This is a genomic window from Amycolatopsis azurea DSM 43854 (assembly GCF_001995215.1).
Taxonomy (GTDB): Bacteria; Actinomycetota; Actinomycetes; order Mycobacteriales; family Pseudonocardiaceae; genus Amycolatopsis; species Amycolatopsis azurea.
On record NZ_MUXN01000023.1, the window covers coordinates 242,636 to 297,932 of the forward strand.

Annotated in this window: 59 protein-coding genes (1 of these 59 only partly in view); 21 read left to right on the plus strand and 38 right to left on the minus strand. The window is 69.8% G+C overall.

The features are described 5' to 3' along the window. Positions 1 to 23: 23 nt before the first annotated feature. From lgt to B0293_RS29560, 3 genes are read right to left on the minus strand one after another with little or no spacing between them, the layout of a single operon-like run. Complete coding sequence (gene lgt, locus B0293_RS29550) at positions 24 to 1,100, minus strand: prolipoprotein diacylglyceryl transferase (protein ID WP_039916952.1); 1,077 nt, start codon at positions 1,098 to 1,100, stop codon at positions 24 to 26. Positions 1,101 to 1,129: 29 nt separating this feature from the next. Further along, positions 1,130 to 2,299: a M20 metallopeptidase family protein gene (locus B0293_RS29555; RefSeq protein WP_005155226.1), complete on the minus strand. Its 1,170-nt coding sequence runs from the start codon at positions 2,297 to 2,299 to the stop codon at positions 1,130 to 1,132. Then, the gene (locus tag B0293_RS29560) at positions 2,296 to 3,438 is read right to left on the minus strand and encodes an amidohydrolase family protein (protein ID WP_005155227.1); all 1,143 of its coding nucleotides are present in this window, start codon (positions 3,436 to 3,438) and stop codon (positions 2,296 to 2,298) included. The genes B0293_RS29555 and B0293_RS29560 overlap by 4 nt, the downstream gene beginning before the upstream one ends. Before the next feature lie 96 nt (positions 3,439 to 3,534). Between B0293_RS29560 and B0293_RS29565 the strand changes: the two genes are divergently transcribed. Beyond that, positions 3,535 to 4,908 (plus strand): glutamine synthetase family protein, encoded by a 1,374-nt coding sequence (locus tag B0293_RS29565; protein WP_039916955.1) that lies wholly within the window; start codon positions 3,535 to 3,537, stop codon positions 4,906 to 4,908. Positions 4,909 to 5,012: 104 nt separating this feature from the next. Here the strand turns inward: B0293_RS29565 and trpA are convergent, their stop codons facing one another. The 5 genes from trpA to B0293_RS29590 form a co-directional block, all read right to left on the minus strand. Further along, the gene (gene trpA, locus B0293_RS29570) at positions 5,013 to 5,804 is read right to left on the minus strand and encodes a tryptophan synthase subunit alpha (protein WP_005155229.1); all 792 of its coding nucleotides are present in this window, start codon (positions 5,802 to 5,804) and stop codon (positions 5,013 to 5,015) included. Beyond that, on the minus strand, positions 5,801 to 7,030 hold the full coding sequence (trpB, locus tag B0293_RS29575; protein WP_052014393.1) for a tryptophan synthase subunit beta: 1,230 nt from the start codon (positions 7,028 to 7,030) through the stop codon (positions 5,801 to 5,803). The genes trpA and trpB overlap by 4 nt, the downstream gene beginning before the upstream one ends. Continuing rightward, entirely contained in the window at positions 7,027 to 7,836 is an 810-nt protein-coding gene (gene trpC / locus B0293_RS29580) for an indole-3-glycerol phosphate synthase TrpC (RefSeq protein ID WP_005155232.1), read from the minus strand. The genes trpB and trpC overlap by 4 nt, the downstream gene beginning before the upstream one ends. 192 nt (positions 7,837 to 8,028) lie before the next feature. Next, complete coding sequence (locus B0293_RS29585) at positions 8,029 to 8,634, minus strand: Trp biosynthesis-associated membrane protein (RefSeq protein ID WP_005155233.1); 606 nt, start codon at positions 8,632 to 8,634, stop codon at positions 8,029 to 8,031. After that, positions 8,627 to 10,189, minus strand: coding sequence for an anthranilate synthase component I (locus B0293_RS29590; protein WP_005155235.1), 1,563 nt, complete (start codon positions 10,187 to 10,189; stop codon positions 8,627 to 8,629). The genes B0293_RS29585 and B0293_RS29590 overlap by 8 nt, the downstream gene beginning before the upstream one ends. Positions 10,190 to 10,284: 95 nt before the next feature. Between B0293_RS29590 and B0293_RS29595 the strand changes: the two genes are divergently transcribed. Further along, the gene (locus B0293_RS29595; RefSeq protein ID WP_005155237.1) at positions 10,285 to 10,890 is read left to right on the plus strand and encodes a TetR/AcrR family transcriptional regulator; all 606 of its coding nucleotides are present in this window, start codon (positions 10,285 to 10,287) and stop codon (positions 10,888 to 10,890) included. 256 nt (positions 10,891 to 11,146) lie between these two features. Here B0293_RS29595 and B0293_RS29600 read toward each other — a convergent pair whose 3' ends face one another. From B0293_RS29600 to hisF, 7 genes are all read right to left on the minus strand, one after another. After that, on the minus strand, positions 11,147 to 11,926 hold the full coding sequence (locus B0293_RS29600; RefSeq protein WP_005155238.1) for a DUF3592 domain-containing protein: 780 nt from the start codon (positions 11,924 to 11,926) through the stop codon (positions 11,147 to 11,149). Between the two features lie 178 nt (positions 11,927 to 12,104). Next, on the minus strand, positions 12,105 to 12,680 hold the full coding sequence (locus B0293_RS29605; RefSeq protein ID WP_143254667.1) for a hypothetical protein: 576 nt from the start codon (positions 12,678 to 12,680) through the stop codon (positions 12,105 to 12,107). Positions 12,681 to 12,712: 32 nt separating this feature from the next. Then, on the minus strand, positions 12,713 to 13,474 hold the full coding sequence (locus B0293_RS29610) for a hypothetical protein (RefSeq protein WP_005155242.1): 762 nt from the start codon (positions 13,472 to 13,474) through the stop codon (positions 12,713 to 12,715). Positions 13,475 to 13,610: 136 nt separating this feature from the next. Next, positions 13,611 to 13,973, minus strand: coding sequence for a DUF1304 domain-containing protein (locus B0293_RS29615; RefSeq protein WP_005155244.1), 363 nt, complete (start codon positions 13,971 to 13,973; stop codon positions 13,611 to 13,613). Further along, positions 13,970 to 14,332, minus strand: coding sequence for a phosphoribosyl-AMP cyclohydrolase (gene hisI / locus B0293_RS29620; protein ID WP_039916965.1), 363 nt, complete (start codon positions 14,330 to 14,332; stop codon positions 13,970 to 13,972). Before hisI ends, B0293_RS29615 begins: the two co-directional genes overlap by 4 nt. Further along, positions 14,322 to 14,711: a hypothetical protein gene (locus B0293_RS29625; RefSeq protein ID WP_005155246.1), complete on the minus strand. Its 390-nt coding sequence runs from the start codon at positions 14,709 to 14,711 to the stop codon at positions 14,322 to 14,324. The genes hisI and B0293_RS29625 overlap by 11 nt, the downstream gene beginning before the upstream one ends. Beyond that, positions 14,708 to 15,481: an imidazole glycerol phosphate synthase subunit HisF gene (hisF, locus tag B0293_RS29630; protein WP_039916966.1), complete on the minus strand. Its 774-nt coding sequence runs from the start codon at positions 15,479 to 15,481 to the stop codon at positions 14,708 to 14,710. Before hisF ends, B0293_RS29625 begins: the two co-directional genes overlap by 4 nt. A 38-nt stretch (positions 15,482 to 15,519) precedes the next feature. Here hisF and B0293_RS29635 point away from each other — a divergent pair, with 38 nt between their 5' ends. The 8 genes from B0293_RS29635 to B0293_RS29670 all read left to right on the plus strand — a co-directional run bounded on the left by B0293_RS29635 (position 15,520) and on the right by B0293_RS29670 (position 21,897). Beyond that, positions 15,520 to 16,122, plus strand: coding sequence for a TetR/AcrR family transcriptional regulator (locus B0293_RS29635; protein ID WP_005155252.1), 603 nt, complete (start codon positions 15,520 to 15,522; stop codon positions 16,120 to 16,122). 10 nt (positions 16,123 to 16,132) lie between these two features. Next, complete coding sequence (locus tag B0293_RS29640) at positions 16,133 to 17,374, plus strand: phytase (RefSeq protein ID WP_005155255.1); 1,242 nt, start codon at positions 16,133 to 16,135, stop codon at positions 17,372 to 17,374. Positions 17,375 to 17,464: 90 nt separating this feature from the next. Then, positions 17,465 to 17,974 carry a SigE family RNA polymerase sigma factor gene (locus B0293_RS29645; protein ID WP_005155257.1) on the plus strand — a complete coding sequence of 170 codons (510 nt, stop codon included), beginning with the start codon at positions 17,465 to 17,467 and terminating at the stop codon, positions 17,972 to 17,974. Then, entirely contained in the window at positions 17,971 to 18,972 is a 1,002-nt protein-coding gene (locus tag B0293_RS29650; protein ID WP_005155259.1) for a hypothetical protein, read from the plus strand. The genes B0293_RS29645 and B0293_RS29650 overlap by 4 nt, the downstream gene beginning before the upstream one ends. Positions 18,973 to 19,000: 28 nt before the next feature. Continuing rightward, a complete protein-coding gene (locus B0293_RS29655) occupies positions 19,001 to 19,921 on the plus strand; it encodes an NADP-dependent oxidoreductase (RefSeq protein ID WP_005155262.1) in 921 nt (306 codons plus the stop codon). A 111-nt stretch (positions 19,922 to 20,032) separates the two neighbouring features. After that, positions 20,033 to 20,755 (plus strand): ABC transporter ATP-binding protein, encoded by a 723-nt coding sequence (locus B0293_RS29660; protein WP_039916970.1) that lies wholly within the window; start codon positions 20,033 to 20,035, stop codon positions 20,753 to 20,755. Further along, positions 20,752 to 21,486, plus strand: a complete 735-nt coding sequence (locus B0293_RS29665; RefSeq protein WP_005155267.1) for an ABC transporter permease — start codon at positions 20,752 to 20,754, stop codon at positions 21,484 to 21,486. Before B0293_RS29660 ends, B0293_RS29665 begins: the two co-directional genes overlap by 4 nt. Positions 21,487 to 21,510: 24 nt before the next feature. Beyond that, positions 21,511 to 21,897, plus strand: a complete 387-nt coding sequence (locus B0293_RS29670) for a PPOX class F420-dependent oxidoreductase (RefSeq protein WP_005155269.1) — start codon at positions 21,511 to 21,513, stop codon at positions 21,895 to 21,897. Positions 21,898 to 22,178: 281 nt separating this feature from the next. On the opposite strand, the gene B0293_RS29675 is transcribed toward B0293_RS29670, so the two are convergent. The 3 genes from B0293_RS29675 to hisH all read right to left on the minus strand — a co-directional run bounded on the left by B0293_RS29675 (position 22,179) and on the right by hisH (position 23,977). Continuing rightward, on the minus strand, positions 22,179 to 22,526 hold the full coding sequence (locus B0293_RS29675; protein ID WP_005155272.1) for a DUF1330 domain-containing protein: 348 nt from the start codon (positions 22,524 to 22,526) through the stop codon (positions 22,179 to 22,181). An 80-nt stretch (positions 22,527 to 22,606) separates the two neighbouring features. Beyond that, positions 22,607 to 23,344 carry a bifunctional 1-(5-phosphoribosyl)-5-((5-phosphoribosylamino)methylideneamino)imidazole-4-carboxamide isomerase/phosphoribosylanthranilate isomerase PriA gene (gene priA / locus B0293_RS29680; RefSeq protein ID WP_005155274.1) on the minus strand — a complete coding sequence of 246 codons (738 nt, stop codon included), beginning with the start codon at positions 23,342 to 23,344 and terminating at the stop codon, positions 22,607 to 22,609. A 9-nt stretch (positions 23,345 to 23,353) separates the two neighbouring features. Then, positions 23,354 to 23,977 carry an imidazole glycerol phosphate synthase subunit HisH gene (gene hisH / locus B0293_RS29685; protein WP_005155276.1) on the minus strand — a complete coding sequence of 208 codons (624 nt, stop codon included), beginning with the start codon at positions 23,975 to 23,977 and terminating at the stop codon, positions 23,354 to 23,356. A gap of 135 nt (positions 23,978 to 24,112) precedes the next feature. Here hisH and B0293_RS29690 point away from each other — a divergent pair, with 135 nt between their 5' ends. The 3 genes from B0293_RS29690 (at position 24,113) to B0293_RS29700 (ending at position 26,283) form a co-directional block, all read left to right on the plus strand. Then, positions 24,113 to 24,292 (plus strand): hypothetical protein, encoded by a 180-nt coding sequence (locus tag B0293_RS29690; RefSeq protein WP_005155278.1) that lies wholly within the window; start codon positions 24,113 to 24,115, stop codon positions 24,290 to 24,292. 72 nt (positions 24,293 to 24,364) lie between these two features. Continuing rightward, entirely contained in the window at positions 24,365 to 25,537 is a 1,173-nt protein-coding gene (locus B0293_RS29695) for an acyl-CoA dehydrogenase family protein (protein WP_005155279.1), read from the plus strand. Positions 25,538 to 25,599: 62 nt separating this feature from the next. Beyond that, a complete protein-coding gene (locus tag B0293_RS29700; RefSeq protein ID WP_005155280.1) occupies positions 25,600 to 26,283 on the plus strand; it encodes an NIPSNAP family protein in 684 nt (227 codons plus the stop codon). Here B0293_RS29700 and B0293_RS29705 read toward each other — a convergent pair. The 3 genes from B0293_RS29705 to B0293_RS29715 are packed head-to-tail and all read right to left on the minus strand — an operon-like array spanning position 26,269 to position 28,295. After that, positions 26,269 to 26,697, minus strand: coding sequence for an NUDIX hydrolase (locus tag B0293_RS29705; RefSeq protein ID WP_005155282.1), 429 nt, complete (start codon positions 26,695 to 26,697; stop codon positions 26,269 to 26,271). The two genes, B0293_RS29700 and B0293_RS29705, sit on opposite strands and share 15 nt — an antisense overlap. 10 nt (positions 26,698 to 26,707) lie before the next feature. Further along, positions 26,708 to 27,598, minus strand: coding sequence for a transketolase family protein (locus B0293_RS29710; protein ID WP_005155283.1), 891 nt, complete (start codon positions 27,596 to 27,598; stop codon positions 26,708 to 26,710). Positions 27,599 to 27,602: 4 nt separating this feature from the next. Then, positions 27,603 to 28,295, minus strand: a complete 693-nt coding sequence (locus tag B0293_RS29715) for a thiamine pyrophosphate-dependent enzyme (protein WP_005155286.1) — start codon at positions 28,293 to 28,295, stop codon at positions 27,603 to 27,605. A 52-nt stretch (positions 28,296 to 28,347) separates the two neighbouring features. On the opposite strand from B0293_RS29715, the gene soxR reads away from it, so the two are divergent. Beyond that, entirely contained in the window at positions 28,348 to 28,809 is a 462-nt protein-coding gene (soxR, locus tag B0293_RS29720; RefSeq protein ID WP_005155287.1) for a redox-sensitive transcriptional activator SoxR, read from the plus strand. A gap of 46 nt (positions 28,810 to 28,855) precedes the next feature. Beyond that, positions 28,856 to 29,404, plus strand: a complete 549-nt coding sequence (locus B0293_RS29725) for an RNA 2'-phosphotransferase (RefSeq protein WP_005155288.1) — start codon at positions 28,856 to 28,858, stop codon at positions 29,402 to 29,404. Here the strand turns inward: B0293_RS29725 and B0293_RS29730 are convergent. Together B0293_RS29730 and B0293_RS29735 are read right to left on the minus strand one after the other, a co-directional pair. Continuing rightward, positions 29,401 to 30,273 carry a prenyltransferase/squalene oxidase repeat-containing protein gene (locus tag B0293_RS29730; RefSeq protein WP_005155290.1) on the minus strand — a complete coding sequence of 291 codons (873 nt, stop codon included), beginning with the start codon at positions 30,271 to 30,273 and terminating at the stop codon, positions 29,401 to 29,403. The two genes, B0293_RS29725 and B0293_RS29730, sit on opposite strands and share 4 nt — an antisense overlap. A 46-nt stretch (positions 30,274 to 30,319) precedes the next feature. Next, the gene (locus B0293_RS29735) at positions 30,320 to 30,892 is read right to left on the minus strand and encodes a TetR/AcrR family transcriptional regulator (RefSeq protein ID WP_005155291.1); all 573 of its coding nucleotides are present in this window, start codon (positions 30,890 to 30,892) and stop codon (positions 30,320 to 30,322) included. Positions 30,893 to 31,052: 160 nt separating this feature from the next. On the opposite strand from B0293_RS29735, the gene B0293_RS29740 reads away from it, so the two are divergent. Then, entirely contained in the window at positions 31,053 to 33,227 is a 2,175-nt protein-coding gene (locus B0293_RS29740) for an MMPL family transporter (protein ID WP_005155293.1), read from the plus strand. A gap of 88 nt (positions 33,228 to 33,315) precedes the next feature. Here the strand turns inward: B0293_RS29740 and B0293_RS43785 are convergent, their stop codons facing one another. From B0293_RS43785 to hisD, 4 genes are all read right to left on the minus strand, one after another. Beyond that, positions 33,316 to 33,471 (minus strand): hypothetical protein, encoded by a 156-nt coding sequence (locus tag B0293_RS43785; protein ID WP_005155295.1) that lies wholly within the window; start codon positions 33,469 to 33,471, stop codon positions 33,316 to 33,318. A gap of 120 nt (positions 33,472 to 33,591) precedes the next feature. Continuing rightward, positions 33,592 to 34,191 carry an imidazoleglycerol-phosphate dehydratase HisB gene (gene hisB, locus B0293_RS29745; RefSeq protein WP_005155296.1) on the minus strand — a complete coding sequence of 200 codons (600 nt, stop codon included), beginning with the start codon at positions 34,189 to 34,191 and terminating at the stop codon, positions 33,592 to 33,594. After that, positions 34,188 to 35,288 carry a histidinol-phosphate transaminase gene (locus B0293_RS29750; RefSeq protein ID WP_005155297.1) on the minus strand — a complete coding sequence of 367 codons (1,101 nt, stop codon included), beginning with the start codon at positions 35,286 to 35,288 and terminating at the stop codon, positions 34,188 to 34,190. The genes hisB and B0293_RS29750 overlap by 4 nt, the downstream gene beginning before the upstream one ends. Next, entirely contained in the window at positions 35,285 to 36,610 is a 1,326-nt protein-coding gene (hisD, locus tag B0293_RS29755) for a histidinol dehydrogenase (protein WP_005155298.1), read from the minus strand. The genes B0293_RS29750 and hisD overlap by 4 nt, the downstream gene beginning before the upstream one ends. A gap of 84 nt (positions 36,611 to 36,694) precedes the next feature. Between hisD and B0293_RS29760 the strand changes: the two genes are divergently transcribed. Continuing rightward, a complete protein-coding gene (locus B0293_RS29760; protein WP_005155300.1) occupies positions 36,695 to 37,489 on the plus strand; it encodes a carbon-nitrogen hydrolase family protein in 795 nt (264 codons plus the stop codon). Here the strand turns inward: B0293_RS29760 and B0293_RS29765 are convergent. Then, complete coding sequence (locus tag B0293_RS29765; protein WP_039916975.1) at positions 37,437 to 37,925, minus strand: Lrp/AsnC family transcriptional regulator; 489 nt, start codon at positions 37,923 to 37,925, stop codon at positions 37,437 to 37,439. The genes B0293_RS29760 and B0293_RS29765 overlap by 53 nt on opposite strands. A gap of 68 nt (positions 37,926 to 37,993) precedes the next feature. Between B0293_RS29765 and B0293_RS29770 the strand changes: the two genes are divergently transcribed. Further along, positions 37,994 to 38,890: an SMP-30/gluconolactonase/LRE family protein gene (locus B0293_RS29770; RefSeq protein WP_005155302.1), complete on the plus strand. Its 897-nt coding sequence runs from the start codon at positions 37,994 to 37,996 to the stop codon at positions 38,888 to 38,890. A gap of 336 nt (positions 38,891 to 39,226) precedes the next feature. Here B0293_RS29770 and B0293_RS29780 read toward each other — a convergent pair whose 3' ends face one another. The 3 genes from B0293_RS29780 to eccB are packed head-to-tail and all read right to left on the minus strand — an operon-like array spanning position 39,227 to position 42,041. Continuing rightward, positions 39,227 to 39,883 carry a response regulator gene (locus tag B0293_RS29780; RefSeq protein ID WP_005155303.1) on the minus strand — a complete coding sequence of 219 codons (657 nt, stop codon included), beginning with the start codon at positions 39,881 to 39,883 and terminating at the stop codon, positions 39,227 to 39,229. Then, entirely contained in the window at positions 39,880 to 40,602 is a 723-nt protein-coding gene (locus B0293_RS29785) for a response regulator transcription factor (protein ID WP_245191916.1), read from the minus strand. The genes B0293_RS29780 and B0293_RS29785 overlap by 4 nt, the downstream gene beginning before the upstream one ends. A gap of 14 nt (positions 40,603 to 40,616) precedes the next feature. Then, positions 40,617 to 42,041 (minus strand): type VII secretion protein EccB, encoded by a 1,425-nt coding sequence (eccB, locus tag B0293_RS29790; RefSeq protein WP_005155304.1) that lies wholly within the window; start codon positions 42,039 to 42,041, stop codon positions 40,617 to 40,619. A 149-nt stretch (positions 42,042 to 42,190) separates the two neighbouring features. On the opposite strand from eccB, the gene B0293_RS29795 reads away from it, so the two are divergent. Next, positions 42,191 to 43,276: a type VII secretion protein EccE gene (locus B0293_RS29795; protein WP_407640109.1), complete on the plus strand. Its 1,086-nt coding sequence runs from the start codon at positions 42,191 to 42,193 to the stop codon at positions 43,274 to 43,276. Between the two features lie 73 nt (positions 43,277 to 43,349). Here the strand turns inward: B0293_RS29795 and eccD are convergent, their stop codons facing one another. Genes eccD through B0293_RS29825 form a run of 6 tightly spaced genes read right to left on the minus strand, consistent with a single transcriptional unit; the run spans position 43,350 to position 48,820 of the window. Continuing rightward, positions 43,350 to 44,726, minus strand: coding sequence for a type VII secretion integral membrane protein EccD (gene eccD / locus B0293_RS29800; protein WP_005155306.1), 1,377 nt, complete (start codon positions 44,724 to 44,726; stop codon positions 43,350 to 43,352). Continuing rightward, entirely contained in the window at positions 44,723 to 45,052 is a 330-nt protein-coding gene (locus B0293_RS29805; protein ID WP_005155307.1) for a YbaB/EbfC family nucleoid-associated protein, read from the minus strand. Before B0293_RS29805 ends, eccD begins: the two co-directional genes overlap by 4 nt. Then, positions 45,049 to 45,558, minus strand: a complete 510-nt coding sequence (locus tag B0293_RS29810) for a hypothetical protein (protein ID WP_005155308.1) — start codon at positions 45,556 to 45,558, stop codon at positions 45,049 to 45,051. Before B0293_RS29810 ends, B0293_RS29805 begins: the two co-directional genes overlap by 4 nt. A 14-nt stretch (positions 45,559 to 45,572) precedes the next feature. Then, positions 45,573 to 46,922, minus strand: coding sequence for a WXG100 family type VII secretion target (locus tag B0293_RS29815; RefSeq protein ID WP_005155310.1), 1,350 nt, complete (start codon positions 46,920 to 46,922; stop codon positions 45,573 to 45,575). A gap of 18 nt (positions 46,923 to 46,940) precedes the next feature. Continuing rightward, positions 46,941 to 48,023: a hypothetical protein gene (locus B0293_RS29820; protein WP_005155311.1), complete on the minus strand. Its 1,083-nt coding sequence runs from the start codon at positions 48,021 to 48,023 to the stop codon at positions 46,941 to 46,943. Between the two features lie 20 nt (positions 48,024 to 48,043). Beyond that, positions 48,044 to 48,820 (minus strand): WXG100 family type VII secretion target, encoded by a 777-nt coding sequence (locus B0293_RS29825; protein WP_005155314.1) that lies wholly within the window; start codon positions 48,818 to 48,820, stop codon positions 48,044 to 48,046. A gap of 153 nt (positions 48,821 to 48,973) precedes the next feature. Between B0293_RS29825 and eccCa the strand changes: the two genes are divergently transcribed. Continuing rightward, positions 48,974 to 52,915, plus strand: a complete 3,942-nt coding sequence (eccCa, locus tag B0293_RS29830; protein ID WP_005155316.1) for a type VII secretion protein EccCa — start codon at positions 48,974 to 48,976, stop codon at positions 52,913 to 52,915. A gap of 11 nt (positions 52,916 to 52,926) precedes the next feature. Here the strand turns inward: eccCa and B0293_RS29835 are convergent, their stop codons facing one another. Then, positions 52,927 to 53,616, minus strand: coding sequence for an ANTAR domain-containing protein (locus B0293_RS29835; RefSeq protein WP_245191917.1), 690 nt, complete (start codon positions 53,614 to 53,616; stop codon positions 52,927 to 52,929). An 856-nt stretch (positions 53,617 to 54,472) separates the two neighbouring features. On the opposite strand from B0293_RS29835, the gene B0293_RS29840 reads away from it, so the two are divergent. After that, positions 54,473 to 55,297 carry the 5' portion of an HNH endonuclease signature motif containing protein gene (locus B0293_RS29840; protein ID WP_039917041.1) on the plus strand. It continues 213 nt past the right edge of the window, so only the first 825 of its 1,038 coding nucleotides appear in the window; its start codon is at positions 54,473 to 54,475; its stop codon lies beyond the right edge, outside the window.

Genomic DNA, 55,297 nt, shown 5'->3' on the forward strand with positions numbered 1-55,297 from the left:
GGGGCCTTCATGTACTTGGAGCGCTACTTTTCGGCGTCGGGCTTCGGGTCCTCGGACGCCTTGTCGGCGGCCGAGTCCCGGACGGTGTCCGGGGCCGCCGCGACTTCCGCGTGCGCCTCTTCCTTGGGAGCCTCGTCCTCGGAGGCCTTGGGCGCGTCCTCCGCGCCCTTCTCCCCGGACTCGGCGGTCTCGTCTTCCCGCGGGACGTCCTTGCTCCACAGCGTTTCCGGCGCTTCCCGCGGCCCCCGCTTCGCGGCGAGGACGAAGTACACGATCGCCGCGGCGAACACCAGGATCGAGGTCCACACGTTGACCCGCAGGCCCAGGATGTGGTTCGCGGTGTCGGTCCGCATCATCTCGATCCAGAACCGGCCCGCGGTGTACCCGGCGACGTACAGCGCGAACACGCGGCCGTGGCCGAGCCGGAACTTCTTGTCCGCCCAGATGACCAGCAGCGCGACACCGAGGTTCCAGATGAGTTCGTAGAGGAACGTCGGGTGCACCGGGCTGTCTTGCAACGGGATGTGCCCGAGCGCGACGCCGTTCAGGAAGTCGTCCGGGTTGTTCACGTTGATGCGCTGGTAGATCTCCAGACCCCACGGCAGGTCGGTGTGCGCGCCGTAGAGCTCCTGGTTGAAGTAGTTGCCGACCCGCCCGATCGCCTGCGCGATCACGATCCCCGGGGCGAGCGCGTCCGCCATCGCGGGCAGCGGGATGCCCCGGCGGCGGCAGGCGATCAGCGCGCCGACCGCGCCGAGCGCGATCGCGCCCCAGATGCCGAGGCCGCCGTCCCAGATCTTCAGCGCGTTGAGCGGGTTCTTGCCCTCGCCGAAGTACAGCTGGTTGTCGGTGATGACGTGGTACAACCGCCCGCCGACCAGGCCGAACGGCACCGCGAAGACGGCGACGTCGATGACGGTGCCCTTCGTGCCGCCGCGGTTCACCCAGCGCCGCTCGCCCAGCCAGATCGCCACGATGATGCCGGCGATGATGCACAAGGCGTACGCCCGGATCGGGACCGGCCCGATATGCCAGACGCCCTGGTCGGGGCTGGGGATGGTCGCGAGGAACGCTGCCGAGGCGGTATTCACGGAGGCCACCGTAGCGCTTCATCCACTTCTTGGGGGCGTCAGCCCTCGACGGCGGCCAAATAGCCCGCGATCAGCGCCGAAGCGACCTGCCGGATGGCGGAGTCCGGTGGCAGGAACAGTTCGTCGTGCAGGCTCGGCGCGCCCGCGGTGTCGCCGAGGCCGACGAACATCATCAGCCCGCGCGTCGTCCCGCAATAGTGCGCGAAGTCGTCGGCGCCGAACGACCGGAAATCGGTGTCCACGCCCACCCCGGCCCGGACGAGCCGCCGATGCGCGCGCAGGGTCAGCCCGGCCTCGTTGTGCAGCACCGGTTCGCACGGGCTGATCTCCAGTTCGGCGTGGCAGCCGTGCGCCTTCGCGGTGCCGTGGACGATCTCGGCCAGCCCTTCCAGCGCGAGGTCGCGGTCCTCGGCGCGCATCAGCCGCAGCGAGCCCGACAGGCGGGCCTCGTTCGGCACGACGTTCGCCGTCCTCCCCGCCTCGATCCGGCCGACCGAGCAGACCGCGCCGAACACCGGGTCGACCCGGCGGCTGGCGAGCTGCTGCAGGCTCACCACGAGCTGGCTGAGCGCGAGGATCGGGTCGCGCAGCAGATGCGGGTACCCGGCGTGCCCGCCCTGGCCGCGGACGATCACGTCGAACTCGTCGGTGGAGGCGTTGACCGGTCCGGGGACCGCCGACACCACGCCCGCCGCGAGCCGCGGCTGGACGTGCGCGCCGATGACCGCCTCGACGCCGTATTCGGTGAGCACTCCGGAGTCGACGATGTCCAGCGCGCCGGACGGCGAAGTCTCCTCCCGCGGCTGCAGGAGCGCGACGAGCGGCCTCGGTACCCCGACGACGGCCGCCGCGCGACAGGTGGCGACGAGCGCGGCCATGTGCACGTCGTGCCCGCACGCGTGCATCAGCGGCGTCTCCGACGCCCACGGGACGCCGGTGCGCTCGGTGACCGGCAGCGCGTCCAGTTCGGTGCGCAGCGCCACGGCCGGGCCCGGCCCGGTGCCGGGGAACAGCACCGCACGCCCGGTCTTGGCGACCAGGACCCCTTCGCCGGCGCCCAAGGCCTCGACGAGGATCCGCGCGGTGTCCTCTTCGTCCCCCGACGCGCGCGGATCGGCGTGCACCCGGTGCCGCAGCGCGATCGCGGACGGCAGTTCCGCCTCGACGGCGGCCTCCCACCGGTCCTGTAGTTCGTCCAGTTCCGTCATGTCCCCTCCAGCCCGTACACCCGTTCGGCGTTGCGTCGCCCCACCAGCGCCGCTATCCGATGTGCGTCCACTTCGGACAGTACGTCCGCGGTGAGCCCCGCGTACAGGAAGTCCGACAGTCCTTGCCGGAACAACGCGGTGCCGAGGTGGTACAGCTCGGCCAGCCCGAACGCGTCCGTGGAGAACAGCAGCTTCCCGAACGGCACTATCTCCATTGTCTCCGCGATGATCGCGGACGCCCGGTGACCGACGTTGTGCGTCGCGAGGCCCACGTCGATGAACACGTGCTCGAAGACCTGCGCCAGATACGCGGCGTTCCGGTGAAAGGGATAGTTGTGCAGCAACAGGATCGGCACACCGTGTGACCGCGTCGCCCGCAACAGGCCCGTGAGCAGCAGCGGATCGCAGCGATGCAGGTCCACGTCGGAATCGCCGAAGCCGACGTGGAACTGGATCGGCAGGGCCAGGTCGATCCCGGTCCAGACGAGGAACCGGTGCAGCACCTCGTCCGCCAGCCGGACCGGCTCGCCCGCCTCGATCCGCGCGAGCCAGCGGCCCGCCGCATCGATGACCTCGGCGTCCGTGGGCCGCTCCCCCGCCAGTTCGAGGCCGACCCGGTAGGCGGCGATGGACTTGAACCCCACCGCCGTCGTGGCGCGTTTCGCCAGTTCCCCGGCGAAGGCGGAGGCGAACCCGGCCGCCGTCGTGGACTCGATCACCGCTTCGGCGACCTGTTCGAGGCGGACGATGTCCCGCGCGCGGGCCCCGGACAGCTGCGCGAACTGCTCGGTCGTGGTCAGCGTGTCCGGCAGGAAACCGCCGTCGAGCAGGAAGTCGGTCGTGCCGGTGGCACGCAGGAATCGCGCGTTGACCTCGGTGGCGCCCAGTTCGGCGCGGCGGGCCAGGTAGACCTCCGCCGGGACGTGCGGCGGCAGGTCCAGCATCGGGGCGCAGCGGGCCCGGACCGCGAGGCCGATCAGCGAGTCGAACAAGGTCGTGCCCAGTGACGAGACGGTGTCGGCCTCGGTGAGCATCTGCTCGAACTCGATCCGGCCGAGGTCGCCGGTGACGACGCCGTGGCAGTGGTGGTCCACCAGCCGCGTCTCGGCCACGTACGGCAGGATCCCGGGTCCCGGCATGAGCAAGTCCCTTCTCGTGATCGACGAGTGCGGCCTCACCTTATGGCCGGATCCGGGCATGGCAAGGGGCCCGAGTTGAGGCCAGGATGAGGAACCATGGTGAACCGGGAAGCACTGACCGCCCGCGCGACCGCCCTCACCGGCGATCTCCGGGCCAGGGGCGTCGAACTCGTGGCCCTGACCTTCGTGGACAACGCCGGGATCGCGCGGGTCAAGGCCGTGCCGCTGCGGAAACTGCCGTCCGCCGCCGCGTGGGGTGTCGGTGCTTCGAACTGCTTCGATTTCTTCGGCTCCGACGACGCCATCACCGGGGGTGAGCACTCACTCGGCCCGGTCGGCGATCTGCGGCTGCATCCGGACCTCGACGCGCTGACCGTGCTCGCCGGGCAGCCCGGCTGGGCCTGGGCGCCGGTGACGAAACTCGACCAGGAGGGCGAGCCGCATCCGCAGGACCCGCGTGCGCTGCTGGCGACGGCGGTGGACAGGCTCGCCGCACGCGGTCACCGGGCGTTGATGAGCTTCGAGATCGAGTGGGTGGTCACCACCGCCGACGCCCAGGACGATCCGACGTCGGCCACCGCAGGCCCGGCCTACGGCTACGCGCGGCTGTCCGAGCACGCCGACTATCTCCGCGCCCTGGTGTCCACTTTGGACCAGCAGGGCGTCGGGGTGGAACAGATCCATCCCGAATACGCCGACGGCCAGTTCGAACTGTCCGTCGCGGCCGCCGATCCGGTGCGCGCGGCCGACGTCGCCGTCCTGACGAAGGAGACGATCCGCGCGCTCAGCCACCGGCACGGGCTGAAGGCGTCCTTCACCCCGAAGTTCGCGCCCGCCGGCGTCGGCAACGGCGGGCACGTGCACCTGAGCGTCTGGGACGGCCCGCGGAACCTTTTCTCCGGCGGGGAAAGGATTTTCGGGCTGACATCGGTCGCCGAGTCGTTCGGCGCGGGCATCCTGCGGCGGCTGCCCGCGCTCCTGGCGATCGGGGCGCCGTCGGTCGTCAGCTACCTGCGGCTGGAGCCGCACCACTGGGCCGGGGTGTACGCGGCGTGGGGACTGGAGAACCGGGAGACGCCGTTGCGGCTGGTGCGCGGGGTCGCCGGGAACCGGGAGTCGGCGGCGAACCTCGAGGTCAAATGCTTCGACCTGACCGCGAACCCGTATCTGCTGGCCGCCGCCCTGCTGTTCGCCGGGATGGCCGGTGCCGACGAGGAGGCTTCGCTGCCGGAGCCGGTGGACGTCGATCCGGGGACGCTGTCCGACGCGGAACGCGCCGCGCGCGGGATCGAGCGGCTGCCGGTGAGCCTGGCGGAATCCGTCGCGGCCTTCGAAGCGGACAAGGACCTGGCTGCCGCGTTCGGCGCTCCGCTGGCGACGACGATCGTGGACGTGCGGCGGGCGGAGATCGAACGGTTCGCGGGCGCGAGCGCGAAGGAGGTCACCGAGGCGCAACGGTGGCGGCACTGAGCATGCTCGCCGGGGGCTGAAGGGGACTTTCCCCACATCAGACGCAGCGAAGGGGCCCTTCACCGCGTCGCATGCGGTGAAGGGCCCCTTCAGCCCACGTCAGATCAAGCCGGGGCGACGGTCTTTCGCACCCCAGCGGCCAGTTCGGCCGACAGCTCGCGTACCGCGTCGACGCCGCTCGCCGCGGCCGTCACCAGCGCCGAGCCGACGATGACGCCGTCCGCGAACCCGGCGACCTGCGCCGCCTGCGCGCCGGACCGGACGCCGATCCCGACGCCGATCGGCAGCTCCGTGTGCGCGCGGGTCCGCTCGACCAGGTCCTCGGCGTGCACGCCGACCTGGTCACGAGCGCCGGTCACGCCCATCACGGCGGTCGCGTACACGAAGCCCGAAGCGGCCGCGACGGTCTTCGCGATCCGCTCCTCCGAGGAGGACGGCGCGACCAGGAAGATCCGGTCCAGACCGTGCTGTTCGGAGGCGGCCATCCACTCGTCGGCCTCGTCCGGGATCAGGTCCGGGGTGATCATCCCGAGCCCGCCCGCGGCCGCGAGGTCGCGGGCGAAGCGGTCGACGCCGTAGCGGTGCACCGGGTTCCAGTACGTCATCACGACGGCCTTGCCGCCGCGCGCAGACACCGACTCGACGACCTCGAACAGGTGCTTGAGCTTGAAGCCGCCGGAGAGCGCGCTCACCGACGCGGCCTGGATGGTCGGGCCGTCCATGACCGGGTCCGAGTAGGGCACGCCCACCTCGACCAGGTCGGCGCCGCCGTCGACCACCGCGGCCAGCAGATCCTTCGACCCGTCGACCGTCGGGAAGCCCGCCGGGAGGTACCCGATCAGTGCTCCGCGTCCTTCGGCCCGGGTCTTGGCGAAGATGTCGTCCAGGGCGCTCATGCGTTCTCCACCAGGCCGAAGTACTTCGCCGCCGTGTCCATGTCCTTGTCGCCGCGACCGGACAGGTTCACGATGATCAGGCCCTCGGGACCCAGTTCGCGGCCGAGCACCAGCGCGCCCGCGAGTGCGTGCGCCGACTCGATCGCCGGGATGATGCCCTCGGTGCGCGAAAGCAGCTTGAACGCGTCCATCGCCTCGGCGTCGGTCACCGGCCGGTACTCGGCGCGGCCGCTGTCCTTGAGCCACGAGTGCTCGGGGCCGACGCCCGGGTAGTCCAGACCCGCGGAGATCGAGTGCGACTCGACGGTCTGGCCGTCCTCGTCCTGCAGCAGGTACGTCATCGCGCCGTGCAGGTTGCCCGGCGTGCCCTTCGTGAGCGTGGCGCCGTGACGGTTGCCCTCGATGCCCTCGCCACCCGGCTCCAGGCCGACCAGCCGCACGGAGGGGTCGTCGATGAAGCCGTGGAAGATGCCGATCGCGTTCGACCCGCCGCCGACGCAGGCCGCGACGGCGTCCGGCAGGCGGCCTGCCTGTTCCAGGATCTGGGCGCGGGCCTCCTCGCCGATGATCTTGTGGAAGTTCCGCACCATCATCGGGAACGGGTACGGGCCCGCGGCCGTACCGAACAGGTAATGCGTGGTGTCGGCGTTGGTGACCCAGTCGCGCAGCGCCTCGTTGATCGCGTCCTTGAGCGTGCGCGAACCGGTCTTCACCGGGATGACCTCGGCGCCGAGCAGCTTCATGCGCGCGACGTTCAGCGCCTGCCGCTCGGTGTCGACCTCGCCCATGTAGACGACGCATTCGAGGTCGAGCAGGGCGCAGGCGGTGGCGGTGGCCACGCCGTGCTGTCCGGCCCCGGTCTCGGCGATGACCCGCTTCTTGCCCATCCGCTTGGTGAGCAGCGCCTGGCCCAGCACGTTGTTGATCTTGTGTGAACCGGTGTGGTTCAGATCCTCGCGCTTGAGGAAGACGCGGGCGCCGCCGGCGTGCTCACCGAAGCGTTTGGCCTCGGTGAGCAGCGACGGACGACCGGCGTAGTCACGCAGCAGACGACGGAACTCGTTGACGAAGTCCGGGTCGGTCCGCGCCTTGTCGTACTCGGCCGCGACCTCGTCGACGACGCCGATCAGGGCCTCGGGCATGAACCGGCCGCCGTACGGGCCGTAGTAGCCCCGGCCGTCCGGGTCGTGCTCGCCGTGCGGTGTTTCGGTGTACTCCACGCTCATCGAGAAGGCCTCGGGCAAGCGGGGTGCGAACCGGCGGTGACCAGCTTGACCAGCGCGCCCTTCGGGTCACCCGACGCGACGAGCCCTTCGCCCACGAGGACCGCGTCGGCGCCGTGACCGGCGTACGACATCAGGTCACCGGGGCCGCGGACACCGGACTCGGCGATCTTGAAGACGTCCATCGGCAGGCCGGGGGCCAGCCGCGAGAAGACGTCCCGGTCGACCTCGAGGGTGTGCAGGTTGCGGGCGTTGACGCCGATCACCTTCGCGCCGGCTTCGAGGGCCTTGTCGGCCTCTTCGGCGTTGTGGATCTCGACCAGCGCGGTCATCCCGAGGGATTCGACCCGGTCCAGCAACGCGATCAGGGCGTTCTGCTCCAGCGCCGCCACGATCAGCAGGACCATGTCCGCGCCGTGCAGCCGCGCCTCGTGGACCTGGTACGGGCTGACGATGAAGTCCTTGCGCAGCACGGGGATGTCGACCGCCGCGCGGACCGCGTCGAGGTCGGCGAGCGAACCGCCGAACCGCCGCTGCTCGGTCAGCACGCTGATCACCCGGGCCCCGCCGTCGGCGTAGTCCTTCGCCAGCGCGGCCGGATCCGGGATCTCGGCCAGATCGCCCTTGGAGGGGCTGCGCCGCTTCACCTCGGCGATGACGCCGATACCGGACTCGCGCAGGGCCGCGAGCACGTCACGTGGGGGCGCGACCTGGGTCGCACGCTTCTTCAGTTCGTCGAACGGCAGAGCCGCCTCGCGCTCGGCGAGATCGGCACGGACGCCGGCGACGATGTCTTCGAGCACGCTCACCGGAGTCCCTCACCGGCTGTCGTACTCACGGATTCCTTCGCAAGGTCGCTCACAAAAACCTTCCCCTTCCCGCCGAAACGATGCTAACCCCCGCACGGATACGGTCTGGTTCCGGGTATGTCCGTTACTCCGAATGCCAACCGTGTCATCTTTGCCGGGAAAGATCCCCGAAACCCGCGAAATCCGTCGCCGTCACCGGGTCGCGGTGGGATCTTCGCCTTCCGACAGCGCCTCCCACAGCTCGGTTTCCGGATCCTTGGCGGCCCGCTTCTTCGTCCCCGGCGCCGAGTACTTCGCACCGAGGCGTGGCATCCGGCCCGCGCCCTTGATGGCTGCCAACCCGCCCGCGGCCACGAGAATTCCCCCGAGGATCGCCAGCCCCCGCGCTCCCAGCATCTGGGCGACGGGCAGGCCGTCGGCGAATCCGGTGAACGGGCCGTCCGCCACGCCGATCCACACCGCGGCGGCACCGGCCACGGCGAGTACCACGCCGAGCACCCGGCGTGGCCAGCCGCCGGTGGCGATCAGCCCCGCCGTGCCCGCCAGCGCCAGCAGCGCGAGCGGAATCAGCGCGATCGCCCGTGTTGAACCGATTTCCGTGTACACCACGGTGCCGCGCACTCCGCCGTCGCGGAATTCCGCGAACCACACGAGCTGCGAGGAACCCCACAGCGCGACCGCGCCCAGCAGCAGGCCCACCACGGCGATCCACAGTGGACGCTTGGCCTTCCTCGCGGCCGGGGCGGTGCTTTCCGGGGCCTCGCTTTCCGCGGCTTCGCTTTTCGGTGCTTCAGACACGAGTGCTGTCACCCGCCGGGTCGAGTTCGTCCGCCGCGATCATCGTCTGCGCCGCGGCGACGGCGGACAGCACGGTGCGGGCCTTGTTGAGCGACTCGTTGTCCTCGTAGTCGGCCACCGAGTCGGCGACGACTCCCCCGCCCGCCTGGACGTACGCGACGCCGTCCTTCATCAGCGCGGTGCGGATCGCGATCGCGGTGTCGGCGTCGCCCGCGAAGTCGAGATAACCGACAACGCCGCCGTAGAGCGCCCTGCGGGTCGGCTCCAGTTCCTCGATCAGCTGCATCGCGCGGACCTTCGGCGCGCCCGAGAGCGTCCCGGCCGGGAAGCAGGCGGCGACGGCGTCGAAAGCCGTCTTGTCGTCGAGGAGTTCGCCGGTGACCGTGGACACGATGTGCATGACGTGGCTGTAGCGCTCGACGTCGAAGAAGTCGACGACGCGCACGGTGCCGGGCTTGCAGACCTTGCCGAGGTCGTTGCGGCCGAGGTCGACGAGCATCAGGTGCTCGGCGCGCTCCTTCTCGTCGGCGAGCAGGTCCTTGGCCAGCTGCGCGTCCTCTTCCGGATCGGCGCCGCGCCAGCGGGTGCCCGCGATCGGATGCGTGGTGGCGCGGCCGTCCCGCACGGTGACCAGCGACTCCGGGCTGGACCCGACGATGTCGAAGCCGTCCAGGCGCAGCAGGTACATGTACGGGCTCGGGTTGGACGTGCGCAGCACGCGGTAGACGTCGAGCGCGTCGGCCCGCGTCTCGATCTCGAAACGTTGCGACGGCACGATCTGGAACGCTTCACCCGCCTTGATCGCCTCGACGGCCTTCTCGACGGCCGCGTGGAAGTCCGGCTTCGAGCGGCGGCGCGTGAACTCGGGCGCGGGCCGGTCGAAGACGGCGGCCGTGGCCGGGGCCGCGACGTGCAGCTGCTTGGTCATCGCGTTGAGACGCGCGACGGCGTCGTCGTACGCGGCGTCGACGCGCTCGGGCGAGTCGTCCCAGTTGACCGCGTTGGCGATCAGCGTGACCGTGCCCTCGTGGTGGTCGAAAGCGGCCAGGTCGGTCGCCAGGAGCATGGTGAGCTCGGGGATGTCGAGATCGCGCTCGGCGAGTTCGGGGAGCCGTTCCAGCCAGCGGACGGCGTCGTAGCCGATGTAGCCGACCATCCCGCCGGTGAGCGGCGGCATCCCGGGCAGCTGCTCGGTGTGGAGCGCGGCGACGGTCTCACGCAGCACGGTGAGCGGGTCGCCTTCGGTCGGCAGGCCGACCGGTGGGGTGCCGGTCCACACGGCCTGGCCGTCACGCACGGTCAGCGCGGCGGGGCTGTCGACGCCGATGAACGACCATCGGCTCCAGGAAGCGCCGTTCTCCGCCGATTCGAACAGGAACGTCCCCGGCCGGTCGGCGGCGAGCTTGCGGTAGACCCCGATGGGGGTCTCACCGTCGGCGAGCACGCGACGGACAACGGGGATGACGCGACGGCCCTCGGCGAGCGCGCGGAACTCGCCGCGCGAAGGGCTGACCGAGCCGAGCCCCGACGGGCTGGCGTTTGCGGCGCTGACCATGTCGCTCATTGTGCTGCAACCGCCGGACGGGCGGGACCTGGGGGATGAATTCAAGGAATGTTGAATTTCGCGCCCGGTCCGTTCATGATGACGCCATGGCTGGTGAAGACACTACCGTCCGGCGCCGGGGACGGCGTCCCGGCGGGCAGGACACCCGCACCGCGTTGATCGAAGCGGCGCGCGCGGTGTTCGGCGAAAGCGGCTTCGACGGCGCGACGGTGCGCGTGATCGCGACCCGCGCCGGGGTCGACGCGGCGATGGTCAACCACTGGTTCGGCAGCAAGGAGGGGCTGTTCGCCCAGGCCGTGCTGAAACTGCCGTTCGACCCGCACGAACTGCTCGCGGAACTCCGCGACGGGCCCGACGAGGAATTCGGCAGGCGGATCGTGCGCACCTTCCTCACCCGGTGGGACGGCGCGGGCGGTGACGTGTTCCAGGCGCTCGTCCGCAGCGTCGCCGGGCACGAGCAGGCCGCGCTGGTGCTGCGCAGCTTCTTCCAGAACTTCTTCACCAAGGTCATCGCCGGGCTGGGCTCGGACCGCGTCGAACTGCGGACGTCGCTCTGCGCTTCGCAACTGGTCGGGATGGGGCTGGTGCGGTACGTCGCGAAGTTCGAGCCGATGGCGTCGAGCGAGATCGATCCGCTGGTGACCGCCATCGCGCCGACGGTGCAGCGCTACCTGACCGGGGACATCGACTGACCCGGCCCTCGGGTGTCCGTGAAGGCCTCCTTCCTTACCTTCAGAGTAGGCGAGGAGGCCTTCACCACCAGGTGACCGGGCGCCGTCGGCCGGTTCGCGTGACCAGAGGGACGACACGTGTGCTTGGACGGACGACACCTGTGTCCAGATGGACGACTCGCGGCGGGATCCGATCACGGGCGTGTCGTCCGTCCAGTCACGCGTGTCGTCCGTCTGATCACACGCGTCGTCCGTCTGATCACGCCAAACCCTCGGTTCAGTCCGTGTCCGGCTCGATCTCCTTTGCGGGCACCGTGTAGAGCGTGTCCTTGCGGAAGCGTCCTCGCGGGAAGATCACGATCATGTCCGTTCCTTCGCCGCCGACGAAGACGGGGACCTTCCGGACCCGGGGCGCGATTCTCAGTGACCGTCGCGTGGCGAGGAACTTGTACTCGTTTTCGAAGTACACGTCGATCTTGGGGAACAGCCAGCCGGGCCGCACCGTCGCCGTGGCCTCGCGCAAGCCGGTCCTCGAGGCCGAGCGATACCGGCTCCGCCAAAGCCAGGCGGCGCCCAGACATGCCGGAAAGCCCAGGAAGGCGGAGAAGGACAGCGGGGTCAGCAAACCGGTGTCGGGCAGGCCCTGGACGCGCCCTTCGATCACCACGAGTCTCCGCGGGTCTCCCGGGGCGTAGGCCAGGGTGATCTTGTCCCCCACCTTGTGTTGAAGTGCTGCTCCGAAAGTCTCCGTGGTCGTGTATGACTTGGAACCCGCGTAATAGGTGAGCGTGACCCAGACGCGGTTCCGTTTGGAGGCCCCCTCGACTTTCTGTACCGTGCCCTCCACTTGAATCCCGGTCCTCGCCAGCTCCACGGAATCCCGCCGGAGCAGATCGCTACCCAGCTGGCAGGCCACGAAGAAGGCCAGCCAGAGCAACGACAAAGCCAGCGCGCGCACCTTGAAATGCGACAGTTTCTCGATCAGCGGGGTGGCGACTTCGCCGTGCACCGTCTGCGCGGCAAGGCTTTTGACGGCTTCGACATCCGGAGCGGACAACGGCCGCCCAGCGACGGGCGGCCGACGTCTCGGGCGGTCGCTCTTGACCGATCTTCTTTTCCCTCGCCCCGGTTTCATGCGCCGAGACTAGCCGGGAACAGCGGCTTTTCCGGCCAACGAGTTCCCTCTCGCTCCAGGGCAACCGTGAGCGCTCGCCGGGCGTTCAAGTGAGCAGGGGTCAGGGATCCGTCCGTATTCCGGGTAATGCGGAGGCCGGCACCGAGTACCTCTTCGGCGAAAAGCGGCCACGGGGGAACAACACGACGATGTCGCCCCCTTCGCCGCCGACCCACACCGGGACGTCTCGTCGGTCCCGGTAGGGGCGAGCGACGTGGCAGGTGGAGTCCCAGGTCTCCACGTGCATCTCGGTTCCGTCCGCGAACTGGAGCCGCAGGTCGGCCGGCGAGCCGCGATACGGCGCCAAAGTGCGCGCCCGCCCCGTCGCCCGTGCCTCGCGCCAGCCCGTCTCGGCGACCGACCGGTACCGCCTCGGCCACCGCAGCGCGGCGAGCAGAGAGTTCAGCCCGACGACGAGGCCGAAGGCCAAAGCGACGATCGAGCCGAACACGAGCAGACCGTGCCCCGCGGAAGTCTCGTCGTAGCCGGGAATTGACTTGTTCGCCCCGGACAGGACGAGCCCTCCGATACCCGCGGCGAACACACCGACCCAAAAGATCATGAGCATGAACGCGCGGCGGCCCAGCGGGCTCAGCCGTCGCAGTTCGAGGTCGCCGGCCTCCGCGTCGAGTTTCATCACGGCTGCTTCGTCCGGCGTGGCCACGCGGTTCACAACCGCACCGGGACCGGGTAGCAGGTCTCGGTCCGGCCCAGTCTGAACAGCACGGTCCGCTCCGGTCCCCCGCCACCGACCCAGACCGGGACCTCCGCCTTCCCGGCGAACCGATTGCCGTTGCGGAAAGACATCTGCAACCCCCGCAGCGTGAGCCGTTCGCCGTCGGGGAACCGCACGTCGTAGACCGTGGCCTTCCGTTCCTCGATCTCCTCACCGAAGTCCGGCCGCACGGTGACGGTCGCACTGCGCCAGCCCGCGGCCAGAACGGCCCGATACCGCGAAGACCAGGTGTACTTCGCGGCCGCTGTGAACACGACGGCGACCGCGCCGATGACGAACGACAATATGGCGATGCCCTCGTAATTCTCGCTGCCGGGCCCCCAGCCAGGGAGCTCCGACTCCAGGAACCGTCCGTCCGGGGATCCGCTGACCACGGCGACGATCCCGCTCACCGCCAAGGCGAGCGACAAGACGCCGTAGACACTCATCCGCCGGGACATCGAGCGCAGATCGCGGGTGCCCTCAGCCGGGTCGAAGGCGTCGAATTCGTCTGTCGACAAAGGCGGGGCTTCGGCGAGTGCCTCGGTCATCCGGCGGCTGTAATGGGCCGCCCGCTGTCCGGCGAAGACCGCGAGAGCGGTCGCCGTGAGCAGGACGACGATCGCGATGATGCCGTCGCTCCTGGCGAGGCCCGTCGTGCCGGCGACGTCGGCCCGGATCTGGAAGGCCAGGAGCACCAGGTGTGGCCCGGCCATGCCTGGGACCACGCAAAGCAACAAGTAGAAAGATCTCCGGCGCCATAACGCGCCTACCGGGTCTTCCCCGGTCCCCAGTTTCATACACGGACTTTACGCCCGTGAAGGGGCTTCCGGAACAGGACCAAGGTCCCGCTCAGCCCGCGACGAGCACCGCGATCAACGCCAGCGTGCCGGGGACCACCTGCACGAAGAAGATCTTCTTGCTCGCCGTCGCCGTCCCGTAGAGACCGGCCACGATCACACACGCCAGGCCGAAGATCTTGAACTGCCACGCCGTGCTACCGGTCGCGATCAGGCCCCAGATCAACGCGGCGGCGAGGAAACCGTTGTACAGCCCCTGGTTCGCCGCGAGCGGCGCGCTCTCTTTCGCGAACTCTTCCGTGGTGCCGAAGGAGGCGCGGGCCCGCGGGGTCGTCCACAGGAACATCTCGAGCACGACGATGTACAGGTGGATCAGGGCGACGAGGCCGACCAGGACGTTGGCGACGACATTCACGGGTTCTCGCTCTCGTCGGCCAGCAGCAGCCGTTCGTCGGAGTCGAAACAGGTGTGCGTGCCGGTGTGACAGGCGGGGCCGGTCTGGTCGACGCGCAGCAGGACGGTATCGCCGTCGCAGTCGATCCGCACCTCGCGCACGTGCTGGACGTGGCCGGAGGTCTCGCCCTTGACCCACAGTTCCTTGCGGCTGCGCGAGTAGTAGGTCCCGCGCCGGGTCGTGAGGGTGCGGCTCAGCGCCTCGTCGTTCATCCACGCCATCATCAGGACGTCCGATGTGGAGTGTTCGACGACGACGGCGGCGATCAGCCCGTCGGCGTTGCGCTTCAAGCGATCCGAGAGGGCGGGGTCAAGCGTCATTCGTGGCTCCGAGAAGGTGCCGTTTCACCGGCATCGAGTTGAGCAGGACCGCCGTGTAGATGTACCCGGCGAACAGGATCCCGGAGGCGATCTTCACCCAGAAGAGTTCCGCCGCCAGCATGGACAGCGCGTGCAGCAACGCGAACAGGAAGCTGACGCCGAAACCGGCGAACCGCGCCGAACGCATCTTCAGTACCAGCCCCGCCACGACGAGACCGCCCAGCACCACCGCCGTTCCCGGCAGCAGGAACGTCCGAGGGGAGGAATACGGCGCGAACATGAGGATCACGGCCATCCCGACGTACGCGAGGCCGAGGCCCAGCAGCAGCGCGCAGACGACCTTGACCTCGGTGGAGGCCTTCCACTTGGCCATGATCATCGGACCACGACTCCCCCGGCGCGCAGGGCGTCCTTGACCTCGCCGATCTTCAACTGTCCGAAGTGGAACACGCTCGCCGCGAGCACCGCGTCCGCACCGGCCTCGACGGCGGGCAGGAAGTGGTCGAGCGCGCCGGCGCCGCCGCTGGCGATCACCGGGACCCGCACGGCCGCGCGCACCTGGGTCAGGAGTTCGAGGTCGAAACCGTTCTTGGTGCCGTCGGCGTCCATCGAGTTGAGCAGGATCTCGCCGACGCCGAGTTCCTCACCGCGCGCGGCCCACTCGACGGCGTCGATCCCGGTGCCGCGGCGACCGCCGTGCGTGGTCACCTCGAATCCGGACGGCGTCGGTTCGGTCCCCTCGGGGACCCGGCGGGCGTCCACCGACAGCACGACGCACTGCGCGCCGAAGCGGCGGGACGCCTCACGCAGGAACTCCGGCCGCGCGATGGCCGCGGTGTTGATGCTCACCTTGTCCGCGCCGGTGCGCAGCAGCCGGTTGACGTCGTCGTTCGTGCGCACGCCACCACCGACGGTGAGCGGGATGAACACCTGCTCCGCCGTCCGGCGGACGACGTCGAACGTGGTCTCGCGGTCCCCGGAGGACGCTGTGACGTCGAGGAACGTGAGCTCGTCGGCCCCCTCGGCGTCGTACAGGCGGGCGAGCTCGACGGGGTCGCCGGCGTCGCGCAGGTCGGCGAAGTTGACGCCCTTCACCACGCGGCCCGCGTCGACGTCGAGACACGGGATGACCCTGACTGCGACAGACATGGGGCCAAGCGTAGTCAAGGGCGTTCTAAGCTCGCGGGATGGCACAGGCGGGGCGGCGGCCGGGGCAGACCGAGACGCGGGAGGAGATCCTCGAGGCGGCGCGGCGCCGGTTCGCCGAGCAGGGCTACGACGGGGCGACCGTCCGCGGCATCGCGGCCGACGCGGGGGTCAACGCCGCGCTGCTGCACCATTTCTTCGGCACCAAGCAGCGGCTCTTCGCCGCGTCGATGAACCTGCCGGTCGACCCCGGCGAGATGGTCCCCCGGATCCTCGAAGGCCCCGAGGACGAGATCGGCGAGCGCCTCGTCCGCGCGTTCCTCGGCCTGTGGCAGGCCGAGGAGGGCCGCGCGCCGTTCCTGGCGATGATCCGGTCCGCGACCACCAACGAGCAGGTCGCGACCATGATGCGGCAGTTCCTGGAACGGGCGGTGCTGGCGCGGGTCGCCGAGGCGCGCGGCGTGCCGAAGGTCCGGGTGGCGGGGATCGCCGCGCAGATGGTCGGGTTCGCGCTGCTGCGCTACGTCATCGGCCTCCCGCCGCTCGTCGCCGCGTCGGAGGACGAGGTCGTCGCGATGCTGGCGCCGGTCGCGCAGTACTACCTGACCGACGGCGTTCACCGGCCGGACACCCCGCGCGGCTAACTTCCCCGGGATGCGCAAAGCAGCTCTCCTCCCCCTCCCCCTGCTGGCGGTCTCCCTGCTCACCGGCGTGCCCGCCGAAGCGAGCCAGAACCCCTCGCCCGTGGCGCAGACCAGGGCGTTCGTCGACGACTCGGGCGCGAGCCCGGCGAACGCCGACGCCGACGACCCGGCGATCTGGGTCCACCCGAAGAACCCGTCGGCCAGCGTCGTGCTCGGCACCCTCAAGGAGGGCGGGCTGGCCGCGTTCGACCTGAAGGCGCGGCAGCTCCAGCTTCTCCCGGCCCCGAAGGCGCCCACCGAGGACGCCGCGCCCGGCCGGTTCAACAACGTCGACGTCGTCGGCGATCTCGCGGTGGTGAGCGACCGCGGCCGGGACCGCGTGCGCGTCTACCGGATCGACCCGGCCGGCGCCGCGGCCGGATCGCGGGTGCTGCGGGACGTCACGGATCCCTCCGCCGCACCGGTTTTCTCCGCGTCGGAGTCCGAAGTGGACGAACAGCGGACGGCGTACGGGCTCACCGCCGGGCGTGACCCGCGGACCGGCGCGCGCTGGGTCGCGGTGACCCGGCGGCACGAGACCCGCGTGGCGCTCTTGCGACTTGTCGACAAACCGGACGGCACCGTCGGCACGACGTCGATCGGCACGGTCGACCTGCCGTCGGAGTTCCGGCTGCCGGACGGGAAGACCTGGTCGCCGTGCGGCGAGCCGGGCGAGCGCCCGCAGCTGGAGGGTTCGGTGCTCGACGTCGAGCACCGCGTGCTCTACACCGCGCAGGAGGACGTCGGGATCTGGCGGATCCCGGTGGACGGCGCCGGGTTCGGCCGTCCCCAGCTGATCGACAAGGTGCGTTCGTTCGGGGCGCCGCAGCGCTTCGACGAGGCCACCGAGGAGTGCGTCGCCGACGGCGCCGATCCCGGTTTCGGCGGAAAGTGGCTGGTCGCGGACGCGGAGGGGCTGGCGTTGGCCGACGGTAAGCTGCTCGCGTCGAGCCAGGGCGACTCCCGGTTCGTGGTCTACGACCGCACCGGCACCCCGCGGCGCGACTTCCGGATCGTCGCCGGACGCGGCACCGACTCGGTCGAGCACTCCGACGGCGCCGCGATCACCACCAGGCCACTGGGTCCGCTGTACCCGCACGGCCTGCTGGTGGTGCACGACGGCGAACGCCGTCCGGCGGCCACCGATCCCTCGGGCGAGGAGCTCGCGACGACCGGATTCGCGTTCGTCCGGCTGGAGACCGCCGTGCGGTGAGCACGTTCACCGAGAAAGTTCCGCCCCCGGTGCAGCAGCACGGTGGTCTCGTGCGTCCATAGAGCGAGACCACCGGCTGAGGGGGAACACGTGCCTGCGACCTTCGACGAGTTCGTCGCGGATCGCCTGGACGGGCTCCTGCGCTACGCGACCGTCCTGACCGACGATCCGTACCTGGCGCAGGACATCGTGCAGGAGGTGCTGCTGCGCGCCCAGCAACGCTGGCACAGGATCGAGTCACCGCCGACGTACGTCCGCCGGATGGTGACCAACGAGTACTTCTCGTGGCGACGGCGCTTGGCGGTCCGCCGCGTGGTGCCGTCGTCGCCGGAGGTACTCGATCTGGTGAGCCCGCCGGTCTCCGATCACGCCGTCGAGTACGACGAACGCGACGCGATGCTGGACCGGCTCGCGAAGCTCCCGCGCAAACAACGCGCCGCGATCGTGCTCCGCTACTACGAGAACTACTCCGACGAGGAGATCGCCGCGGTGCTCCGCTGCGCGACGTCGACCGTGCGCAGCCAGATCTCGCGCGCGCTCGCGACGCTGCGGGAGACCGGGCAGTCCTCGTCCGTTCAGCCGACGGGAGCCCGCAAATGACCCGCCTGAGTGAAGAGAACACCGAGAACCTGATCCGGGAGAGCCTCGAACATCTGGCGACGCGGGCGCCTGACGGGGCCGAGATCCGCGACGCGCTGGCCGAACGGCCACGAAGCCGGTCGAGGATGTCGCTGGCGCTGGTCGCGGCCGCGGTCGCGATCATCGCGCTCGGCGTGCCGCTGGGCCTGCGGGCCTTCACCGCCGTTCCCCCGGCGGCGCAGCGCAACGCCGACTGGGCGGTGCTGCCGTACAAGCCGGGCTGGCTACCCGACGGCTTCCGGGAGACGAGCCGGAGCGCGAAGCCCTATCCCGCGCCCCAGATGCGGGAGTGGGGCGGCGGCGAGTTCGGGCAGATCCAGCTGACCAGCACGCCGTTGAGCGACGAACGGACCGGACCGTGGAAGGTCGCGCCCGCGCCGGACCAGATCGTCGTGCGCGGCAAGGTCGGCATGGCCGTCGAGGTCTACGGCCAGGGAATGATGCTGACCTGGTCGCCCGACGACGTCTACCTGCTGACCCTGCGGCTGCTCAACGTCAAGGACCCGCGCGCGACCGGCGAGCGGATCGCCGAGGAGATGGTCCCGGACAACCGCGCCCGGGTCTCGGGTGAACTGCGGTTCGGACGGGTGCCCGCCGGCCTGGAGCTGTCGGGCGTGAAGACGTTCATGAAGGTCAGCGGGGGCGTGACCGAACTGGAGGCCACGCAGGCTGGTCAGCCCCTCTCGGCGGCGGTCGTGACGGCTTCGCTCAGTGGTGAGCCGCCCGAGCCGGATGGCACGGAACCGGTTCCGCTCAAGGTCAGGGGTCGCGACGGCCGCTACTTCCCCGAACGGGACGGGGAACGCGGACATCAGTACGGCGTGGTCGCCGTCCAGCTCGAGGGCGGGCGGTGGCTCGCCGTTTCGGGCAAGCCAGACCAGGCCACGCTGCTCGACATCGCCGACACCTTGCAGATCGTCCCCGGCGACTACGGCTGGTTCGGGAAAGCGCCGGAATAGGGGCGCGCGGGCGGCGGTTGTCGACGGCATGACGGACACCTACCGCTCCATCGCGTTCACCGAGTACGGCGACTCCGGCGTCCTCCAGGTCCTCGACCGGGAGCTTCCCGAGCCCGGTCCCGGCCAGGTCAGGATCGCCGTCCGGGCCGCGGGCGTGAACCCGATCGACTGGAAGATCCGGGCCGGGCTGATGGCCGAGGTGTTCCCGACGGAGTTCCCCGCCGTCCCCGGCGGGGACGTCGCCGGCGTGGTCGACGCGATCGGCGAGGGGGTGTCCGGTTTCGCGGCCGGTGACGAGGTCCTCGGGTCCGGCATCGGCGGATACGCGGAGTTCGTCCTCGCGGATCCGGCGAAGCTGACGCGCAAGCCCGAGTCGCTCTCCTGGGAGCTGGCCGCGGCTCTGCCCGTGGTCGTCAACACCGCCTATCGCGCCCTGAACCTGCTGGACCTCGAGAAGGGCGAGACGCTGCTCGTCGACGGCGCCGCGGGCGGTGTCGGCACCATCGCGGTCCAGCTGGCCGTCGCGCGCGGGCTCACCGTCGTCGGCACCGCGAGCGAAGCGAACCATGACTACCTGCGCTCGCTGGGCGCTGTCCCGGTGCAGTACGGCGAAGGACTCGCCGAGCGCGTACGCGCCGTCGCGCCGCAGGGCATCGACGCGTCCTTCGACGCCTCTGGACAATCACTCGCCACCCTCGTCGAGCTGACCGGCGGCCCGAAGCGCGTCGTCACCATCGCCGCGGCGGACGCGGCCGACCACGGCGTCCGCTTCACGTCGGGATCTCCGGCGGAGCAGGTCCCGGGCTCGCTGGCCGAAGGCGCCGCGCTCGCCGCCGAAGGCAAGCTCACCCTGCCGATCTCCAGGGTCTACCCACTCGCCGAAGCGGCCGCCGCTCAGGACGAGAGCCAAGCCGGCCACGTCCGGGGCAAGCTCGTCCTGGTTCCGTAGGGCTTCCCGTCGTGAGTGGCGATTCGGGTTCTAACCCGAATCGCCACTCACGACCACCTGTACCGACGCCCCTCTTGACTCGCGGTTCTCAACGGGCGCAGAATTAAACGTATGGCTAATTCGGCGATCTCCGTGACGGGCCTGCGGGTCGTCCGCGGCGGCCGCGAGGTCGTCCGGGACATCGGGTTCGAGACGCCGCGAGGCCGGATCACCGGCCTGCTCGGGCCCAGCGGCTGCGGCAAGACGACGCTGATGCGCGCGATCGTCGGCGTGCAGATCGTCGCCGCGGGCGAGGTCACCGTGCTCGGCCATCCCGCGGGCAGCCAGCCGTTGCGGCGGCTGATCGGCTACGCCACCCAGAACCCGGCCGTCTATGCCGACCTCACCATCACCGAAGCCTTGCGCTACTTCGCTTCCGTGCTCCGCGCGCCGATGTCCGATGTGGACAGGGTGATCGACGAGGTCGGGCTGGCCGAGCACGCCGGCAAGCTGGTCGGTGCCCTGTCCGGCGGTCAGCACAGCCGCGCCAACCTCGCCGTCGCGCTGCTCGGGAAACCCGAGCTGCTCGTCCTCGACGAACCGACCGTCGGCCTGGATCCCGTGCTCCGCGACGAACTCTGGGCGCTGTTCCGCCGTCTCGCCGACCGCGGCGCGACACTGCTGGTGTCCAGCCACGTCATGGACGAAGCCGCGCGATGCGATCGGCTGCTGCTCATGCGCGAAGGCTGGATCCTCGCCGACGACACCCCGTCCGGGCTGCGCGAACGCACCGGGACGACCGATCTGGAGCAGGCGTTCCTGCGGCTGGTCCGGGAAAGCGAGCCGGCGTCGTGAACCCCACCCTGACGCTGGCCACGGCCCGCCGCATCCTCCTGCAGCTCCGGCACGATCCGCGCACCGTCGCGATGCTGATCGTCGTCCCGTCGCTGCTGATGGTGTTGTTGCGCTTCGTCTTCAACTCGGAAGCGGTGTTCAGCCGGATCGCCCCGGCACTGCTCGGCGTCTTCCCCTTCCTGATCATGTTCCTGATCACCTCGATCACCACGCTGCGCGAACGCACCACGGCGACGCTGGAACGCCTGATGACACTGCCGATCGGCAGGCTGGACCTGCTCTTCGGCTACGCGATCGCGTTCGGCTCGATCGCGATCGTGCAGGTCGGCGTCGCGGCCGGGATCTCACTGGCCTGGCTCGGCCTCGACATCGCGGGCTCGATCGGGATGCTGCTGCTCATCGCCGTCCTCGACGCCCTGCTCGGGATGGCGCTCGGCCTGTTCGTGAGCGCGTTCGCGCGGACGGAGTTCCAGGCGGTGCAGTTCATGCCGCTGTTCGTGCTGCCGCAGATCCTGCTGTGCGGACTGTTCGTGCCACGCGGGGAGATGGGCTGGCTCCTGAACTGGCTTTCGGACGTGATGCCGCTTTCGTACGCCGTCGAGGCGCTCACCCGCGTCACCACCTCGGGCACCGTGGACGCCACGCTGATCCGGAACCTGCTCGTCGTCGGGGCGTGCGCGCTGGCCGCGCTGGTCCTCGGCGCGGCGACGTTGCGACGCCGGACGCCCTGACCTCTGAACACCTAGACTCCCCACATGGGATCGGAGTTCGAGCGGATCGCCGCCGAGAAGTACGTCATGCTGACCACCTTCCGCAAGAACGGCACCCCGGTGCCGACTCCGGTCTGGGCGGCGGGCGACGGCGGCGAGCTGGTGCTCTGGTCCGAGCGCAAGGCGGGCAAGGTCAAGCGCATCCGCAACAGTGGCCGGGTCGAGGTCCAGGCCTGCGACCTCCGCGGCAGCAAGACCCACGGCGACGTCGTCGCGGGCGAGGCACGGCTGCTGGACCTCGACGGGACCGAACGCGTGCGCAAGGTGATCGCGCGCAAGTACGGGATCACCGGGCAGGTGACGATGTTCTTCAGCAAGCTGCGGGGACCGAAGGACCGGACCGTGGGGATCGCGATCAAACTGGCGGAATGACCCGGTCTCGTGAGTGGTAAATCGCGTTATTGAGACGTAAGGCGAAGGTGTCGTGCTCGACCGCTCGCGTCCCTGCCGGCTTCGGGTGTCGCGAAAGCCACTTTCGGGACGTTGGGGCCCGTCGGAGCGCATCGGGCCGTCTGGCGGGTCGGCGGCGTTGCGAACGCCACTTTCGCAACGGTGAAGGTTGCGAAAGTGGCTTTCGCAACCTCCGAAGCCGGCACGCCGGTGAGCGAGCACGACACCTTTGCCTTACCCCTCAAGAGAACGCGACTTGCCACTCACGAGGTCTGTAGCGCCCGCAACTCCGCCGCCATCGCCGCCGAGTCGTGGTCCGGCCCGCATCCCTCCACCAGGATCAGATCACCGGGGATGTGGTCCGCCCGCAGGTGCAGGATCTCCTGGTAGGCGGGCGACGCGTACCACTCGCGGGCCACGGCCATGCTCGGGAACCCGATCATCACCAGCGCTCCCGGCCACTCCCCTTCGAGGACCTCGACCCCTGCCCCGTGCACGAGGAACTTGCCGCCGAAGGGGTCGAGCGTGGCCTGGATCCGCTCCAGGTACTCGAGAACCTCTTCGGTCGGCGCGGCGGTGGGGCGAAGGTGGGCGATGCCGTACGCGTTCATGGTGGCCTCCCAGGTTTTGGTGTCCTGGAAGGAATCCTGTCCGAACGAGCGCGTGGCGTCGATTACCCGGGAGGTAAAGCTCAGAACTCCGCGACGGCGGCGAGCGCCTCGGGCAGGGTGAACGCCCCGGCGTAGAGCGCCTTGCCGACGATGGAGCCTTCGACACCGTCGCGGGCCAGGGCGGCCAGCGCGCGGAGATCGTCCACACTGGACACGCCGCCGGAGGCGATGACCGGCGCGTCGGTGCGGGCGGCGACCTCGCGGAGCAGGTCGATGTTCGGGCCCTGGAGGGTGCCGTCCTTGCTCACGTCGGTGACGACGTAGCGCTGCGCGCCGTCGCGGTCGAGCCGGTCGAGGACCTCCCAGAGGTCACCGCCGTCCTGCGTCCAGCCGCGGGCGGACAGCCGGTGCCCGGCCTCGGTGATCCGCACGTCCAGCCCGATGGCGACGCGGTCGCCGTAGGAGGAGACGACCTTCGCGGTCCACGCCGGGTCCTCCAGCGCGGCGGTGCCGAGGTTCACGCGGCGGGCGCCGGTGGCCAGCGCGGCCTCCAGCGAGGCGTCGTCGCGGATGCCGCCGGACAGCTCCACCTGGACGTCGAGCTTCGAGACGACGTCGGCGAGCAGTTCGCGGTTGGAGCCCTTGCCGAAGGCGGCGTCGAGATCCACCAGATGGATCCACTCCGCCCCGTCGCGCTGCCAGGCGAGCGCCGCCTCCAGCGGGCTGCCATAGGAGGTTTCGGTGCCGGCCTCGCCCTGGACGAGTCGCACGGCCTGGCCATCGGCCACATCAACGGCGGGAAGGAGCGTGAAAGTCACGCACACACTCTAAGCGAGGGTGTCGAGCCAGTTGCGCAGCAGGTGTGCCCCGGCGTCCCCGGACTTCTCCGGGTGGAACTGGGTCGCCCACAGCGGCCCGTTCTCGACGGCGGCCACGAAGTCCTGGCCGTGGTTCGCCCAGGTCACCTTGGGCTGCTGCCCGGCGAGGCCGGAGTCCAGTTCCCAGGTCCGCGCCGCGTAGGAGTGCACGAAGTAGAACCGCGTGTCCGCGTCGAGCCCGGCGAACAGTTGCGAGTCCTCGGGCGCGCGGACGGTGTTCCAGCCCATGTGGGGCAGGACGTCGGCCTCCAGCCTGTCGACCGTGCCGGGCCACTCGCCGGCGCCTTCGGCCTCGACGCCGTGCTCGACGCCGCGTTCGAACAGGACCTGCATGCCGACGCAGATGCCCAGCACGGGACGGCCGCCGGCGAGGCGTTTGCCGATGATCTTCTCCCCCGACACCGACCGCAGCCCCTCCATGCAGGCCGAGAAGGCGCCGACACCGGGGACGACCAGGCCGTCGGCCTCGAGCGCGGCATGCGGATCGGCGGTGACCTCGACGTTTGCGCCGGCGCGCTCGACGGCCCGCTCGGCGGACCGGAGGTTGCCGGACCCGTAGTCCAGGATCACCACGCGAGGAGTAGCCACGCGCCCAGGTTAGCGGACCGGACTTTCTGCGGATTCCCTGTTTCGACCTTCACTCGACTGGGTAATAAGGCCTCCGAGTGAAAGGCCGGCGCAGGACCGCCCTGCACTTTTGGAGGAACAATGCAGGACGCGGACGAGCTGACTTGCCTGCTCCAAGCCTGGCGCGAGGACATCGACAGTGTTCCTTTCCCTACCTTCGCGGAGCTGCTGATCCCGAAGCAGAAGCAGCGCTCCGCTCCCTCGGTGGCGGTCTCGGCATCGGTTCAGGTGACGAAGACCACCGGATGGCGCGATCGCTGACACCCGACTCCGGTCCGGTGTGTGGTTTTCTTCTTGGGAAGGTGCCCCACCGAGCCGACCAGGAGTGACCGCATGAGCAGCAGCCCGGATCCGCGCGACTTCCTCGATCTCGACGCCGAGCTCTCCGACGAGGACCGGGCCATCCGCGACGCCGTGCGCTCCTACGCGCACGACCAGCTCCTGCCGAACATCGCCGAGTGGTACGAAACGGGCGCCCTCCCCGCCGCCGAGCTCGCCAAGGGGTTCGGGCAGCTCGGGCTGCTGGGCATGCACTTGGAGGGTCACGGCTGCGCCGGGACCAGCGCCGTCGCCTACGGCATCGCCTGCCGCGAACTGGAGGCCGTCGACTCCGGGCTGCGCAGCTTCGTCTCGGTGCAGGGTTCGCTGGCGATGTACGCGATCCACAAATGGGGCACCGAGGAGCAGAAGCGGGAGTGGCTGCCGCGGATGGCCGCCGGTGAGGCGCTCGGCTGCTTCGGCCTGACCGAACCGGACGCCGGCAGCGACCCGGGCAGCATGCGGACCCGCGCGCGGCGCGACGGCTCGGACTGGGTCCTGAACGGTTCGAAGATGTGGATCACCAACGGAACCGTGGCCGACGTCGCGGTCGTCTGGGCGCAGACCGACGACGGGGTGCGCGGCTTCGTCGTCCCGACGGACACGCCGGGCTTCACCGCGAACGAGGTCAAACACAAACTGTCCCTGCGCGCCTCGCTGACCGCGGAACTCGTGCTCGACGGCGTCCGCCTGCCGGAGTCGGCGGCGTTCCCCGAGGTCCGGGGGCTGCGCGGACCGCTGTCCTGCCTGAACGAGGCCCGCTACGGGATCCTGTTCGGCGTCGTCGGAGCGGCCCGCTCCTGCTACGAGAGCGCGCTGGAGTACACGCTGAGCCGGGAGCAGTTCGGCAAACCGCTGGCCGGGTTCCAGCTGACCCAGCGCAAGCTCGCCGACCTCGTCGTCGAGGTCAACCGCGCCGGGCTGGTCGCGCTGCGGATCGGACGGCTCAAGGACGCCGGGACGCTGCACCACAACCACGTCAGCTTCGGCAAGCTGGCCAACGTCCGCTCCGCGCTGGAGGTCGCCAGGACCGCGCGCGCCATGCTCGGCGCCAACGGGATCTCACTGGAGTACCCGGTGATGCGGCACATGTCGAACCTCGAAACCGTGCTGACCTACGAAGGCACCGAAGAGATGCACGCGCTCTCGCTCGGCCAGTCGGTCACCGGGATCGCCGCCTTCCGCTGAATCACTGGAAAGCCGAGCCGAGCCGCCGGAAACTGTCGGTGCGGGCCTCTAGGGTCCCGCGCATGACCGATTCCGCCGAGTTCCAGTCCGTCGTCGAGTTGCGCCGGTACACCCTGCACCCCGGCCGCCGCGACGAACTGATCGAGCTCTTCGAACGCGAGTTCATGGAGAGCCAGGAAGCCTGTGGCATGCGTCTGTTCGGCCTGTTCCGCGAACCGGCGGAGCCGGACAAGTTCGTGTGGCTGCGTGGTTTCCGGGACATGGGGACCAGGCGGGCCGCGCTCGAATCGTTCTACGGCGGGCCTGTGTGGGGCGAACACGGCCCGGCGGCGAACGAGACGATGATCGACGCCTCCGACGTCCTGCTGCTGCGCCCGTCCGGGCCGGGCTTCCCCGCTCCGGACGGCGCCGAGGGTTCCGTCGTGCTCGTGACGGTGTGCCATCCGGCAGGCCCCGTCAAGGAGTTCTCCGAGCACTTCGCGAACGCCGTCGCCCCCGCCCTGCGGGACGCCGGCGTGGAGACGTTCGGCCACTTCGAAACCGAGCCCGCGGAGAACACCTTCCCCCGGCTACCCGTGCGGGAGGACGAGACGGTGTTCGTCTGGTTCGCCAGGTTCCGCGACGCCGAGGCGCTGGCCGCGCACCGGGATCTCCTCGACCGGACGGGCGCCGGGCTCGCGAGCATGCTCGAACGCCCTTGGTCTCAACGAGAACTGACCCCGACCGCGCGGTCAATCCTGCGCTGAAAGGAGGTCCGCGAGTCCGTCCGGGTACAGGATCGCCTTGCCGTCCGCCACGTCGGCCATCGGCAGCCAGTGCACGCGCGCGCCGTCGTCGAGCACCACGCCGACCTCGTCACGCTCGTAGAACGACTTGTCGGCCAGATCGGCGGTGAACAGGAACACGATCTCGTGCCCCGGCCTGCCCTCGAAGGTGAACACGTTCTCCAGCACGGCGATCTGCTCGACCGCGGTCAGCTCCGCCGCGAGTTCCTCCTGGAATTCGCGATGGAGCGCCTCGACGGCGGTCTCCCCGAACTCGATCCCGCCGCCGAGCGGGCGGTGGTAGGTCTCCCCTTTGGCGTTGTCGCGGCCTTCGAACACGAGAAGGTCTTCGCCTCGGCGGATGATCCCGAGCGCGAGCGGGCGGATCTTCGTCATTCCGGCGACGCTAGCGGAGGAATTCCTTGACCGACAAGGCGATCGAACCGGCGTCGAGGCCGTGCGCGAGATCGTGATCGGCCATTTCGCCGTAGATCCGTACTTCGGCGTCGCGCCGGACGCCGAGCGAGAGCAGCCGATGCGGCGTTTCGGACAAAGCGTCGGACACCGCGTGTGCCGACGTCCCCGCCAGGTAGGGCTCGACCAGCACGATATCGGTGCTGCCCGTGGCCTCGACGGCCGTGCGCAGCCCGGCGCCGTCGAACGGCCGGATCGTCGAGGTGTAGAGCACGGTCACGTCGAGATCGGCGGTCGCTTCCATCGTCCTGTCGAGCATCGGCCCGACGGCCACCACGACGGCCCGGCTGCCTTCGCGCAGTGTCTGCAAGCCGGCCCCCAGATGCGGCTTCGCGTTCTCCTGCGCGGAAAGCCGGAGATAGACGCGCCCGTCACCCGGGATGGACTCCAGCAGCAGCCGCCGGGCCTCTTCGGGATGCCCCGGCACGTGCACGGTCCAGCCCGGCAGCGTGTCGATGAGCGCGACGTCGCCGGGCGCCTGATGCGTCCGTCCCGCGGTCGGCATGTCGTAGGACGCGCCCGAAGACACCAGCACGGCACCGACGTCCTGGTGCCCGAGGTCGAGTTTGACCTGCTCGAACGCGCGCTCCACGAGGAACGACGAGAAGGTGTGGACGATCGGGCGCATCCCGGCGAGCGCCAGCCCGCCCGCGGTGCTCATCATCAGCTGCTCGCGGATGCCGACGTTGAGCACCCGGTCCGGATGTTTCCTGGCGGCGAAGGCGAGCTGTGCCGCGGAGATGTCGGCGAGCACGACGGCGACGTTCGGGTCGGTGTCGAGCACCTCGGCGGCCGCGTTGAGGAACGTTTCACGCATGTCCACGGTTTCAGGCCTTTCGCTCGACGGTCGCGACCACGGCGAGCGGCCGGTCCGGATGGGGTGTGGTGAAGGCTTCGTAGAGCGCCTCGTGATCGCGGCCGTCGACGGTGCGCGTGACCCAGCCCTCGACCTCGAACCGGCGCGCGATCCCGCCCGGCCAGCCGTGGGTGGCCGAGGAGTTGTCGACGACCACGACGGTCAGCTGCGGCATGCCGATACGTCCCGCGATCGCGATGGCTTCCTGGTTGGAGCCTTCGTCGAGTTCCGCGTCGCCGACGAGAGTGACGACCTTCGCCTCCCGGTACCCCTTGGCGCGCAGGCCGAACACGGTGCCGATGGCCAGCGGGAGCCCGTGCCCGAGCGACCCGCTGGCGATCTCGGCGCCCGCCAGTCTCGCCCGGTCGGGATGATGCCCGAGCCGGGACTCCGCCGAGGTCCAATCGGCGAGCTCCTCTTCGTGGATGAAGCCCTTCTTGGTCAGGACGGCGTAGTAGGCCATCGGCCCGTGCCCCTTCGACAGCAGGAAGCGGTCGCGTCCGGGTTCCCGGAAGGTCTCCGGAGTGATGTCGAGCACGCGGTCGTAGAGCACCCACAGGACGTCCACAGTGGACTCCGCGGCGGCTTGGTGTTTCTCGTCCCCGGTCATCAGCGAGATCAGCCGCGGCAGATCCTCGTAGCCGGTCTTGGTGTCGGTGGTCATGAACCGAGCGTGCAACCTCGACTTAGGTCGAAGTCAAGGCTAGCCTGGCGACGTGACGAGACTGGCTGAACACCTGAGCATCGGACAGGTCGCCGACCGCAGCGGCGTGCCCCACACGGCTTTGCGTTTCTACGAGGACAAAGGGCTGATCAGCTCGGAGCGCTCGGCGGGCAACCAGCGGCGCTACGCGCGGTCGGTGCTGCGCCGGATCGCCTTCATCCGGGCCGCGCAGCGGGTCGGCCTCAGCCTGGACGACATCAGCTCGGCGCTGGAGACCCTGCCGAGGGACCACGCCCCCACCAAGGCCGACTGGGCCCGCCTTTCGCGGGGCTGGCAGGACGAACTCGACGCGCGGATCGACGCGTTGCAGCGGCTGCGGGACAGGCTGACCGGATGCGTCGGCTGCGGTTGCCTGTCCCTGCGCAGCTGCGGGCTCTACAACGCCGACGACCAGATGTCCCGCTTCGGCCCCGGTGCGGGGAAACTGCGCCCGGCCTCCGAGGGCGGCATCTGAATTCCGTTGCCACGCGGGCACCGGATGTGCGTCACTGGGACGCGAAATGGACAAGAAGAATCTCATCCGGGCCTCGAAACGGCTCTCCCGGCACCTCCGGCACGCGCCCGGTGACATCGGCATCACGCTGACCTCCGACGGCTGGGTCGAAGTCGACACGCTCTTGGCCGCCTTGCGGCGCAACGGCTTGCGCCTCACCCGCGCCGAGCTCGACGAAGTCGTCGAGGGTAACGACAAACAGCGCTTCGCCTTCGACGAGAGCGGGCTGCGGATCCGCGCCAGCCAGGGGCACAGCGTCGAGGTCGACCTCGCGCTGCCCGCCGCCACGCCGCCCGGTGTGCTCTACCACGGCACCGTGTCCCGGTTCCTCGACGCAATCCTGCACGAGGGGCTCCGGCCGATGAACCGGCACGCCGTGCACCTTTCCGCGAACGTCGAGACCGCGCGCACGGTCGGCGGCAGGCGCGGTGTCCCGGTCGTGCTCCTCGTCGACGCGCGGGGCATGGCGGCCGCCGGACACGAGTTCCAGGTGAGCGCGAACGGCGTCTGGCTCACCGCCGCGGTTCCGCCGGAGTTCCTGCGCCGTCTCCCCTAGACCAAGCGGTTGTTCCGCAAGAGCGACAGCGTGTTCACGGTGAACAGCCCGTTCCATTCCAGCGCGGCGGCGGGCGAATAGCTGGTGTAATCGACCCGCCAGCCACCGTCTTCGCGCTGCCCGCCCGCCACCCGGCGCAGATCCGCTTCGATGAACTCGGGCCGGAAAAGCTTCCGCGCCGGTCCGTCCGGGTCCGGGGCGAAATCGAGGGGGCGCATGGCCTCGCCCTCGATCCCGCCGCCGACGGCGACCACGCCGTCGTCCGGCACGAACCGGCCGAGTTTCTCGACCAGGCGCGTTTCACCCAGCGCGTCCACGAGCTTCATCGCGAAGGCGAGCACGAGCGCGTGCGGCGTCTCGTCGAGTTCCTCGATCTCGCGGAGGCAGTAGCCCGTGGCCTTGGCCAGCCAGGGATGCGCGGCGACGGCGGGATCGTGGGCCGCGACGCGATGCGCGACCAGCGCGACGATCGCGGTGATCTGCAACGAGGAGACCGACGGATCCGCGCTCGCCCAGAACGGCGCGCTGCCGAACGGATCCGGCATCGGCAGCGCGAACGGGATCCCGCCGTCGGGCAAGGAGATCGAGGCCAGCCAGTCGCAGAGTTCGGCCGCGCGCGGACTGGTCACCGGGCCGATGTCGGCGAAGACCTCGAAGGCGTGCAGCGCGCCTCCGGGCTGGCTGGTCGCGGAGCGGCAGTCGGGTTCGAGCCCGTGACCGTAGCCGCCGTCGGGATTGCGGTACCCCTCCAGCGCGGCGAGCGCCGCCGCCGGGTCACCGTCACGGAAAAGGACCTCGAAACGCCGCCTGTCGAGCAGGCGGGCCTGGGTGGCCATGAAGGTGGCCGCGGAATCGATGTCGATGTTCATGCCGACAGGGTCGCGCGGATCGCGGCGCCTGTCTTGAACACATCGGTCACGTGGTGCGGCGCCGCGGGCGGTTGTAGAGCTTGCGGCCGACGGCGAGGAGCGTTTCGCGCAGCGTCTCGTCGTCGAGTGAGGCGACCTCGATCGAGCCGCCGGCGACGGCGATCCCCGCCAGCAGGACCTGGGCCGTCACGATCGCGGTGAGGTCCGGATCCGGGCCGACCAGGATCTCCAGCAGCCGGTTCTTGAAGCTGTCCGAGCTGTGCACGGACTTCTCGATCGCGCGGGCGATGCCGGGGTCGCTGGAGAACAGCGCGACGAGCGAGCGGTGCCGCACCACGAGGTCGACGAAACCGTCGAGAAGGTGGTCGATCTGCGCGCCCCGGGTGCGCTGGGCGCGGGCGTCGTCGACGATGCCTTCGAGTTCGAGCAGCACGGGCTCGGCGACGGATTCGGTGATCTCCGCCTTCGTCTTGAAGTGGTAGTACACGGCGGCCTTCGTGACGCCGAGGGCGTCCGCGATCATCTGCAGCGAGGTGCCTTCCACGCCGTGTTCGGTGAACAACCGCAGCGCCGTGTTCAGTAGTCGCGTGCGGGTGTCCTCCGCGTGGACGACGTCCATGATCCCTCCTCGTTCAGCCGTCGGAGATTACGTCAAGCGTGCCCGTCGGGCCAAACGAGTACTAGCCGTGCGGCTAGTCACACACTTGCCGATCGGCTTGTAGGCCACTAGCCGATCGGCTAGCTTGGAATGAACCTGATCGAGTGAACGGGAGATGTTTGTGGCCAGCTTCCTGTACCGCCTGGGCCGGTTCTCGTTCCGGCGCCGGGCACTGGTGACGGCGGTGTGGGCCGCTGTCCTGGTGGCCCTCGGCGCGGGGGCGCTGACCCTGTCCGGCCAGCTTTCGAACTCGGTGACCATCCCCGGCACCGAGTCGCAGAAGGCGATCGACCAGCTCGCGGACCGGTTCCCGGAGGCCGCCGCCGGTGGCGCGACCGCGCGCGTCGTCATCTCGACCCCCGGCGACATCACCGACGCGTCCGGGCAGGCGGCGATCGCGGGCCTGGTCAAGGGGCTCAAGGACGCGCCGAAAGTCGCCGGAGTGGTCGACCCGTTGCAGGTGCAGGCGATCTCGCCCGACAAGCACGTGGCGCTCGCGCAGGTCAGCTATCGCGTGCCGGGCTTCGAACTCACCGACGCCGACCGCGACGGCCTGATGGCCGCCGCCGGCGCCGCCAAGGCCGCCGGGTACACGGTGGACTTCGGCGGTGACGCCGTCCAGGCGATGCCCGCCACGAACGCCACCGAAGGCCTCGGTGTCGCCGTCGCCGCCGTCGTCCTGATCATCACCTTCGGCTCGCTGCTCGCGGCCGGGATCCCGCTGCTGACCGCGCTCATCGGCGTCGGCATCGGCATGGCGGGCATCACCACCGCGTCCGGTTTCCTCGAACTCAACACGAACACGCCGGTGCTCGCGCTGATGATCGGCCTCGCGGTCGGCATCGACTACGCGCTCTTCATCGTTTCCCGTTATCGGCACGAACTGACGATCGGCCGGGATCCGGAAGAAGCCGCCGGACGCGCCACCGGCACGGCGGGCTCCGCCGTGGTGTTCGCCGGGCTGACCGTGATCATCGCGCTGGCGGGCCTGACCGTCGTCGGCATCCCGTTCCTCGGCGAGATGGGCATCGCCGCGGCGATCACCGTCGCCATCGCGGTCGTCATCGCGCTCACCCTGCTGCCCGCCATCCTCGGGTTCGCGGGCGGCAAACTGGCCGGTGGCAAGATCCGCTTGCGCCGCAAGGAAAGCGCGACGACTCACGGCGAGCGGTGGGCGCGTTTCGTGGCCCGCCACCGGATCCCGGTGCTGATCGCCGCGATCGCCGGGCTCGCGATCGTCGCCGTCCCGGCCGCGAGCATGCAGCTCGGCCTGCCGAACGACAGCACCGCCGCGCCGGACACCACCCAGCGCAAGGCCTACGACACCGTCGCGCGCAGCTTCGGTGAAGGCGCCAACGGTCCGCTGGTGATCGTCGTCGACCTCAACGGCAGCACCGACCGGCAGGCCGCGCTCCAGCAGGCCGCCGCGGGGATCGGCGGGCTCCCCGAGCGCCCGATCGTCACGCCGCCGAAGACCAACCGAGACGGCGACCTGGCGCTGCTGACCGTCATCCCGAAGAGCGGTCCGAGCAGCACCGCGACCGAAGACCTCGTCAGCGACATCCGCGGCCTGAACGCGGGACTGGGTTCGGCCACCGGCGCGTCGCTGGCGGTGACCGGCCAGACCGCGGCCAACATCGACGTCTCGGAGAAACTCGCCGACGCGATGCTGCCCTACCTCGCGCTGATCGTCGGGCTCGCGTTCCTGTTGCTGATGCTGGTGTTCCGCTCGGTCGTGGTCCCGCTGAAGGCGACGCTGGGCTTCCTCGGCTCCGTGGTCGCGACGTTCGGCGCCGTGGTGGCGGTGTTCCAGTGGGGCTGGCTCACCGAGCTGCTCGGGGTGAAGACGACCGGGCCGATCATGAGCATGCTGCCGATCCTGCTGATCGGCGTGCTGTTCGGGCTCGCGATGGACTACCAGGTGTTCCTGGTGACGCGGATGCGGGAGGAATACGTCCACGGCGCCGACCCGCAGCAGGCGATGGTCACCGGCTTCCGGCACGGCTCCCGCGTGGTGGTCGCCGCCGCGCTGATCATGATCAGCGTGTTCGCCGGGTTCGTCCTTGCGGAGTCCTCGCTTATCCAGTCGATCGGGTTCGCGCTGGCCTTCGGGGTGCTGGTGGACGCGTTCGTGATCCGGATGACCATCGTGCCCGCGCTGATGTCACTGCTCGGGCGCGGTGCCTGGTGGCTGCCGAAGTGGCTGGACCGCGTGCTGCCGGACGTCGACGTCGAAGGCGAGAAGCTCGCGAAGCAGCTGGACGCTCCTGACGAGCGGGAGCTTGTTCGGAGCTGAAGGACGCTTTACCCGCGTTAGACGCGGTGAAGGGGACTTTCCTCGCATGTCATGCGGGGCAAGTCCCCTTCAGCTCGCTTGAAGCCTGTCAGGCCAGCCAGGCGATGGCGCCGCCGATCGCCAGCAGCGCGCCGATCCCCAGGACGACGGCCATGAACTTGACGCTCTTCCAGGTCGCGTAGACGCCGCCGATCAGGAAGCCGCCGAGCGCGAACAACAGCACGGCGATGGTCGAGTTACTCATGCCCGCCAGGCTGCCACACCCGTGACTCCCCGACCCCGCCGGGTGCGGCACCACGCACTTCGTCCTCTGGATGCGGTCCTTGCGCGTGCAAGTACCGCATCCAGAGGACGAAACGCGGGTCTAGAGGACGCCCTTCGTGGACGGGATGCCGCCCGCGCGCGGGTCCGGCTCGGTGGCGGCACGCAAGGCGCGGGCGACGGCTTTGTACTCCGCCTCCGCGATGTGGTGCGGGTCCCGGCCGTGCAGCACGCGGACGTGCAGCGCGATCTGCGCGTGGAACGACAGCGAGTCGAACACGTGCCGCGTCAGCACGAACGGGTAGTTCCCGCCGATGGTGAAGCTGTTGAACTGCTCCGGCTCGCCGAGGTGCACGCAGTACGGGCGCCCGGAGACGTCGATCGCGGCGTGCGCGAGGGTCTCGTCCATCGGGATCCACGCGTCACCGAAGCGGCGGATGCCGCTTTTGTCGCCGAGCGCCTGCCGCAGCGCCTGGCCGAGCACGATCGCGGTGTCCTCGACGGTGTGGTGCGCGTCGATGTGCACGTCACCGGTCGCCTGCACCTTGAGGTCGAGCGAGCCGTGCACGCCGAAAGCGGTGAGCATGTGGTCGTAGAACGGGACACCGGTGTCGATCTCCACCTGTCCCGTGCCGTCCAGGTCGAGCTGGACCGAAATGGACGATTCCCTGGTGGTGCGATCCACCTTGCCGACGCGACTCATCGCGGCACCTCCTTGCTGGCCTCGAGAAAGGCGTCGTTCTCTTCCGGCGTCCCGATGGTCACCCGCAGATGCCCTTCGATGCCGACGTCCCTGATCAGCACACCGTTGTCCAAATAGGACTTCCAGGTCGCGGGCGCGTCCGCGAACCGTCCGAAGAGGACGAAGTTCGCGTCGCTCGGGACCGGCGTGAATCCCAAGCCCAGCAACGCTTCCACCACCCTGTCGCGTTCGGCCGCGAGTTTGGCGACCGAGGCGAGCGTGGCGTCCGCGTGCCGCAGCGCGGCCCGTGCGGCGGCTTGTGTGAGCTTCGAGAGGTGATACGGCAGCCGCACCAGTTGCAGCGCGTCGACGATCGCGGGAGCGGCCGCCAGGTAGCCGAGCCGCCCGCCTGCGAAGGCGAACGCCTTGCTCATCGTGCGCGACACGATCAGCTTCGCCGGGTACTCCTCGATCAGCTCGACGGCGCTCGGCTGCGACGAGAATTCCGCGTACGCCTCGTCGACCACGACGATCCCCGGCGCCGCTTCGAGCAGTCCGCGCAGCTCGCCGAACGGGATCGAGCCGCCGGTCGGGTTGTTCGGGCTGGTCACGAAGACGATATCCGGACGGCGTTCGCCCACCAGCGCGGCGGCCTTCTCGGTGTCGAGGCTGAAATCGTCGCGGCGCGGCACCGGCAGCCAGTCGGTGCGGGTGCCCGCCGAGATGATCGGGTGCATCGAGTACGACGGTTCGAAGCCCAGCGCCGACCGGCCGGGACCGCCGAAGGCCTGCAGGACCTGCTGCAGGATCTCGTTGGATCCGTTGGCCGCCCAGACATTCGACTCCGAGACCAGCACACCGGTGGACACCGCGAGATAGTCCGCGAGGTCCTGCCGCAGCGCGACGGCGTCGCGATCCGGGTACCGGTGCAGCGACGCGGCTTCGGCGCGGACGGCCTCGGCGACGTCGGCCACCAGCGCGTCCGGCGGCGGGTACGGGTTTTCGTTGGTGTTGAGCCGGATCGGCACGTCGAGCTGCGGCGCGCCGTACGGGGTCTTGCCCCGCAGGTCCTCCCGCAGCGGGAGCGCGTCGAGCGTGATCTCCTCGCCGATGCTCATGCCCGCTCCCCCTCGAACCGCGCCGTGATGGCCTCGCCGTGCGCGGGCAGGTCCTCGGCGTTCGCCAGCGCGACGACGCGGCCGGCGATCTCGCGCAGCGCGTCCTCGCTGTAGTCGACGACGTGCACACCCTTGAGGAAGCTCTGCACCGACAGCCCGGACGAGTGCCGCGCGAACCCGCCGGTGGGCAGGACGTGGTTCGACCCGGCGCAGTAGTCGCCGAGCGAGACCGGTGCGTACGCCCCGACGAAGATCGCACCGGCGTTGCGCACGCGGGCCGCCACCGCACGGGCGTCCGCGGTCTGGATCTCCAGGTGTTCCGCGGCGTACGCGTCGACGACGCGGATCCCGTCGTCCACTCCTGATACCAGGATGATGCCGGACTGCTTGCCGCTCAAGGCTTCCGTCACCCGCTCGGAGTGTTTGGTCGCGGCGACGCGGCCGGTGAGTTCCTTGTCGACGGCGTCCGCGAGTGCCTCGGACGTGGTGACCAGCACGCTCGCGGCGAGCGGGTCATGCTCGGCCTGGCTGATCAGGTCGGCGGCGACGTGCACCGGGTCGGCGGTCTCGTCGGCGAGGATCGCGATCTCGGTCGGGCCCGCCTCGGAGTCGATGCCGATGATGCCGCGCAGCAGCCGCTTGGCCGCGGTGAGGTAGATGTTGCCGGGTCCGGTGACGATGTCGACCGGCTCCAGCGTCGCGCCGTCGGTGTCGGTGCCGCCGTACGCGAGCAGCGCGACCGCCTGCGCGCCGCCGACGGCCCAGACCTCGTCGACGCCGAGCAGTTCGGCGGCGGCCAGGATCGTCGGGTGCGGGAGCCCGCCGAACGCGGCCTGCGGCGGCGAGCACAGCACGAGCGTGCCGACACCGGCGATCTGCGCCGGGACGACGTTCATCACCACGGTCGAGGGATAGACCGCGAGCCCGCCCGGCGCGTACAGCCCGACACGCTCGACCGGGATCCAGCGCTCGGTGACGGTGCCGCCGTCGACGACCTCGGTCGTGACGTCCTGGCGCCGCTGATCGCCGTGGACCTTCCGGGCGCGGACGATGGACTCCTCCAGCGCCTCGCGGACGGCCGGGTCCAGGTTCGCGAGCGCGCTGGTGAGCTCCGCGGCGGCCACCCGGACACCGGGAGGACGGACCTTGTCGAACTTCTCGGTGTACTCGAGAACCGCGTCGACGCCGCGATCGCGGACCGCCTCGACCACCGGCCTCACGTGATGCAGCGCCGCGTCCACGTCGTACTCGGCACGCGGGAGCGTGCTCCTGAGCTCGGCAACGGACGGGACCTGTCCACGCAGGTCGGTACGGATCAGCATGGGTCCAGGGTACGAGGTGGCCGGATCATCCCGAGCAGGCACACTGGAGTGGTGACCAGCGATCCCACGATGAGGGAGGGCTCCGTGCCGAGAATCGGGTTGTGCCAGCTCACGACGGCCGAGGATCCGGAAACGAATCTGAAGCTGATTCGTGAAGGCGTGGCGGCCGCGGCGGCGGAAAGCGCACGGATCGTGGTCTTCCCCGAGGCGACGATGGTGCGCTTCGGGGTCTCGCTGAAGCCTCTCGCGCAACCCCTGGACGGGCCGTGGGCGTCCACTGTGGCGTCCATCGCCGATGAACACGGCATCGTGGTCGTCGCGGGCATGTTCACGCCGTCGCCCGACGGACGCGTGAGCAACACGGTGCTCGTCACCGGTGCCGGACATCACTTCGGCTACGACAAGATCCATCTGTACGACGCCTTCGGGTTCGCCGAGTCCGACACGGTCGCCCCGGGGACGGCACCCGTCACCTTCGAGGTCGACGGTGTCACGTTCGGCGTCGCGACCTGCTACGACATCCGCTTTCCCGAACTGTTCCGGAAGCTCGCCGACGACGGCGCGGACATCGTCCTCGTGCCGACGTCCTGGGGCGCGGGCGAGGGCAAACGCGAGCAGTGGGAGGTGCTGGTGCGCGCCCGCGCGCTCGACTCCGGTTGCTGGGTCCTCGGCTGCGGGCAGGCCGATCCGGCCACGACGTCGACCCCGGTGAACCCGAAGGCGCCGACCGGGATCGGCTACTCGACGGTGTCCGACGGATTCGGCCGCGTGCACACCCAGCTGGGCGCCGGGCCGGAACTGGTGGTCGTCGACGTGGATCCCGCGATCAGCGGGAAGGCCCGGGCGGCGACGGGGGCTCTGGCGAACCGTCGCCTCTGACGTCCACCGATCGCTCGAAGAAGGATTCGAGCACCACGATCGTCTGAGTCCCTGTGACGCCTTCGACGGCGTACAGCCTGCGCAGTGACGCTTGCAACTCCTCGGTGGTCGGCGTGCGCACCTTGACCAGGAGCGAGGCCGGGCCCGCGATGATGTGCGCCTCCACGACCTCCGGCAACGCCTCCAGCGCGGCCTTGGTCGGCGAATCGCCCATCCAGGAACCGGCCTCGATCAGCACGAACGCCATCACTCCCCGGCCGACCGCCGCTGGGTCGACGTCGACGGTCGTGCGCCGGACGACGCCCTGTTCGCGCAGCTTGCGGACCCGTTCGTGCGCGGCGCCCGCGGACAACCCGACCGCCTTGCCGAGCGCGGCGTACGCCTGGGTCGCGTCCCGCTGCAACTCGGTGAGCAGCATGCGATCTACGTCATCCATGGGTTGACCATATCAAGTTCGGCGGTTCATGATGATTGCAAGATCTCATTCAGAACACTGGGGTTCTCATGGATATGGTCAAGGCACGGTTCGAGGTCCTCGACGAGCGGTTCGCCCGCGTCAACGGGGACGAGTGGATGCGACGCCTGCACACCGGCTGCCGGTGGACCGAGGGGCCCGCCTATTTCCCCGCCGGCCGATACCTGGTCTTCAGCGACATCCCGAACGACCGCGTCCTGCGGTGGGACGAGACCACGGGCGCGGTCGGCGTGTTCCGCGAACCCGCCGGCTTCCACAACGGGCACACCGTCGACCGCCAGGGCAGGCTCGTCAGCTGCGAACAGGGCGGCCGCCGGGTGACGCGCACCGAGCACGACGGCACGACCACCGTGCTCGCGGAGACCTACCAGGGCAAGAGGTTCAACAGCCCCAACGACGTCGTGGAGAGCTCGGACGGCGCGCTCTGGTTCACCGACCCCAGCTACGGGATCGACAGCGACTACGAGGGACATCAGGCCGAAAGCGAGATCGGCGCCTGCCACGTCTACCGCGTCGACCCGGTGGACGGCTCCGTGCGGATCGTCGCGGACGACTTCACGCGCCCGAACGGGCTCGCGTTCTCACTCGACGAATCGCTGCTCTACATCGCCGACACGCGGCAGGATCCCAGCCACATCAGGGTTTTCTCGGTGAACGAGGGACGGCTCTCCGGCGGCGGGATCTTCGCGACCAGTGACGCCGGCGGTTTCGACGGGATACGGCTGGACACCGCCGGGCGGGTCTGGGCCGCCGCGCACGACGGCCTGCACTGTTTCGCGCCCGACGGCACCCGCATCGGGAAGCTGCGCGTGCCGGAGGTCTGCTCGAACCTGACCTTCGGCGGGCCGCGGTGGAACGACCTGTTCATCACCGCGTCGAGTTCGGTCTACACGCTGCGGGTGAACTTCTCGGGGCCCCGGTTCTAGCGCATTCAGTCCTCTGGACGCGGTCTTTGCGCGGGGTGGGGGCTCAGTTTCGCGCTCACGGCGGTACATGATGGCCCCCTTCCTTGCGCTAGACGCAAGGAAGGGGGCCATCATGTACTTCGCGGCGCCGCGGAGGGTGAAGGCCGAGTTCCTTCACTCAGCTGCGGGCGGGGGCTGCACGCGTTCGGTGGTGGCCACTGAGGTTCCTGGGTCGCTTGTGCCGACCTGGCGTTCCGTGAAGGACCCCTTCACTACCTTGAGGGTGGGCAAGGAGGCCTTCACAGCCAGCCAGCCCGCACGCCACCCGGAACGCATTCAGAGGACCAATTGCGCGGGCTAGCGCAGCAGGCCTTCGCGGATCGCCACCCGCACGAACCCGGCCCGACGCCGTTCTCCCGTCTTGTCCCGGATCCGGTCGAGGTAGGACCGCACCGTCCGCACGCTGATGTTCAGGATCTCCGCGACGTCGACGTCCCGTTCACCGGCCGCGACCAGCCGCAGCACCTGCTTCTCCCGTTCGGAGAGCACGATCTTGGGTCCGGCGTGGCGGTCTTCGCTGTCCTGGATGATCATTCCGGCCAGCGTCGGCGAAACGTACGCGTTGTCCTCGGCGATGGTGCGGATGGCGCGCAGGAGTTCGTCGCCGTCGACGTCCTTGGAGAGGAAGCCCTTCGCCCCGGCTTGCATGGCCCCCAGCACTTCGGGCTGTTCGGCGTGCGCGGACACCACGAGGACCTTGTGCCCCATCTGCCCCACTTCGAGCACCGCGGCGGCGTCCTGGACACCGCGCAGCTTGAGGTCGAGGACGACGACACTGCCCGGAGGCTGCTCCTGGACGGCGAACCGCGCGACGGAATCGGCGACGGCGCCCAGCTCGATGTCGGGCGCTTCGGTGAGGACCCGCGCGACGGCGTCCCGGTACAGCGGATGATCTTCGATCACCCCGACGTTGATCGGTGCGGTGCGTTTCGGCTGCTGCTCGTCTGCGTTCACCGGCGTCCTTCGAATCCGCCCGCGTCGTCGCGGGGCGCGATCGGCCGAGAAGGGCCGGGCACCTCCGGCGGAGACGCGAGCCCGAGCTGGATGGCCTTGCGGACCAGACCGGCCCGCCTTCTCTCTCCGAGTTTGTCACGGATCCGGTCCAGGTAACCGCGAACCGTCCGGACCCCGATGCCGAGGATGCGGGCGATGTCGACGTCGCGTTCGCCCGCCGCGACCAGCCGGAGTACCTGCTTCTCCCGCGCGGAGAGCGCGACGTCCGGAGCCGACACGGGACGGTCGGCGTTGTCCTTGATGATCATTCCGGCCACCACCGCGGAGACGTAGGCCCGGCCCTGCGCGACCGTCCTGATCGCGGTCAGCAGTTCGTCGACGTCGACGTCCTTGGACAGGAATCCCTTGGCACCGGCGGCGATCGCGCCGAGCACCTGCTCGGGCTCCGCCTGCGCGGACACCACGAGCACGTGATGCCCCAGTTCGCACACCTGGAGCACGGCCGCCGCCCCGGCGGTCCCCGGCAGCCCGAGATCGAGCAGCACCACGCTGCCGGGCGGCTGTGGATGGACGTGGAACCGGGCGACCGAATCGACCACCGCGCCGAGTTCGATCCCGTCGGCCTCGGTGAGGACCCGGACCACGGCGTGGCGGTACAACGGATGGTCCTCGATCACCGCGACGTCGACCCGGTCGGTCTCCGGCCTGTCTTCAGTCATCTGCACGTTCCCGATCACCCCGTCCCACCTGCCGCGGACACCGCCCGGCCTGCCTGCGCCGGATCCAGCGCGGGCCCGCGCGGCACCAGTGCCAGCAATCCATTCGGAACCGGTTGCCGTTCGGCTTGGCCGTACCCGAGGGAAGCGAGTGCCTCGGAGCCCGCCACCGGGTACTTCTGGCCCGTGTCGGTGACGACGTAGACCGTGCCGGAACCGGATTCCGCCACCACCGCACCTCCCGACGGAGGCACGAAGACGGCGTCGGCGACCAGCGCGTCCGTGCGCGCCGTCACCGGGATCGCCTTCGCACCTTGCGGCAACGGGACCTGCGCGGAGATAACGATTCGAGAACCCTGCGCGCATAGCGTCACGGACTGTCCGGTAACGGGCGCTTTTCGCGGGATCCGGTCCGGATACTCGGCGGGATCGGCCCCGCCCGCCCTCGCCGTGCCGACCTTCGCGACCGCGGCGACGTCGGCCGCGCGCACCGCGACGGGGGCCGGGACGCCGGTGTAGGCGTCCGCGTTCTGCGGCGTGTTGATCAGCAGGCTCGCCTCGGTCTGGCCGATCGGTTCGAGCCCGTCGGAGTGGACGAGGTAGTACGAAGTCGCGTCGCCGGGCGACGCCATCGCGTCGACGACTCCGAGCACCGAACCGACCTTCGTCGCGGTGCCGCCGACCTTCGGGCCGGACCGGCCGGCGTCGTCGACCGCGCGGTAGGCCAGATCGCGGCCGGCGGCGACGGTGCCGATCCACCGGGAGGACACCGCGATCGCCGGGTAGGTGTCGAACTGCAACGCCGTGGCGGCCTCGGAGGTGAGCTTGTAGCGGCGTCCCGCCGTGACGAGGTACCGCTCGCCCTCGGGGACGCGGACCACGACGGCCTGGTCCTTCGGCAGGTCGACCCCGGCGGCGGGCGCACCGAGAAGCACTGTCGTCTCCGGTTCGGCCGACGCGGGCGCGTCCTGCGTCGTCCGGGAACAGCTCGTCCACGGGGTCTTCACCAGCGCGGCCGCCGCGGGCAGCGAGTCGGGGGCGCCCGGGATGCCGATCTGCGAACCACGCGGCGCCTTCGCGAGCTTGTCCGAAGGGACGGTCACAGTGGCTTCACCGTTGCCGCCGGCCATCAGCCGCGCGGAGGCGTAGTTGAGCACAGGGTGCAGCGCGCCGTCCTGGCCGAGGATGTAGCGCGCGCCGGTGCCCTCTTCGACGATCACCTTGCCGCCCGCCAGCCAGTCCTTGCCGCCGGAGGGGTTCAGCAGGCCGATCACGCCGAACACCGCGGTGACCAGCAGCGCGACGCCGAGGCCGCACAGGGTGCCGATGACCAGCCTGCGGCTCGGGGCGACCGGATGGTTGGCGTCAGCCGAGACGAGTGCCGAAACCAGTCTCCTGCGGAGGAATTGGTAGGCCTGGATCTGGTCCCGCTGCGTCCACACGCTCCCGTCCCCCGCCGTTCGTGCCCACCCCGTTTCGAGGGTGCTCACGTTAGATTCCGGCCTCGGTTCACGGTGAGGGTAATTTTTACGCCCCTCCCCCGCGCGGGGCGCGGTTACCTTCGGACGCGTGCACGGAGGAGGGGAATTCCTTGTCGGTTGAAGCCCCGGCGGTGGGGACACCCCGCCAGGCCCCGGAACAGACGCCCGCTCACGGTGTCGCGGGCGCGGCGCCGCTGCCCTGGCTGCTGCCGATCCGCCCGTTGCAGGCGGCGCTCTGGGAGATCGCCGGGATCGCGATCCTGCTGGCCTTCACCGTCGACGGGATCCCCCAGGCCGCCCAGATCAGCATCACCGCCGCCGGCGGCGTCCTCGTGCTGACGACGTCGGTCCGGTTCGCCGGACGCCACGCCGCGGGCTGGCTGCTCACCTGGGCCGGTTACCGGCTGAAGCGCCGCGCCAAGAACGAAGTCCCCGATCCGCTGCACCGGCTCGCCGGTCCAGTCCGGGTGCGACAGCACGTCGACCGCGCGGGCAACCGCTTCGGCGTCGCCGAGGTCGGCGACGGCTGGAGCGCCATCGTGCGGCTCACCCCGGGCGCCATGCAGCCCGGACCGGACGCCCTGGCCTCGATCCTGCGCGAGGCGTACGCGGGCACCGGGATCCCTTTGTCCAGCGCGCAACTGCTGACCTGGACGGTCCCGAATGGACAGTCGCTGCTCCGGGTCCGCTGGCTCACCGTCAGGTACCGGCCCGAAGACGCGCCGATCGCGGCGCTCGCCCGCGGCGGTGGCGAACTCGGCGCGCTGCGGAGCACCGCGTGCGCGGCGCTGGCCCTGATGGGCTCGCTGGCCGAAGCCGGGTTCGAGAGCACTGTGCTCGAAGCCGGTGAAGTGGCGGAAGAACTGCGTGTCGCGCTCGGCAGTGGTCAGGACGCGCCGGTCGAGGGCTGGCGTTCCTGGGACTGGGGCGGCGCGTCGCAGGTCTGTTACCGGCCCCGGTCGGAGCGGGATCTCGCGCGGACGCTGGATCTTCACGTCCCCGGCTCGGCGTTCACCGCGACTTCGTACACGCTCCACCGATCGCCCGGCGGACGGGAGAAGTCCGAAGTGACCATCCGGGTCGGCGGACGGCCGGGGTCGGAGATCGCACGGCCCAGCGGGATCGCGGTGACGCCGCTGCACGGACGGCACGCGGCGGCGGTCCGGCGGACCCTGCCGCTGGCGCTGGAGAACTGAGGGGAAGAAGAGTCCGTGGAGGGTTCCTTTCCTCTCTGAGGGTAGGGAAGGAGCCCTCCACGGCGTACCGCGTTCAGCCCCGGACGGCCTCGTAGACCCCGGCGATCATGCCGACGAACGGGATCAGCGAGAGCAGCACCAGGAACTCGACGATGTCGAGAGTCCTCGCCCAGTAAGGGGAACGGCGTCCCTTCGCGACACGGGTCGCGTACGTGAGACAGACGCCCGCGGCGACGACGACGGCGCAGCCCGCGGCGAAAACGAACGAACGCGGACCGCCCGCGGCGAGCCAGAAACCGGCCGACGCCAGGGCGGCCGCGCCGAACCCGATGAGCACGAGCCGCTGCGAGCGGCCGGCGAACGCGCGCGAACGCAACATCAGCGCCAGCCCCAGCAGCGCGCACAAGCCCGCTTCCCAAGCCCCGCCGGAAGACGCCAGGACCACCGAAGCCGAGACAACGGTGAAGCCGAGCGCGACGAGCAGCCCGGTCAGCAACGCCTGCGCGTAGGTCGTGCCGCCGATCATGTCCTCGCCGAGCGAAGGGTTCTCGTCGGCGCGGAACGCGTCCATGTCGTCGGGCACCCGCGGCAGCGGCAGCCTGCCGAGCCGCAGCGCCATCATCGGCGCCACCGCGGCCAGCGCCGTCGCCACGACGGCGACCACGGCGGCCGCCGAAACCGGGCGGACATCGGCCAGCAGGACGATCGCGGTGGTGATCGCGCCGAACCCGGCCGACACCGTCACCGCGACGAACCACGGCAGCCGGTCCGCCACCGAAACGGCCGCGATCACGCCGTACACGGTCACCACGGCGAGCCCGGCGGCCAGCGGCCCGGCCGACAGCGAGAACAGCGGATGCGGCGGCAGGATCGACATCCCGGCCAGCAGCGCCGCCCCGACCCCGGCGAGCGCGCCGGCGGCACCGGCCTCCGCGTCGCCGTACGCGCGGCTCAGCGCGCCACCGCCCAGCACCAGGACCAGTGCGAGCAGCCCGGTCCCGATCGGCGCCAGCACACTGCCGGACGCCGCCGCCTGCACCAGCAGGCCACCGGCGAGCAGCAGCACCACGGACGCGACGATGCCCGCCTTGCGCGCCACCGACGGACCCCAGCGGCCGGTGCCCGTCTCGGCGACGCTGGCGATCGAGTCGACGACGTCGTCGAACAGCAACGGACCCCGCGGGCGTTCCCGCGGGGTCAGATGGAGGACTTCGCCGTCGCGTACCTGTGCCGCGGCGACCGTGAGCCCGAGCGCGAGCGGAGCGCCGCCGAGCCGCGACAGCACCCAACCGGGATGCTCGGCCGACGCCTGCCCCGAAGCGCCCGCGAGCCGCACGAGCTGCGGGACGAGTTCGGCGAACGTGCTCTGCTGCGGCAGCGCCACGTCGACGCGCGCCCTCGGTGTCACCACCGTGACGCGCCGGGTGGAGCCCGCGATCGCGGCCGTCATGCTTCGATCGACTTGGCGGATTCGATGACCGGGGCGAACTTGGCGCTACTGGCCTCGGCCAGTTTCTGCAGCCCGTTGTTGACCGCCTCCAGCACGATCTCCGAGATGTTGCGAGCGTCGTACTGGCGCAGCGCGCGCGGGTCGATGTCGATCGAGGTGAACCGGCCGTCACCGCGCAGCACGACGGTGACCTCGTTCTGCCGCGAGTGCGCCTTGACCTCCATCGCCTCGACCGAACGCTGGATGCGCTGCACCTCTTCGGTCTGCTTGCGGACCTGGTCCAGCAACTCGTCCATGTCCGGCATGGCGTAGGGGTCGGTGGTCACGAATCTTCTCCTTCATCTGCGGTGGAATCCCGCCGGACGTGGACGCTGCCCACGAACCGCCGGAAGTCGTCGCCGAGGCCACGGGCCGCCTCGGGCGTTGCGGTGCAGGCGATCTCGAGGATCAGCCGCTCGGCCGGGCTCTCCCCCGGCACGGTCAGGTGCACCTGCGTCTGGACGAGGTCCTGTCCCTCGCCGGTGCGGATGCGCAGCACCTGCGTCACCCCCGGCGCGATCCCGGTACCGATCACCTTGCGCCGCACCACTTCGAGCGCGGCCATCGACCGGCCGAGGCGTTCGACGGCCTCGTCGGCGATGTCGGTGATCTGCGCCTGGTCGGGCCGCTGCCCGACGCTCAGGGTGATGTTCGGGGTGAACTCCGAGTCCGTTCCGGGATGGACGGCCACGAAAGCCGCGCCCTCGGCGCCGACGGACGACGGCTCGACCGGGACCCAGCCTTCGGGGATGTCGAATCCGAGCGGGAGGGAAACCCGGTCCTGCGTCGCCATAGCACTCATTCCCGTCACCACGTGCCCACGTAGGAGACCGCGTCGTCCCACGCTTCGCCGACGGCGTCCGCCGCCTGGCCCGCCGCGCCGCTGACCGCGTCGACCGCCGCGCCGCCGTACTCGCCGACGGTGTCCGCGATCTTCGGCAGGTCGATGTCGATCTTCGCGCCGATCCCGGCACCGAGACCGAGTGCGACGCCCGCCTTGAAGTTGACCTTGATGTGCCCGGCGTCGTAAACCGCCTGGCCGTCGAGCTGCGCGCCGAGTCCGTATTGGAGAGTGCCGCTCGCGCCGACGCCCACTCCGGCCACGTCCGCCGCGAGCTCGCCTTCGACCTTACCCCCGACGAAAGCGTTGGCGTGCACGCCGACACCGTGCGCGCCAGCCTGGAGCGAGCCGTTCACCTCGCCGCCGAGGAACGCGGTCCCCTTGGCGCTGCCCGAAGCGACGCCCCATTCCTTCTTGCCTTCGAGCTCTTCCTTGAAGGCGGCCAATTCGGCGTGACCGGACGCCTTGACGTCCCAGCCCTGCGAGGAGACCTTGGCGTCCCAGCCCGGGGTGAAGCCGTCCTGCTCCTGCTTCCACTTGGCGTAGGTGATCTCGGTGTTGCCCCAGGCCTTGTCACGCAGGCCTTCCGGCTTCGGCCTGCCGAACGGCGTGTCACCGGCGCGCGGGGCGCGTGTGCCTTCGAGACCGTCCCAGGTCAGCTTCTTCCAGCCGGAGTTGCCGAACCAGGAAGGATGCGACCGCGGGCGCTTGCGGCCGTCGAGCGCCTCACCGTTGAGCCAGTACAACGGGCCGCGGCCCCATTTGCCGAGTTCGTGCTCGATCCGGCCGGTGCCCTCCGGCGGGAACAGCCGCGCGAGTTCTTCGCTCAGCTCGTCGGCGATCTCCTGCGCCGCCTGCGCGGCCCGTTCGCCGAGCTGGCGGGCGGCGGAGATGAAGGCGTTGACCGCGTTCGCGTTCGCCGTCCGCGCCTGGCTGGTGAGCTGCGCCGCGTACTGGTCGAACTGGGCGAGGATGGAGTCCACACAGGACTTCGCGCCCTGCAAGGCTTGTGCGCCCGCGCGCAGCCGGTTCGACTGGTCGCTCAGTTTCGTGCCGAGCTCGGTGAGTTCCTGGCTCAGTTTCGCCGCGGACGTGGCGAACGCGGTGTAGGCGTCGCCCTCCCAGGACGCGTTGAGCGCCTTCGCCGCTTTGCCGATCTCGTCCGCCCGGCCGGAAACCGTCGACGCCCGCTCGCCGCACCGCTGCCCCGCCGCGTTCAGCGCCGAGGGATCGCCGGTGACCCGCCGCTGGTACTCGACCACGAGCCGCCGGTAGTTCGACAGGATCGAGCTGACGACGCCCGACGCGTCGACCACACCGCTCCCCGACACGGTTTACCTGCCCTTCGCCGGTGAGTCGGCCCCTGCGTCGATGTCGATGTGCTGCTCGAAGTGCTTGCCGCCGTAGTTCATGTCGATGTCGATATCGATGTCCTGCCCGCCCGGCGCCTGCACGGTGGACTTGCCGGTGCTCAGGTCGGTGGTGATGGTGACCGTGTTCCCGCTGCCCGCACCCGCACCCGCGCCCGCGCCCGCTCCCGGGAACGAGCCGCCGGAACCCGAGCCCCCGCCGGAGGGTCTGTCCACCGGGATCCAGGCGTCGGCGCCGCCCGGCCAGTTCCCCTGGGATCCGTTGCCGCCCAGCGCCGGCGGCCGGTACTGGGTGAACGGCGGCGTCTCGCCCGGCGTCGTCCCACCACCGGAAGCACCGCCCGCACCGCCGCCCGCGCCCCCGCCGGAACCGCCGATCGCGGCCTGCCCCGAACCGCTGGCGACCGAGCCCGGCGCCTGCGGGTTGGTGACCGGGGTGCCGGAGACCGCCGAGTTGCCCGCCGCGCCGTTGTCCCCGGCGTCGTTGTGCCCGAACAGTTTCTGGACCTCGCCGATGATCTGGGCGATCTGGGTGATCTGGTTGGCGAGGTCGACCACGCCGAGCGCCTTCAGCAGCGCGCCGATCGCGGTGATGAACGCGCGCAGCGAAGCACTGGTGGCGGTGGAAAGCGCGACGGCGGCACCGTAGGTCCACGGATTCGACATCAGGCCCGCGACCGTCGGGTTCACCGCCGAGACCACCGCTTTGTAGGCGGTCTGCGCGGTCTTGATCAGCGTCCCGGCGATGCCGAGCAGCTCGGCGCCCTTCTGCACGACCTGGATGATCTTGGTCAGCGAGTTCAGGGAATCGGTGATCTTCTTCAGCGCGGAGTCCGACGCGCCGCCGGACCAGATCTTGCCCAGCTGCTCGGCGGCCTTCGTCACCTCGTTGTACATGGTGAGGAATTCGTTGGCCTTCTTGAGCACCTCGAGCACGTGCTTCGCGATCTGTTCCGGCTGGCCGGTGAGGATCTGCGGCAGGATGGTGATCGGCCCGCCCGAGCCCGCGGTCGCGTCCATCGCGCTGGAATTGGGGTAAGTCAGCATGTCGCTCCTCAGGCCGGAAGTCAGACGGAAGCCGGGCGGTAGACGCTGACCTTCGCCAGGCCGTTGATGTCCGCTTGGACGATTCCGTGGTTGTAGAGCAGCCCGCCTTCTCCGGCGATGGCGATGATCGGCTTGCTGTCGGAGAACAGGAGCGGCTCGACCACGACGACATCGCCGCTGTGCACCCCGCCGGGCACGTCCCCGAAGTTGCGCGCCGTACCGGCGTAGACCTCGATGACCCCGACCCGCGCCTGGTTGTCGGCGTCACCGGCCAGCCAGTCGTTGAAGTCCGAGACGCCGTGGAACCGCGTGTCGGTGATCGGGTGGTCGCCGAGCTGTCCCAGCTGCGCGTCCCCCAGGTAGCGCAGGACATTGCCGACCGACGAGGGCTCGCCGTTGCCGCCGGCGCTGTCGTTGATGGCGAGCGTCGCCAGTTCGGAGGCGTGCGAGTTCCCCCAGATCGACGACGTCGACCCCGCGCCGCCACCGGGGCGGCCGCCGTATCCGCCCGCGACCGCCTCGTCGGCGGCCTGGTAGGCGTCGGCGCTGCTCTTGACGAACCCGTTGATCTGCTGCAGCAGCTGCAGGAGCGTGCGGACCGCGACCACCTGCTGGCTCTGCATGGCCGTGTTGGCCGCCGCCACCGCGCTGCCGAACGTGGCGAACGACATCGGCTGAAGAACGGTGCGTTCGAGGTCGGCGACGACATTGATGCCCTGCATGATGATGCCGCCCAGGTTCCCGACCGCCGAGCGCATGGCCTCGGGCTCCGCCCGGTACTCGCCCGTGCCGACCATGGCTCTCCTTTTCTCGTTCCCCCACGTCTGCGTTGACCAGCAGCGTAAGTTCGCCACCAGACGTGAGCGGACGGCAAAAGTACCCACCGCAACGGCGGCACGAGTGGCCAGAATGATCGGCAGGATTACCCACAAGCGGCCAGAAAGACCCTGATGAGCGCCACTCGCGACCGCCTGCCGGCCCTGGGCGAACAGCCCGGTGAAATCGTCCTGCAGTCCCCGCCGATGCTGCCGAAGGGCTCCTCCGGCGGAGCCATGCAGCTGCTGATGTTCATGCCGATGATGCTGGGCATGGGCGCCATGTCGTTCGTCTACATCGGACGCGACGGCGGGGTGATGACGTACATCTTCGGCGCGTTGTTCCTCACCGCGATGGTGGGCATGGTCGTGATGTCGCTCGGGCGCGGCGGCGCGCAGAAGAAGGCACAGATCAACGAGGAACGCCGGGACTACCAGCGCTATCTGACCGGTTTGCGCGGCCAGGTCCGCGACATCGCGGACAACCAGCGCGCGGCCATGGCGGCGCTGCAGCCCGACCCGGCGGATCTGTGGGCGTACATCGAGACAGGGAAGCTGTGGGACCGTCGCCGGTCCGACTCGCAGTTCGCGCAGGTGCGGGTCGGGACGGGGCCGCAGCGGCTCGCGACGCCGTTGAAGGCACCGCAAACCGTGCCGCTGGAAGACCTCGACCCGGTGTGCTCGACGAACCTCAAGCACTTCATCCGGACCTACTCGACGGTCGACGGGCTCCCGGTCGCGATCTCGCTGCGGTCGTTCGCGCAGGTCAGCCTGTCCGGCCGCCGCCCGGACACCCTCGGTACCGCGCGGGCGCTGCTGACCCAGCTCGCGACCTTCCATTCACCCGGCGACCTGCGGATCGCGCTGTGCGTCAAGGACGACCGGCTGCACGACTGGGAATGGGCGAAGTGGCTGCCGCACGTCGCCTCCACCGCGGCCGACGCCGCCGGTCCGCGACGGCTCGTCGACGCCGCCTCCGGGAAGCTCGCCGATCTCCTCGGACCCGATCTCGGCGACCGGCCCGCGTTCACCCGGCGACCGGACTCCCGGCTGGACCTGCCGCACATCGTCGTGATCGTGGACGGCGGGCACACCCTCGCCGACGCGCGGCTCGTCGCCGAAGAGGGCAGGCTCGGCGTCACGGTGGTGGAGATCGGCGCGGAGCAGCCCCGGTCGGTGTCGTCCGAACGGCTGCTTAGCCTGCACATGAGCCCGGAGCAGCTCGGGATGGTCGTCGGTGACGGCAGCGAGCAACGGCTCGGGTTCCTTGGCGTGCCGGACACCCTCGACCGAGGGGCCGCCGAGGCACTGGCCCGGATGCTGACGCCGTTGTTCCAAGGGGCGGCCGTGGTCAGCGAGGCGCCGATGTCGGCGACGTTCGGACTGGCCGGGCTGCTCGGCATCGGCGATCCGCGCGACACCGACACCGCCGTCACCTGGGCGCCGCGTTCGGCGCGGGACCGGCTGCGGATCCCGCTGGGCATCAACCCCGAGGGCAGGCCGGTCGACCTCGACCTCAAGGAGTCGGCGGAAGGCGGGATGGGCCCGCACGGGCTGGTCATCGGCGCGACCGGGTCCGGCAAGAGCGAACTGCTGCGGACGCTGGTCACCGCGCTCGCCGTCACGCATTCGTCGGAGAAGCTCAATCTCGCGCTGATCGACTTCAAGGGTGGCGCGACGTTCGCGGGCATGACCGGGCTGCCGCACACCTGCGCCGTCATCACGAACCTGTCCGACGATCTCGCGCTGGTCGACCGCATGGCGGACGCGCTGAACGGCGAACTGTTGCGGCGTCAGGAGCTTCTGCACGCGGCCGGTAACTACGCGTCGGTGCGGGACTACGAAAAGGCCAGGGAATCCGGCGTCAACCTGCGGCCGTTGCCGTCGTTGCTGGTGATCATCGACGAATTCAGCGAGCTGCTGTCCTCGCGGCCGGAGTTCATCGACCTGTTCGTCGCGATCGGCCGGCTGGGGCGGAGTCTCGGGATCCACCTGCTGCTGGCGTCACAGCGGCTGGAAGAAGGACGGCTGCGCGGCCTGGACTCGCACCTGTCGTACCGGATCGGCCTGCGGACGTTCTCCGCGTCGGAAAGCCGCGCGGTGCTCGGTGTCGCGGACGCCTACCAGCTTCCGCCCGTGCCGGGTTCGGCGTATCTGAAGTCCGACAACGACACCCTCATCCGGCTCAAGGCCGCCTACGTCTCCGGAGAACTGCCGCCGCGCAGCAAGATCGTGCGCAAGGACGGCCAGAGCCTCGGTCTCATGCCGTTCACGCTGGCGCCGGTGGAGATCCCGGTGACCGTCGAGGCGGAGGAACCGGTCGAGAAGGGCACCGGCGAGACGATCATCGGCGCGATGATCTCGCGGATCGAAGGCAAAGGCCCGGAGGCGCACCAGATCTGGCTGCCGCCGCTGGCCGAACCGCCCACCCTCGACCAGCTGCTGCCGCCGCTCGGCGAAGATCCCGAACGCGGGCTGTGCCCGCTGGGCTGGGGCGGCAACGGCAAGCTGATGATCCCCGTCGCCCTGGTCGACAAGCCCTTCGAACAACGTCGCGACATGCTGTGGGCCGATTTCTCCGGCGCCGCCGGGCACGCGCTGATCGTCGGCGCGCCCCAGAGCGGCAAGAGCACGCTGATGCGCGACATCGCCGCGATGCTCGCGCTCACCCACACCCCGGAAGAGGTCCAGCTGTTCGTGCTGGACATGGGCGGTGGCGCGCTGGCGCCGATCGCCGGGCTGCCGCACGTGTCCGGCTACGCGACACGGCGCGACGCCCAGCGTTGCCGCCGGGTGGTGGCCGAGCTGACGACCCTGCTCGAGCAGCGTGAGGAGTTCTTCTCCGCCAACGGGATCGAATCGATCACCACCTTCCGCCAGCGGCGCAAGGAGTTCCAGGAGAGCACGGAAGGCCGCGAATTCGGCGACGTCTTCCTGTTCGTCGACAACTGGACCACGATCCGCCAGGAGTACGAACAGCTGGAGGAACAGATCACCAGCCTGGCGTCACGCGGGCTCGGTTTCGGCATCCACGTCGTCGTCTCGATCAACCAGTGGATGGGCATGCGGGCGCCGCTGCGCGACGCCATCGGCACCAAGCTCGAGCTACGGCTCGGTGAGCCCGCCGACTCGCTGATCGACCGCAAGATCGCGCAGAACGTCCCGGCGGACCGGCCGGGACGCGGGCTCACCGCCGACAAGCTGCACTTCCTCGCGGCACTCCCGCGTATCGATTCGGACCAGCGGCCGGATACGGTCGGTGCCGGTGGTCTTGATCTGAACCGGCGGATTTCCGCGGCCTGGAAGGGAAATCCAGCACCTGCCGTGCGTCTGCTCCCCGCCGAGGTACCGCTGGATTCACTGGACGCCGGACCGCGCAAGCAGGTCACGCTCGGCATCGCGGAATCGAATCTGCGACCGGTGTATCTCGATTTCGCCACCGAACCGCATTTCGTGGCCTTCGGCGACGTGGAATCCGGGAAGAGTTCGCTTCTGCGCGCGATCGCGCAGGGCATCACCGCGAAGTACTCACCGGACGAAGCGGCGATCGTGGTCGCCGACTACCGGCGCGGGATGCTGGGTGCGGTGCCGGAATCGCATCTGCTCGGCTACGCCGGTTCCGAAACCGCGTTGACCGGGCTGATCGACCAATGCCGGCAGGCGATGCAGAACCGGCTTCCCGGTTCGGAGGTCACGCCCGAGCAGTTGCGGAACCGGTCGTGGTGGCGGGGACCGGATCTGTTCGTACTCGTCGACGACTACGAAATGGTCGCGACCGTCGGCCGGAATCCGTTGCTGCCGCTGCTGGAATTCCTGCCGCAGGCGCGGGACATCGGGCTCCACCTCGTCGTCGCGCGCGGGAGCGGCGGCGCCGGTCGTTCGCTGTTCGAACCCGTGCTGCAGCGGATCCGCGAGCTGGGTTCACCCGGTCTCGTGATGTCCGGATCGCGGGACGAGGGCGCGCTGCTCGGAGACGTCAAGCCGGGGCCCCAGCCCGCGGGGCGGGGCGTGCTGGTCTCGCGGCGGCACGGGACCGGACTGGTCCAGGTCGCTTGGACGAAACCCGTGGAGGACTGAGCTCCGTCCCGTCATCGCTGAAGGTTCAGTTCGGAGGGGCCACGCCCGTGGGCGACGTCGGTCGCCAGGGCTTTGAGTTTCATGCTCCGGCTTCGGGCATGCCCGCGCAGGCGCGCGAACGCTTCGTCCAGCGGGATGTGGAAACGTTCGGACAGCACACCTTTGGCCTGTTCGATCGCGACCCGGCTGTGCAGCGCCCCCTCGAGCTGGCTGACGACCTGTTCGAGGCCGTTCACCCTGTAGTGGTGCGCGAAACAGCCCATGGCGGCGTCGGTGAAGGCCTGGGCGATGCGCAGGTCCGTCACGGGTATCACCGGCTGTCCGGTGTTCATCAGGTTCAGCGCGCCCACCGTGGTGTCCCTGGTGCGCAACGGCACCGCCGCGATCGCGACCACACCCGCCTCGCGCGCGTGCGGGGCGAACCGCGGCCAGTGTTCCGCGCCCGGACTCCCGGCGCAGAACCCGATCGGCGGCAGGACGGCGTTGGTGCGGGCGATGTCCAGGCTAGGTCCCTCGCCGATCTCGACCTGGACTTCCTCCAGTCCTCGGCATCGTTCGTCGGACGCGGTGGCGTAGTGCACCTGGCCGCGATCGTCGACCACGGTGGTGCCGGCGCCTTGAACCCGCAGGAGAACGTTCGCGTGGTGGGTCAGATCGTGGAGCAGATCCAGGGCGTCGAAATCCGCGGCTCGGCTCGACAAGTCCGCGGTGGCTTCGGCGATGCATGCTTCTCGTTCTGTGGCTGGCACTGGAAGTCGCCAATCAGGGATAGCCCACGCCCAACGTCGCCGGGTCGGTCCGCACTCGTCAGCACGCGGGAACCGGGTGACCTCGGGGGAGGTCATTTCGTGCCCGCTGACAGGAGTGCACTCCTCTGCTTCCGTTGACCCGTCCGAGGTCCGCTCCAACTGGGGCCAGGCCGTCGCGCGACCTCACGATGCCGCCACGACGCTACACCGGATTCCGGGTACCCATATAGGGCCATCCAGGTCTACGGGCCGACTGCTCGCCCACCCGGGTGACGAGCGGCCCGATTCTCGCCGGGACGCCCGGGAATCGGGCGATCAGTACGGCTCGATCTTCACTGCGGGTTCGGGCGAGAAGACCGGCTGACGGCATCCACGATGTCAGGGAATTCCTTCTATTTCCTGACATCGCCAAGGATTTCGCTCCGGACCGCTCAGCGGCTTCGCGGAAGATGGCCTGCCTGAAGGAAAAACTTTCATCGCACCTGGAAAGGCCTGACAGAATCGGGTTTTTCGCGAAATACGCGACACCAGATCCAATTCCTCCCCTCCCTGCCGAGCCGATCGGACTTGTCGCAAAGTGTTCACAGATGCCCGTTCACTCTCCGCGTAAACCCGATCACCGATTCAGTGGTGATCGAACTCACGTTCGAGTAAGATCACAGCCATGACCCAAACTCTTCTTCACAATCTGAAAGCCGCTCATTTCCTGGACACCGCGTTCGCCGAAGAGGTTTCGCTTCGAGGATCGCAGGGTCGTCAGGTGCGGGCGTTGGCCGAGTTCGCCGCCGTGGGCGGTTCGCGAAGATCGGTGACCGAGGAAGTCGCGTTGCGCTTCTCGGTCTCACGAAATCGCGCGTTCCTCCTGCTGGAGATCTCCTGCGCCTTGGTGTCCCGGCTGCCGAACACGTTGGCAGCGCTGGACAAGGGTGAGATCGACCTATTCAAGGCGTCGAAGGTCACCCAGTTGACCAGGGACGTGTCGGACGAGGTCGCCACGCAGGTGGACGAGTTCATGGCCAAACGCCTGGCCGAGCGCGACCCCGCGGCGATCCGCGGGTCGGTGAACTACGCGGTGCAGAAGTTCGATCCCGACGGCTATCGGGAGCGAGCGGCGAAGAAACGCGCCCTGCGGCGCGTGTCGCTGAAACACGAGGACGAGACCATGTCCACACTCTCCGGCCATCTCCCCACCGAGGTCGCCGGCTCGATCTACGCCTCGATGAGCCGTGCCGCACAGACACGGCGGAGAACGGACAAGTCCCGCACCCTCGAACAGCACCGCGCAGACGTGTTCGCCGAACGCCTGCTCGCCGAGAACGGCCGCGGCAAGCCACGTCCACACATCCACGTCTATGTGGACCTGTTGACCCTGACCGGTGCCCGCAAGGATCCCGCGTTCCTCGCCGGCTACGGACCCATCCCGGACTGGCTCGTCCGCGAGATCGCGTCGAACCCCAAATCGACGTGGTCGCGGTTGATCACCGATCCCGCTACCGGGCAGGTACTCGAGGCGGGTGCGGAGTCCTATCGGTTCCCCGCCTCGCTCGCCCGGCTGATCAAGGCGAGGGACCGGGAGTGCACCCATCCCGGCTGCCACCGCCCCGCCGAGTTCTCCGAGATCGACCACATCATC

Bases quoted from the DNA above. Each gene is read 5' to 3' on its own strand.
- eccCa (WP_005155316.1), top strand. From the start codon at position 48,974: ATGAGCGCCACTCGCGACCGCCTGCCGGCCCTGGGCGAACAGCCCGGT.
- B0293_RS29660 (WP_039916970.1), top strand. From the start codon at position 20,033: ATGGCTAATTCGGCGATCTCCGTGACGGGCCTGCGGGTCGTCCGCGGC.
- B0293_RS29560 (WP_005155227.1), bottom strand. From the start codon at position 3,438: ATGCCGGGACCCGGGATCCTGCCGTACGTGGCCGAGACGCGGCTGGTG.
- B0293_RS43785 (WP_005155295.1), bottom strand. From the start codon at position 33,471: ATGAGTAACTCGACCATCGCCGTGCTGTTGTTCGCGCTCGGCGGCTTC.
- B0293_RS29825 (WP_005155314.1), bottom strand. From the start codon at position 48,820: ATGGTCGGCACGGGCGAGTACCGGGCGGAGCCCGAGGCCATGCGCTCG.
- B0293_RS29715 (WP_005155286.1), bottom strand. From the start codon at position 28,295: ATGACCACCGACACCAAGACCGGCTACGAGGATCTGCCGCGGCTGATC.
- B0293_RS29730 (WP_005155290.1), bottom strand. From the start codon at position 30,273: ATGAACATCGACATCGATTCCGCGGCCACCTTCATGGCCACCCAGGCC.
- B0293_RS29675 (WP_005155272.1), bottom strand. From the start codon at position 22,526: ATGAACGCGTACGGCATCGCCCACCTTCGCCCCACCGCCGCGCCGACC.
- B0293_RS29735 (WP_005155291.1), bottom strand. From the start codon at position 30,892: ATGGACGTCGTCCACGCGGAGGACACCCGCACGCGACTACTGAACACG.
- B0293_RS29765 (WP_039916975.1), bottom strand. From the start codon at position 37,925: ATGGATGACGTAGATCGCATGCTGCTCACCGAGTTGCAGCGGGACGCG.
- B0293_RS29625 (WP_005155246.1), bottom strand. From the start codon at position 14,711: ATGATCATGGCCAAGTGGAAGGCCTCCACCGAGGTCAAGGTCGTCTGC.
- B0293_RS29820 (WP_005155311.1), bottom strand. From the start codon at position 48,023: ATGCTGACTTACCCCAATTCCAGCGCGATGGACGCGACCGCGGGCTCG.
- B0293_RS29705 (WP_005155282.1), bottom strand. From the start codon at position 26,697: ATGACGAAGATCCGCCCGCTCGCGCTCGGGATCATCCGCCGAGGCGAA.
- B0293_RS29635 (WP_005155252.1), top strand. From the start codon at position 15,520: ATGGCACAGGCGGGGCGGCGGCCGGGGCAGACCGAGACGCGGGAGGAG.
- B0293_RS29595 (WP_005155237.1), top strand. From the start codon at position 10,285: ATGGCTGGTGAAGACACTACCGTCCGGCGCCGGGGACGGCGTCCCGGC.
- B0293_RS29770 (WP_005155302.1), top strand. From the start codon at position 37,994: ATGGATATGGTCAAGGCACGGTTCGAGGTCCTCGACGAGCGGTTCGCC.
- trpA (WP_005155229.1), bottom strand. From the start codon at position 5,804: ATGAGCGCCCTGGACGACATCTTCGCCAAGACCCGGGCCGAAGGACGC.
- B0293_RS29590 (WP_005155235.1), bottom strand. From the start codon at position 10,189: ATGGTCAGCGCCGCAAACGCCAGCCCGTCGGGGCTCGGCTCGGTCAGC.
- B0293_RS29565 (WP_039916955.1), top strand. From the start codon at position 3,535: ATGGTGAACCGGGAAGCACTGACCGCCCGCGCGACCGCCCTCACCGGC.
- eccD (WP_005155306.1), bottom strand. From the start codon at position 44,726: ATGACGGCCGCGATCGCGGGCTCCACCCGGCGCGTCACGGTGGTGACA.
- B0293_RS29655 (WP_005155262.1), top strand. From the start codon at position 19,001: ATGACGGACACCTACCGCTCCATCGCGTTCACCGAGTACGGCGACTCC.
- B0293_RS29670 (WP_005155269.1), top strand. From the start codon at position 21,511: ATGGGATCGGAGTTCGAGCGGATCGCCGCCGAGAAGTACGTCATGCTG.
- B0293_RS29650 (WP_005155259.1), top strand. From the start codon at position 17,971: ATGACCCGCCTGAGTGAAGAGAACACCGAGAACCTGATCCGGGAGAGC.
- B0293_RS29695 (WP_005155279.1), top strand. From the start codon at position 24,365: ATGAGCAGCAGCCCGGATCCGCGCGACTTCCTCGATCTCGACGCCGAG.
- hisB (WP_005155296.1), bottom strand. From the start codon at position 34,191: ATGAGTCGCGTCGGCAAGGTGGATCGCACCACCAGGGAATCGTCCATT.
- hisF (WP_039916966.1), bottom strand. From the start codon at position 15,481: ATGTCTGTCGCAGTCAGGGTCATCCCGTGTCTCGACGTCGACGCGGGC.
- B0293_RS29640 (WP_005155255.1), top strand. From the start codon at position 16,133: ATGCGCAAAGCAGCTCTCCTCCCCCTCCCCCTGCTGGCGGTCTCCCTG.
- B0293_RS29605 (WP_143254667.1), bottom strand. From the start codon at position 12,680: ATGAAACTCGACGCGGAGGCCGGCGACCTCGAACTGCGACGGCTGAGC.
- B0293_RS29700 (WP_005155280.1), top strand. From the start codon at position 25,600: ATGACCGATTCCGCCGAGTTCCAGTCCGTCGTCGAGTTGCGCCGGTAC.
- B0293_RS29750 (WP_005155297.1), bottom strand. From the start codon at position 35,288: ATGAGCATCGGCGAGGAGATCACGCTCGACGCGCTCCCGCTGCGGGAG.
- B0293_RS29725 (WP_005155288.1), top strand. From the start codon at position 28,856: ATGGACAAGAAGAATCTCATCCGGGCCTCGAAACGGCTCTCCCGGCAC.
- B0293_RS29690 (WP_005155278.1), top strand. From the start codon at position 24,113: ATGCAGGACGCGGACGAGCTGACTTGCCTGCTCCAAGCCTGGCGCGAG.
- B0293_RS29555 (WP_005155226.1), bottom strand. From the start codon at position 2,299: ATGACGGAACTGGACGAACTACAGGACCGGTGGGAGGCCGCCGTCGAG.
- B0293_RS29785 (WP_245191916.1), bottom strand. From the start codon at position 40,602: ATGACTGAAGACAGGCCGGAGACCGACCGGGTCGACGTCGCGGTGATC.
- trpB (WP_052014393.1), bottom strand. From the start codon at position 7,030: ATGAGCGTGGAGTACACCGAAACACCGCACGGCGAGCACGACCCGGAC.
- B0293_RS29610 (WP_005155242.1), bottom strand. From the start codon at position 13,474: ATGGCCGGGCCACACCTGGTGCTCCTGGCCTTCCAGATCCGGGCCGAC.
- hisD (WP_005155298.1), bottom strand. From the start codon at position 36,610: ATGCTGATCCGTACCGACCTGCGTGGACAGGTCCCGTCCGTTGCCGAG.
- hisI (WP_039916965.1), bottom strand. From the start codon at position 14,332: ATGACGCTTGACCCCGCCCTCTCGGATCGCTTGAAGCGCAACGCCGAC.
- B0293_RS29810 (WP_005155308.1), bottom strand. From the start codon at position 45,558: ATGGCGACGCAGGACCGGGTTTCCCTCCCGCTCGGATTCGACATCCCC.